51 protein-coding genes (2 of these 51 only partly in view) are annotated in these 56,222 nt (G+C 71.0%); 27 read left to right on the top strand and 24 right to left on the bottom strand.

The window, feature by feature from the left end; genetic code table 11:
- Positions 1-715 carry the 3' portion of an aminopeptidase P family protein gene (locus tag ACQ9ZG_RS16990; RefSeq protein ID WP_109917036.1) on the top strand. It extends 767 nt beyond the left edge of the window, so 715 of the gene's 1,482 nt are visible here — the last part of the coding sequence; its start codon lies off the left edge, out of view; the stop codon is at positions 713-715.
- A gap of 67 nt (positions 716-782) precedes the next feature.
- On the opposite strand, the gene ACQ9ZG_RS16985 is transcribed toward ACQ9ZG_RS16990, so the two are convergent.
- Positions 783-1,292 carry an ATP-binding protein gene (locus ACQ9ZG_RS16985; protein WP_032754452.1) on the bottom strand — a complete coding sequence of 170 codons (510 nt, stop codon included), beginning with the start codon at positions 1,290-1,292 and terminating at the stop codon, positions 783-785.
- A gap of 306 nt (positions 1,293-1,598) precedes the next feature.
- Between ACQ9ZG_RS16985 and ACQ9ZG_RS16980 the strand changes: the two genes are divergently transcribed.
- The 9 genes from ACQ9ZG_RS16980 to ACQ9ZG_RS16940 all read left to right on the top strand — a co-directional run bounded on the left by ACQ9ZG_RS16980 (position 1,599) and on the right by ACQ9ZG_RS16940 (position 11,907).
- Entirely contained in the window at positions 1,599-2,468 is an 870-nt protein-coding gene (locus tag ACQ9ZG_RS16980) for a hypothetical protein (protein WP_499280764.1), read from the top strand.
- Between the two features lie 188 nt (positions 2,469-2,656).
- Positions 2,657-3,415 (top strand): YcnI family copper-binding membrane protein, encoded by a 759-nt coding sequence (locus ACQ9ZG_RS16975; RefSeq protein ID WP_084993729.1) that lies wholly within the window; start codon positions 2,657-2,659, stop codon positions 3,413-3,415.
- Between the two features lie 97 nt (positions 3,416-3,512).
- On the top strand, positions 3,513-4,172 hold the full coding sequence (locus tag ACQ9ZG_RS16970; protein WP_109916551.1) for an SCO family protein: 660 nt from the start codon (positions 3,513-3,515) through the stop codon (positions 4,170-4,172).
- Positions 4,169-4,618 carry a copper chaperone PCu(A)C gene (locus ACQ9ZG_RS16965; protein WP_109916550.1) on the top strand — a complete coding sequence of 150 codons (450 nt, stop codon included), beginning with the start codon at positions 4,169-4,171 and terminating at the stop codon, positions 4,616-4,618. The genes ACQ9ZG_RS16970 and ACQ9ZG_RS16965 overlap by 4 nt, the downstream gene beginning before the upstream one ends.
- A 13-nt stretch (positions 4,619-4,631) precedes the next feature.
- Entirely contained in the window at positions 4,632-6,620 is a 1,989-nt protein-coding gene (locus ACQ9ZG_RS16960; protein WP_258312292.1) for a copper resistance CopC/CopD family protein, read from the top strand.
- Positions 6,621-6,656: 36 nt separating this feature from the next.
- Positions 6,657-7,994, top strand: a complete 1,338-nt coding sequence (gene efeB / locus ACQ9ZG_RS16955; protein WP_499280762.1) for an iron uptake transporter deferrochelatase/peroxidase subunit — start codon at positions 6,657-6,659, stop codon at positions 7,992-7,994.
- A 90-nt stretch (positions 7,995-8,084) separates the two neighbouring features.
- A complete protein-coding gene (gene pheA / locus ACQ9ZG_RS16950; RefSeq protein WP_028415766.1) occupies positions 8,085-9,020 on the top strand; it encodes a prephenate dehydratase in 936 nt (311 codons plus the stop codon).
- 785 nt (positions 9,021-9,805) lie between these two features.
- Entirely contained in the window at positions 9,806-11,083 is a 1,278-nt protein-coding gene (gene serS, locus ACQ9ZG_RS16945) for a serine--tRNA ligase (protein ID WP_018489896.1), read from the top strand.
- Complete coding sequence (locus ACQ9ZG_RS16940; protein ID WP_109915486.1) at positions 11,080-11,907, top strand: HAD family hydrolase; 828 nt, start codon at positions 11,080-11,082, stop codon at positions 11,905-11,907. The genes serS and ACQ9ZG_RS16940 overlap by 4 nt, the downstream gene beginning before the upstream one ends.
- A gap of 145 nt (positions 11,908-12,052) precedes the next feature.
- Here the strand turns inward: ACQ9ZG_RS16940 and ACQ9ZG_RS16935 are convergent, their stop codons facing one another.
- The 5 genes from ACQ9ZG_RS16935 to ACQ9ZG_RS16915 all read right to left on the bottom strand — a co-directional run bounded on the left by ACQ9ZG_RS16935 (position 12,053) and on the right by ACQ9ZG_RS16915 (position 16,807).
- Entirely contained in the window at positions 12,053-12,760 is a 708-nt protein-coding gene (locus ACQ9ZG_RS16935; RefSeq protein WP_109915494.1) for a hypothetical protein, read from the bottom strand.
- 311 nt (positions 12,761-13,071) lie between these two features.
- The gene (locus tag ACQ9ZG_RS16930; protein WP_018489893.1) at positions 13,072-13,791 is read right to left on the bottom strand and encodes an ABC transporter permease; all 720 of its coding nucleotides are present in this window, start codon (positions 13,789-13,791) and stop codon (positions 13,072-13,074) included.
- A gap of 30 nt (positions 13,792-13,821) precedes the next feature.
- Positions 13,822-14,733 (bottom strand): ABC transporter ATP-binding protein, encoded by a 912-nt coding sequence (locus ACQ9ZG_RS16925; protein WP_028415769.1) that lies wholly within the window; start codon positions 14,731-14,733, stop codon positions 13,822-13,824.
- A complete protein-coding gene (locus ACQ9ZG_RS16920; protein ID WP_109915487.1) occupies positions 14,730-15,638 on the bottom strand; it encodes an ABC transporter permease in 909 nt (302 codons plus the stop codon). Before ACQ9ZG_RS16920 ends, ACQ9ZG_RS16925 begins: the two co-directional genes overlap by 4 nt.
- Complete coding sequence (locus ACQ9ZG_RS16915) at positions 15,638-16,807, bottom strand: ABC transporter ATP-binding protein (protein ID WP_258312166.1); 1,170 nt, start codon at positions 16,805-16,807, stop codon at positions 15,638-15,640. The genes ACQ9ZG_RS16920 and ACQ9ZG_RS16915 overlap by 1 nt, the downstream gene beginning before the upstream one ends.
- Positions 16,808-17,025: 218 nt before the next feature.
- Here ACQ9ZG_RS16915 and ACQ9ZG_RS16910 point away from each other — a divergent pair, with 218 nt between their 5' ends.
- From ACQ9ZG_RS16910 to ACQ9ZG_RS16895, 4 genes are all read left to right on the top strand, one after another.
- Entirely contained in the window at positions 17,026-17,877 is an 852-nt protein-coding gene (locus ACQ9ZG_RS16910; RefSeq protein ID WP_018489889.1) for a M24 family metallopeptidase, read from the top strand.
- Positions 17,874-19,646, top strand: a complete 1,773-nt coding sequence (locus ACQ9ZG_RS16905) for an SDR family oxidoreductase (RefSeq protein WP_109915489.1) — start codon at positions 17,874-17,876, stop codon at positions 19,644-19,646. The genes ACQ9ZG_RS16910 and ACQ9ZG_RS16905 overlap by 4 nt, the downstream gene beginning before the upstream one ends.
- Before the next feature lie 119 nt (positions 19,647-19,765).
- Positions 19,766-20,677, top strand: coding sequence for a MerR family transcriptional regulator (locus ACQ9ZG_RS16900; RefSeq protein ID WP_109915495.1), 912 nt, complete (start codon positions 19,766-19,768; stop codon positions 20,675-20,677).
- Between the two features lie 148 nt (positions 20,678-20,825).
- On the top strand, positions 20,826-21,368 hold the full coding sequence (locus ACQ9ZG_RS16895) for an RNA 2'-phosphotransferase (protein WP_109915490.1): 543 nt from the start codon (positions 20,826-20,828) through the stop codon (positions 21,366-21,368).
- Between the two features lie 143 nt (positions 21,369-21,511).
- Here the strand turns inward: ACQ9ZG_RS16895 and ACQ9ZG_RS16890 are convergent, their stop codons facing one another.
- A complete protein-coding gene (locus ACQ9ZG_RS16890; RefSeq protein WP_028415775.1) occupies positions 21,512-22,414 on the bottom strand; it encodes an LLM class flavin-dependent oxidoreductase in 903 nt (300 codons plus the stop codon).
- A 149-nt stretch (positions 22,415-22,563) separates the two neighbouring features.
- Between ACQ9ZG_RS16890 and ACQ9ZG_RS16885 the strand changes: the two genes are divergently transcribed.
- Positions 22,564-23,409 carry a Cof-type HAD-IIB family hydrolase gene (locus ACQ9ZG_RS16885; protein WP_109915491.1) on the top strand — a complete coding sequence of 282 codons (846 nt, stop codon included), beginning with the start codon at positions 22,564-22,566 and terminating at the stop codon, positions 23,407-23,409.
- 178 nt (positions 23,410-23,587) lie between these two features.
- Here ACQ9ZG_RS16885 and ACQ9ZG_RS16880 read toward each other — a convergent pair whose 3' ends face one another.
- The 5 genes from ACQ9ZG_RS16880 to hisC form a co-directional block, all read right to left on the bottom strand.
- Positions 23,588-25,294, bottom strand: coding sequence for a sensor histidine kinase (locus tag ACQ9ZG_RS16880; protein WP_109915492.1), 1,707 nt, complete (start codon positions 25,292-25,294; stop codon positions 23,588-23,590).
- A 207-nt stretch (positions 25,295-25,501) separates the two neighbouring features.
- Positions 25,502-29,068: a thiol reductant ABC exporter subunit CydD gene (gene cydD, locus ACQ9ZG_RS16875; protein WP_499280760.1), complete on the bottom strand. Its 3,567-nt coding sequence runs from the start codon at positions 29,066-29,068 to the stop codon at positions 25,502-25,504.
- A gap of 81 nt (positions 29,069-29,149) precedes the next feature.
- A complete protein-coding gene (cydB, locus tag ACQ9ZG_RS16870) occupies positions 29,150-30,151 on the bottom strand; it encodes a cytochrome d ubiquinol oxidase subunit II (protein ID WP_109916256.1) in 1,002 nt (333 codons plus the stop codon).
- An 18-nt stretch (positions 30,152-30,169) separates the two neighbouring features.
- Positions 30,170-31,681 carry a cytochrome ubiquinol oxidase subunit I gene (locus ACQ9ZG_RS16865; RefSeq protein WP_018489880.1) on the bottom strand — a complete coding sequence of 504 codons (1,512 nt, stop codon included), beginning with the start codon at positions 31,679-31,681 and terminating at the stop codon, positions 30,170-30,172.
- Positions 31,682-32,059: 378 nt separating this feature from the next.
- Positions 32,060-33,139 carry a histidinol-phosphate transaminase gene (gene hisC, locus ACQ9ZG_RS16860; RefSeq protein WP_028415780.1) on the bottom strand — a complete coding sequence of 360 codons (1,080 nt, stop codon included), beginning with the start codon at positions 33,137-33,139 and terminating at the stop codon, positions 32,060-32,062.
- A 447-nt stretch (positions 33,140-33,586) separates the two neighbouring features.
- On the opposite strand from hisC, the gene ACQ9ZG_RS16855 reads away from it, so the two are divergent.
- From ACQ9ZG_RS16855 to ACQ9ZG_RS16845, 3 genes are all read left to right on the top strand, one after another.
- Positions 33,587-34,699 carry a LacI family DNA-binding transcriptional regulator gene (locus tag ACQ9ZG_RS16855; RefSeq protein WP_078507715.1) on the top strand — a complete coding sequence of 371 codons (1,113 nt, stop codon included), beginning with the start codon at positions 33,587-33,589 and terminating at the stop codon, positions 34,697-34,699.
- A gap of 173 nt (positions 34,700-34,872) precedes the next feature.
- Complete coding sequence (locus ACQ9ZG_RS16850; RefSeq protein WP_499280758.1) at positions 34,873-36,087, top strand: metallophosphoesterase; 1,215 nt, start codon at positions 34,873-34,875, stop codon at positions 36,085-36,087.
- 181 nt (positions 36,088-36,268) lie between these two features.
- Complete coding sequence (locus ACQ9ZG_RS16845; RefSeq protein WP_109914875.1) at positions 36,269-37,111, top strand: hypothetical protein; 843 nt, start codon at positions 36,269-36,271, stop codon at positions 37,109-37,111.
- A 99-nt stretch (positions 37,112-37,210) separates the two neighbouring features.
- Here ACQ9ZG_RS16845 and ACQ9ZG_RS16840 read toward each other — a convergent pair whose 3' ends face one another.
- Together ACQ9ZG_RS16840 and thiC are read right to left on the bottom strand one after the other, a co-directional pair.
- Positions 37,211-37,567, bottom strand: coding sequence for a DUF805 domain-containing protein (locus ACQ9ZG_RS16840; protein ID WP_028415783.1), 357 nt, complete (start codon positions 37,565-37,567; stop codon positions 37,211-37,213).
- A 271-nt stretch (positions 37,568-37,838) separates the two neighbouring features.
- Positions 37,839-39,644, bottom strand: coding sequence for a phosphomethylpyrimidine synthase ThiC (thiC, locus tag ACQ9ZG_RS16835; protein WP_109914874.1), 1,806 nt, complete (start codon positions 39,642-39,644; stop codon positions 37,839-37,841).
- A gap of 197 nt (positions 39,645-39,841) precedes the next feature.
- Here thiC and ACQ9ZG_RS16830 point away from each other — a divergent pair, with 197 nt between their 5' ends.
- Positions 39,842-41,188 carry a YibE/F family protein gene (locus ACQ9ZG_RS16830; RefSeq protein WP_018489873.1) on the top strand — a complete coding sequence of 449 codons (1,347 nt, stop codon included), beginning with the start codon at positions 39,842-39,844 and terminating at the stop codon, positions 41,186-41,188.
- 44 nt (positions 41,189-41,232) lie between these two features.
- On the opposite strand, the gene ACQ9ZG_RS16825 is transcribed toward ACQ9ZG_RS16830, so the two are convergent.
- From ACQ9ZG_RS16825 to ACQ9ZG_RS16810, 4 genes are all read right to left on the bottom strand, one after another.
- Positions 41,233-41,670 (bottom strand): SsgA family sporulation/cell division regulator, encoded by a 438-nt coding sequence (locus ACQ9ZG_RS16825; protein ID WP_015609883.1) that lies wholly within the window; start codon positions 41,668-41,670, stop codon positions 41,233-41,235.
- A 101-nt stretch (positions 41,671-41,771) separates the two neighbouring features.
- A complete protein-coding gene (locus ACQ9ZG_RS16820; RefSeq protein ID WP_309076608.1) occupies positions 41,772-42,542 on the bottom strand; it encodes an IclR family transcriptional regulator in 771 nt (256 codons plus the stop codon).
- Between the two features lie 262 nt (positions 42,543-42,804).
- Entirely contained in the window at positions 42,805-43,017 is a 213-nt protein-coding gene (locus ACQ9ZG_RS16815) for a DUF5326 family protein (protein WP_028415786.1), read from the bottom strand.
- Between the two features lie 139 nt (positions 43,018-43,156).
- The gene (locus tag ACQ9ZG_RS16810; protein ID WP_015577932.1) at positions 43,157-43,474 is read right to left on the bottom strand and encodes a cupin domain-containing protein; all 318 of its coding nucleotides are present in this window, start codon (positions 43,472-43,474) and stop codon (positions 43,157-43,159) included.
- Positions 43,475-43,561: 87 nt separating this feature from the next.
- Here ACQ9ZG_RS16810 and ACQ9ZG_RS16805 point away from each other — a divergent pair, with 87 nt between their 5' ends.
- From ACQ9ZG_RS16805 to ACQ9ZG_RS16790, 4 genes are all read left to right on the top strand, one after another.
- On the top strand, positions 43,562-43,939 hold the full coding sequence (locus ACQ9ZG_RS16805; RefSeq protein WP_018489869.1) for a phage holin family protein: 378 nt from the start codon (positions 43,562-43,564) through the stop codon (positions 43,937-43,939).
- A 35-nt stretch (positions 43,940-43,974) separates the two neighbouring features.
- Positions 43,975-45,099, top strand: a complete 1,125-nt coding sequence (locus ACQ9ZG_RS16800; protein ID WP_109914873.1) for a cystathionine gamma-lyase — start codon at positions 43,975-43,977, stop codon at positions 45,097-45,099.
- A 133-nt stretch (positions 45,100-45,232) separates the two neighbouring features.
- Entirely contained in the window at positions 45,233-45,712 is a 480-nt protein-coding gene (locus tag ACQ9ZG_RS16795; RefSeq protein WP_028415788.1) for an NUDIX domain-containing protein, read from the top strand.
- A gap of 195 nt (positions 45,713-45,907) precedes the next feature.
- Positions 45,908-46,774, top strand: coding sequence for a GNAT family N-acetyltransferase (locus tag ACQ9ZG_RS16790; RefSeq protein WP_109914872.1), 867 nt, complete (start codon positions 45,908-45,910; stop codon positions 46,772-46,774).
- Positions 46,775-46,782: 8 nt separating this feature from the next.
- Here ACQ9ZG_RS16790 and ACQ9ZG_RS16785 read toward each other — a convergent pair whose 3' ends face one another.
- On the bottom strand, positions 46,783-47,211 hold the full coding sequence (locus ACQ9ZG_RS16785) for a GlcG/HbpS family heme-binding protein (protein WP_099218637.1): 429 nt from the start codon (positions 47,209-47,211) through the stop codon (positions 46,783-46,785).
- Positions 47,212-47,282: 71 nt separating this feature from the next.
- The gene (locus ACQ9ZG_RS16780; protein ID WP_109914871.1) at positions 47,283-48,494 is read right to left on the bottom strand and encodes an MFS transporter; all 1,212 of its coding nucleotides are present in this window, start codon (positions 48,492-48,494) and stop codon (positions 47,283-47,285) included.
- A gap of 138 nt (positions 48,495-48,632) precedes the next feature.
- On the opposite strand from ACQ9ZG_RS16780, the gene ACQ9ZG_RS16775 reads away from it, so the two are divergent.
- Positions 48,633-49,091 (top strand): MarR family winged helix-turn-helix transcriptional regulator, encoded by a 459-nt coding sequence (locus ACQ9ZG_RS16775; protein ID WP_028415792.1) that lies wholly within the window; start codon positions 48,633-48,635, stop codon positions 49,089-49,091.
- Positions 49,092-49,119: 28 nt separating this feature from the next.
- On the top strand, positions 49,120-49,572 hold the full coding sequence (locus ACQ9ZG_RS16770; RefSeq protein WP_026237853.1) for a GNAT family N-acetyltransferase: 453 nt from the start codon (positions 49,120-49,122) through the stop codon (positions 49,570-49,572).
- A 69-nt stretch (positions 49,573-49,641) separates the two neighbouring features.
- Here the strand turns inward: ACQ9ZG_RS16770 and ACQ9ZG_RS16765 are convergent, their stop codons facing one another.
- A complete protein-coding gene (locus tag ACQ9ZG_RS16765; RefSeq protein ID WP_109914870.1) occupies positions 49,642-51,021 on the bottom strand; it encodes a serine hydrolase domain-containing protein in 1,380 nt (459 codons plus the stop codon).
- Positions 51,022-51,106: 85 nt separating this feature from the next.
- The gene (locus ACQ9ZG_RS16760; protein WP_109914869.1) at positions 51,107-51,691 is read right to left on the bottom strand and encodes a dihydrofolate reductase family protein; all 585 of its coding nucleotides are present in this window, start codon (positions 51,689-51,691) and stop codon (positions 51,107-51,109) included.
- A gap of 129 nt (positions 51,692-51,820) precedes the next feature.
- Between ACQ9ZG_RS16760 and ACQ9ZG_RS16755 the strand changes: the two genes are divergently transcribed.
- Positions 51,821-52,396 (top strand): TetR/AcrR family transcriptional regulator, encoded by a 576-nt coding sequence (locus ACQ9ZG_RS16755; RefSeq protein WP_109914868.1) that lies wholly within the window; start codon positions 51,821-51,823, stop codon positions 52,394-52,396.
- Between the two features lie 30 nt (positions 52,397-52,426).
- Here ACQ9ZG_RS16755 and dnaB read toward each other — a convergent pair whose 3' ends face one another.
- Entirely contained in the window at positions 52,427-53,920 is a 1,494-nt protein-coding gene (gene dnaB / locus ACQ9ZG_RS16750; protein ID WP_026237850.1) for a replicative DNA helicase, read from the bottom strand.
- Positions 53,921-54,379: 459 nt separating this feature from the next.
- Here dnaB and ACQ9ZG_RS16745 point away from each other — a divergent pair, with 459 nt between their 5' ends.
- Complete coding sequence (locus tag ACQ9ZG_RS16745; RefSeq protein WP_109914867.1) at positions 54,380-55,717, top strand: MATE family efflux transporter; 1,338 nt, start codon at positions 54,380-54,382, stop codon at positions 55,715-55,717.
- A 173-nt stretch (positions 55,718-55,890) separates the two neighbouring features.
- Here ACQ9ZG_RS16745 and rplI read toward each other — a convergent pair whose 3' ends face one another.
- A protein-coding gene (rplI, locus tag ACQ9ZG_RS16740; protein ID WP_018489856.1) for a 50S ribosomal protein L9 crosses the window boundary here: on the bottom strand, positions 55,891-56,222 show its 3' portion. The gene runs 115 nt beyond the window's last position; 332 of the gene's 447 nt are visible here — the last part of the coding sequence; its start codon lies beyond the right edge, outside the window; it ends in the stop codon at positions 55,891-55,893.

Raw genomic sequence — 56,222 nt, 5'->3', positions numbered from 1 at the left:
CAGCGAGCGCTTCATCGAGGGCACCTTCTTCCTGCGCGCCCGCATCGAGGGCAACGACATCGGTTACGGCTCGATCTGCGCCGCCGGTCCGCACGCGACCACCCTGCACTGGGTCCGCAACGACGGTGCCGTCCGCCCCGGCGAGCTGCTGCTCCTGGACGCCGGTGTCGAGACCAACGACCTCTACACCGCCGACGTGACGCGCACGCTGCCGATCAACGGCACGTTCTCGCCGCTCCAGCGCAAGATCTACGACGCGGTGTACGAGGCCCAGGAGGCGGGCATCGCCGCCGTGAAGCCCGGTGCCGCCTTCCGCGACTTCCACGACGCCTCGCAGCGCGTGCTAGCCGAGAAGCTCGTCGAGTGGGGGCTGCTCGGCGACCTGACCGTGGAGAAGGTCCTGGAGCTGGGCCTCCAGCGCCGCTGGACCCTGCACGGCACCGGCCACATGCTCGGCATGGACGTCCACGACTGCGCCGTCGCGCGGACCGAGGCGTACGTCGACGGCATCCTGGAGCCGGGCGTCTGCCTGACCGTGGAGCCCGGGCTCTACTTCCAGGCCGACGACCTGACCGTGCCGGAGGAGTACCGGGGCATCGGCGTCCGGATCGAGGACGACATCCTCGTCACGGAGGACGGCAACCGGAACCTGTCCGACAAGCTGCCCCGCCAGGCCGACGAGGTCGAGGCCTGGATGGCGCGGCTGAAGGGCTGACCCACCGCCGTACGTCCGGCCGAACCACCGCCGTACCTACGGCTGACGGCTTCGCAGGGCGCGCCGCTCACACCATGAGCAGCGCGCCCTCCCGCCATTTCAGCACCTTGTCGAAGCTGACCACGGCGCCCCGGCCCGGCCGGTTGCCGAACTGGACGTGGTCCGCCAGCTGCTCGATGAGGTCCAGCCCGCGGCCGCTCTCGGCGACGCAGGGGGCGGGCGCGGGGGTGAGTTCGCGCCGGGCGGGGAAGCCCGGTCCCGAGTCGGCCACCTCGATACGGCACATCTCGCCGTCCAGATAGGCCGTGACCCGGTACTGCCCGGAGTCCGCCGGGGACGTTCCGGGGCGGGGGTCCGTCCGATCGCCGCGGTCGCCCGGTTCTCCGTGCTCCACGAGGCCCGACCGGTCGCCACCGTGCTCGACGGCGTTGGCGCAGGCCTCGCTGAGCGCGACCGACAGGTCGAAGCAGATGTCGGGGTCGACCCCCGCCGTCTCCATGGTGCCGAGCAGGAAACGACGGGCGAGCGGAACGCTCGCAGCCTCGCGCCGCAAATGGAGTGACCACCAGATGCTCATGCTCCAGCCTCCCGGCCGCGGCTCGACGTATCGATACGTATTGCCGCGCTTCGCCCTTCGTAAGCACGGATCGGCTGTGAGAGCCCTCATTCGGCGGATGCGTATATTCCGCGCTCCGGTGTATAGCCGCGCGCGGAAGGAGCGGTCGGGGGCGGGACCCGGGGGCCGGGACACGTTCCGGAAACGGGGCGTCCGCACTCCGTACATCCCCCGCCAACAGCCGCAACAAGCACGCTTGGGGACGGAGGCTGATGTTCCGGACCTGCCGTACCGCGCGGGGGTGCGCAGTGCGATGATGTTCCGGCCATGTCCACGCCTGTCGCACACGCCGGAGCCGGTCTGCGGCTCATGAGGGCCGCGGTGTTCACCGCGGTCTGCGTCGTGCTGTCCGCGGCGGGACACGCCTTCGCCGCCGGTGCGCCGGTCCCCGCGTGGACCCTGCTCGCCGGGTTCCTGGGCGTCCTCGCGGTGGCCTCGGCCCTCGCCGGACGGGAACGCTCCCTGCGCTCGATCGCGTGTGCGCTGGCGGGCGGTCAGCTCCTCCTGCACGTCCTCTTCGCGTACGGCAGCCACGGCAGCGCCCAGGCCGTCGCCGCCGCCGCGCCCCGGTCCAGCGGCGAGAACCCGCTGATCCGCTTCGCCGCCGGGCTGGTGTGCGGGGCGGGCCCGGGACAGCTCGACGCCACCGAGGCGCACCGCATCGTCACCACGGCGGGCATAGACCCCGCCACGGTCACGGCCGCGGCGGCACAGGGCCACGGCCACCTCGCCTCGGCCGCCACCGCGTCCGGCGCGGTCCCCGACGGCGGCCCGGGCATCGCGTCGGCGTACGCGACGGCTCTCACCCTGCTGCCGGCCCTGCCGATGTTCCTGGCCCATCTGCTCGCCGCGCTCGCCGCCGGCTGGCTGCTGCGGCGCGGTGAGGCCGCCCTCTTCCGGCTGGCCCGGCTCTCGGCTTACGGCGCCCAGGAGCTGACGGCCGCCGCCCGGCTGCGCTCCCTGCGCGCCGCGCTCGCGCTCGTACGCGCCCTGCGCACCGGAGCGTGCGAGCAGCTCACGAAGGGGCCGCGCGCCCTGCGTACGGCCGACGACGACCCGGTACCGACGCCCGGGGATCCTCTGCAGCACCTGGTGATCAGGCGCGGGCCTCCGGCCCCGTACGCCCTCGCAGCCTGACGCGACACCGTCGTCCACCGCCCGGAACGGATCAGCACCGCCGGGACGGGCCGCCCACTCCTGTTCCCGGGCGGCTCCCCGTGGGCAGTACCGGATTCCTCCTGGACCGGACGAGGTGTCGTGCCGCCGTCGCGCACCCGCGCGACGGACCACCGTGATTCCCCGTCCTCTGTGGAGTGATCCCTGCCATGAACCTTTCCCGTATCGCCCTCGCCACCGGTGTCGCGGCGTCCACCGTCCTGCTGCTCGCCGGTCCCGCCGCCGCGCACGTCAGCGTCCAGCCGCAGGGCGAGGCCGCCAAGGGCGGTTACGCCACCCTCAACTTCAAGGTCCCCAACGAGCGGGACCAGGCCTCCACGGTCAAGCTCGAGGTGAACTTCCCGGCCGGGCAGCCGCTCTCCTCCGTCACCCCCGAGGCCGTGCCGGGCTGGAAGATCGAGATCACCAAGGGCAAGCTCGACAAGCCCCTGGAGGTGCACGGCCGGAAGATCACCGAGGCCGTCACCAAGGTGACCTGGACCGCGGACGGCTCCAAGATCGAGCCCGGCTACTTCCAGCAGTTCCCGGTCTCCGTGGGGCAGCTCCCCGAGGACGCCGACCAGATGGTCTTCAAGGCCATCCAGACGTACGACAACAAGGAAGTCGTCCGCTGGATCGAGGAGCCCAAGGCCGGCGGCGAGGAGCCCGACTCCCCGGCCCCGGTCCTGGCGCTCTCCGCCGCCACCGACGACCACCACGGCGGTGGCGCGGCCGATGACACCAAGGCCGGTGACGACCACGCGGCCGACGACAAGGCCGCCTCGGCCGAGGGCGACAAGAAGGAGACGCACGCCGCGTCCTCCTCGTCCAGCGACACCACGGCGCGCACCCTGGGCATCATCGGCATCGTCGTCGGCATCGCGGGCGTCGCGTTCGGCGTGCTCGCCGGCCGCCGCCGTACGGCCTGATCCGGCCGGGCCGGGCCCACCGCGTCCGTACTACGGCGCACGCGTGCGGCCCGGCCCGCCGGTCCCACCACCCTCACCACGTTCAGGACATTCCTTCATGCGCAACAGAACAGCAGTGACGGCCGTGGCGTTGGCCGCCGCTGCCGCACTGACCCTCTCGGCCTGCGGCAGCGACGGTGACAAGGCGGGCTCCTCGTCGATCGCCGATGTCGAGGCCTCGCCCAAGGACAAGGCCGCTACCGTCCTCGACCAGGGGTTCACCAAGCCGGACCTGGTCCTCACCGACACCGACGGCAAGAAGTACGACCTCCGCGAGGCCACCAAGGGCAAGCCGACGCTCATCTACTTCGGCTACACCAACTGCCCCGACGTCTGCCCGCTGACCATGAGCAACATCTCCGTCGCCAAGCGGGACCTGCCCAAGGCCGACCAGGAGAAGCTCCAGGTCGTCTTCGTCACCACCGACCCCGAGCGCGACACACCCGCCTCGCTCGGCAAGTGGCTCAAGGCCCAGGACCCCACCTTCATCGGCCTCACCGGCGACTTCCCCACCATCCAGGCCGCGGCGCGCCAGATCGGCATCGGCATCGAGCCGGCGACCAAGGAGAAGGACGGGACCGTCGTCTCGATGCACGGGGCGCAGGTCGTCGCCTTCTCCCCGAAGACGGACGACGGTTACGTGCTGTACGGCGAGAACACCACCGCCGAGGAGTACGCGAAGGACCTCCCCAAGCTCGTCAAGGGGGAGAACCCGTGAACCGCCGCACGACCCTCGCTGCCGTCCTCGCCCTCACCACGGGGCTGACGCTGGCGGGGTGCTCCACGGACAGCGCCGAGCCCCGGCTGAAGGTCGTCGGCGCGTTCATGCCGCAGCCCGTCAGCGACATGGCCGCCGGCTTCCTCGTCGTCCAGAACAGCGGGTCCACCGCCGACCGGCTCACCTCGGTGACGAGCCCGCTCTCCGACGACGTCACGATCCACGAGACGAAGAACCAGCGGATGCGCGAGGTCTCGTCGTTCGAGGTGCCGGCCAACGGCGAGCTCGATCTCGAACGCGGCGGCAACCACATCATGTTCATGAACCTGAAGCAGAAGCCCCAGCAGGGCGAGAGGGTCTCCGTCGAGCTGCACTTCGAGAAGGCCGACCCCATCACGGTCGACCTGCCGGTGAAGGAAACCACCCACAACCCGAAGAAGCAGTGAGGGACCGACCGTGATGACCGCCACCGCCCCTCGTCCACGGCCCTCCCGGAAGGGGCAGCCGTCCCGGACGGGGCGGCCTTCCCGGACGGGACGGCCGTCCCCGATACGCAGGCCGTCCCCGATACGGCGGCCGTTCGCCGCCGCCGCGCTCCTCGCCGCCCTGTTCAGCCTGGTGTCCGGGCTGCTGCTGGCCGGTGCCGGGCCGGCGGCCGCGCACGCCGCCCTCACCGGGAGCGACCCGCAGGACGGGGCGGTGGTGGCCACCGCGCCCAAGGAGGTGACCCTCACCTTCTCCGAGGCGATCGCCGTCGGCGACGGTTCGATCCGGGTCCTGGACCCCAGCAGCAAGCGCGCCGACACCGGCGTCGAGCCGAAGGACCTCTCCGACGGCTCCACCGTCCGGTACGGCGTGGAGCTGCTCCCCGGCCTGCCGGACGGCACCTACACCGTGGCCTGGCAGGCCGTCTCGGCCGACAGCCACCCCATCTCCGGCGCCTTCACGTTCTCCATCGGCGCCCCCTCCGAGACCGCCGTCGCCCTGCCCTCGGAGGAGGTGGGCGGCGGCGCGGTCGGCGCGGTCTACGGCATCGCGCGGTACATCGCGTACGCCGGGTTCGTCCTGCTCGTCGGCGGCGCGGCCTTCGTCCTGGGCTGCTGGCCCCGGGGCGCGACCGCCCGGCCGATGCAGCGGCTCGTGGTGCGCGGCTGGATCACCCTGACCGCGGCGACCCTGGCCATGCTGCTGCTCCGCAACCCGTACACCGGCAGCGGGAAGTTCGCCGATGCCTTCGACCTGACCGGGCTCCAGGCCGTCCTGGACACCAAGCCGGGCGCCGCCCTCGTCTCCCGGCTGCTGCTGCTCGGCGCGGCCGCGCTCTTCATCGCGGTGCTGTTCGGTACGTACGCACGGCGCGAGGACGCCGTCGAGAAGAGGGACCTCACCTTCGGACTGGCCGTCGGCGGCGGGGTCGTCGCGGCGGGCATCGCCGCCACCTGGGCCATGTCCGAGCACGCCTCGACCGGTATCCAGGCGGGGATCGCCATGCCGGTGGACGTCCTGCACCTGCTGGCGGTGGCCGCCTGGCTCGGTGGTCTGGTCGCGCTCCTGGTGGCGCTGTACCGGACGCCGGACATCGGGAGCGAGGCCGTACGGCGGTTCTCCCGGGTCGCGTTCGGCAGTGTGCTGGTCCTGGCGGCGACCGGGATCTACCAGTCGTGGCGGCAGGTCGGCTCCTGGTCGGCGCTGACCGGGACGCGGTACGGGCAGCTCCTGATCGTCAAGGTCGCGCTCATCGTGCTCCTGCTCGCCGTCGCGTGGTTCTCGCGGCGGTGGACGGGACGGCTGACGGATGCGGCCACCGCGTCCGTGGCCTCCGAGCCGTCCGAGCGCGCGGCCGAGACGGTGAAGACCGCCGACGACGTCGCCCCGGAGCGCGCCGCGCAACTGGCCCGGCAGCAGGCCGCCCTGGCCGCCACGGAGAAGAAGCGCGTACGGGACGCCGACGCGGAGCGCTCCGGGCTGCGCCGTTCGGTGCTGGCCGAGGCCGCGATCGCCGTGGTCCTGCTGGCCGTCACCACCGTGCTGACGTCGACCGAGCCGGGCCGTACGGAGGAGGAGGCCAAGGGCGCCTCCACCGCGGCGACCGCCCCGGCTCCCTCGGGGCCCGTCAACCTGAGCATGCCCTTCGACACCGGCGGCCGGAACGGCAAGGGGACCGTCCGGATGGACATCGACCCCGGCCGCTCCGGCGCCAACGAGCTGCATGTGTGGATCGACGGCAGCGACGGCAAGCCGATGGACGTGCCCGAGCTGAAGGTGGCCCTCACTCTGGAGGCACAGGAGATCGGCCCGCTGCCGGTCGCGCCCGACCGGCTCGCCGAGGGGCACTGGTCGGCGAGCAATGTCCAGATCCCGATGGCGGGGAAGTGGAAGGTGGACGTGACGGTACGGACGTCCGACATCGACCAGGTCACCGTCGACAAGACCGTGAAGATCGGCTGAGTACGTGAGCGGCAGGACCAGAACAGGGCTGGGTACGTGAACAGCAGGACCAAGGCAGGAAAGGGAAGCGGCCGGCAGGCACCGGGCTCCGCTTCCGCGGCCGACTCCGCCCCGGGCACGGCCCCCGTCGGCGTCTCGCGGCGCCAGCTGCTGGGCGGCGTGGGCGCGGCGGGCGCCACCGGGCTGGTGCTCGGCGCGGCGGGCGGGGCGGCCGGGTACGCCGCCACCCGCCCCGAGGAGCCGACCGCCCTGACGGCCGTCGGCTCCACCGAGGCGATGTTTCACGGGAAACATCAACCGGGGATCACCACTCCGCTTCAGGCCCGGGGCCATCTCGTCGCCTTCGACCTGGTGGCGGGGGCGGGCCGCAAGGAGGCCGTGGCCCTGATGCGGCGCTGGTCGGCGGTGGCGCGCGAGCTGATGGCGGGCCGCCCGGCGGCCGGCTCGGCGGACGGGCCCGGCCATGACACCGGCATCGCGCTGGACGCGGGCCCCTCCTCCCTCACGGTCACCTTCGGTTTCGGCCGTACGTTCTTCGCGCGTACGGGTCTCACCTCCAGGCTGCCCGCCGCGCTCGACCCGCTCCCCCCGTTCTCCTCCGACCAGCTGGACGCCAGGCGCTCCGACGGCGACCTGTGGGTGCAGATCGGGGCCGATGACGCCCTGGTCGCCTTCCACGCCCTGCGGGCCGTTCAGAAGGAGGGCGCGGGGACGGCACGGGTGCGCTGGCAGATGAACGGCTTCAACCGCACCCCCGGGGCGACGGCCCGGCCGATGACCGCCCGCAACCTGATGGGCCAGATCGACGGGACCGGCAACCCGAAGCAGAGCGACGAGGACTTCGAGCGGCGGGTCTTCGTGCCCGCCTCCCCCGGCACCCCGCACGCGTGGCTGGAGGGCGGTTCGTACGCCGTCGTCCGCCGCATCAGGATGCTGCTGGACGACTGGGAGAAGCTCGCGGTGGACCGGCAGGAGCGGGTCATCGGGCGGCGCAAGGCGGACGGGGCCCCGCTGAGCGGGGGCAGCGAGACCACGCCGCTGGACCTCGACAGGACGGGCCCGGACGGGCGGCTGATGATCCCCGACAACGCCCACGCCCGGATCTCCGCCCCGGAGGCGAACGGCGGGGCCGCGATGCTGCGGCGCCCGTTCTCGTACCACGACGGGATCTCGGAGGACGGCACTCCGGACGCCGGGCTGCTCTTCGTCTGCTGGCAGGCGGACCCGTTCAAGGGGTTCGTGCCGGTGCAGCGGAAGCTCGACCGGGGCGACGCCCTGTCCCCGTTCATCCGGCACGAGGCGAGCGGGCTGTTCGCGGTGCCGGGCGGGGCGGCGGAGGGCGAGTACGTGGGGCAGCGGCTGCTGGAGTCGTGAGGCCGGGTGTCCCGGGGGCCCGGGTCACCCGGTCCCGACCGGATTCTGAGACGGCGAGGCTCCCGCCGTACGGCGCAATAGGGTGAGCGTATGTCAGCCACGCGCTACGCCTATCTCGGTCCCGAAGGCACCTTCACCGAGGTCGCCCTCCGCACGCTCCCGGAAGCCGCCACCCGCGAGCTGGTCCCGATGGTCTCCGTACCGGCGGCCCTGGACGCCGTACGCACCGGAGAGGCGGCGGCCGCCCTCGTACCGATCGAGAACTCCGTGGAGGGCGGCATCACCGCCACGCTCGACGCGCTGACCGGCGGCGAGCCGCTGATGATCTACCGCGAGGTGCTGCTCTCCATCACCTTCGCGCTGCTCGTGCGGCCGGGCACCGCGCTGTCGGACATCAAGACGGTCACCGCGCACCCGGCCGCCCAGCCGCAGGTCCGCAACTGGATGGCCGCCCACCTCCCGCAGGCCGTCTGGGAGTCGGCGGCGTCCAACGCGGACGGTGCCCGGCTGGTCCAGGAGGGGCGGTACGACGCCGCGTTCGCCGGTGAGTTCGCCGCCGCCACCTACGGCCTGGAGCCGCTGGTGACGGAGATCCACGACGCGGAGAACGCCCAGACCCGCTTCGTCCTGGTGGGCCGGCCGGCCCGGCCGTCCGCCCCGACCGGGGCCGACAAGACGTCCGTGGTGATCTGGCTGGGCGACGACCACCCCGGTGCGCTGCTGGAGCTGCTCCAGGAGTTCGCGGTGCGCGGCGTCAACCTGATGCTGATCCAGTCCCGCCCGACCGGCGAGGGGATCGGCAACTACTGCTTCGCCGTGGACGCCGAGGGGCATATCGCGGACCGGCGGGTGGGGGAGGCGCTGATGGGGCTGAAGCGGATCTGTCCGAAGGTGCGGTTCCTCGGTTCGTATCCCCGGGCGGGCGTCTCCGCCGACGAGGTCCGGCCGCTCCGAACGGGCACCTCGGACAACGACTTCACCGAGGCCGCCGACTGGCTGGCGCGCAGCCAGGACGGGCGGATCTGACAGGCCGGTCGATCCGAACGGTCCGGGCGATCCGAACGGGTCCAGGCCATTCGAACGGGTCCGGGCGATCCGGTCGGGTCTGGGCCATGCGATCGGGTCCGGGCGGCTCCCGAAGGCTCCGGCCGACTCCGGCCGACTCCGGTCGGGTCCGATCGGCGCCCCGGTCGGCTCCGGGGCCCTCGGGCGCCGTCGACCGCGCTGCGCTGTGGTCGTACCTACGGATAGTCATCCACCCACAGAGTTATCCACAGGGTGGCTTCTCGACCTGGGGACAAGTCGACACCCCAATGCGACATCATCGACAAATCAATGCAGCAACCCCAGAGGCACCCACAGGCGATCGAGTCGCCACACCCCCTCTCGGATCGCGTGAATTCCCTTGATCAACTCATCAGAGCGACGAATTGCCACCCGAATGAGCGTGCGGGAGGGGTTTCGGCACGGAAGTCGAGGGAAGCGAGAGCCCTTCGTCCACCCTCCGGAACATTCCGTTCCGACATCCACAGAACTTCTTCACAGGCTGTGGATAACCATTCGGAAGCGCCACCCCCTGTGGACAACAGCAGGGAGCAACCCCCCAACTCCCCCTCCACCCAAGGCTCCTGCGTCAATCAAACCCGCACCTTCTGCCCTGTTCAGGGGAGTTAACCCCCGTTATTGACGCAACAGCGGGGGCAGACCTCGCGTTTCACCACCAGAAATACAAATTGCGGCAATTCGGTCAAAGTGACACGCTCGGCAATATCGGTTCGAGTGCGAGATCCGCGCACCGGTAGCCTGGAGGGGTGATTGACCTTCGCCTGCTCCGTGAGGACCCCGACCGTGTTCGCGCCTCCCAGCGCGCCCGTGGAGAGGACGTCGCGCTCGTCGACGCCCTGCTCTCCGCCGACGAGCTGCGCAGGTCGTCCGGCGTCCGCTTCGACGAACTCCGCGCCGAGCAGAAGCAGCTCGGCAAGCTGATCCCCAAGGCCACCCCCGAGGAGCGCGCCGAGCTCCTCAAGAAGGCCGAGCAGCTCAAGACCGACGTCAAGGCGGCCGACGCCGCCCAGGACGAGGCCGACGCGGAGGCCAAGCGGCTGCTGCTCCAGCTCGGCAACATCGTCCACGAGGACGTGCCGGTCGGCGGCGAGGAGGACTTCGTCGTCCTGGAGACGCACGGCACCATCCGTGACTTCGGCGCCGAGGGCTTCGAGCCCAAGGACCACCTGGAGCTGGGCGAGGCGCTCGGCGCCATCGACGTGGAGCGCGGGGCGAAGGTCTCCGGCTCGCGGTTCTACTACCTCACGGGCGTCGGCGCGCTCCTGGAGCTGGCCCTCGTCAACGCGGCGATCGCCCAGGCCACCGAGGCCGGCTTCATCCCGATGCTGACCCCCGCGCTGGTCCGCCCGCGCGCGATGGAGGGCACCGGCTTCCTCGGCCAGGCCGCGGAGAACGTGTACCACCTGGAGAAGGACGACTACTACCTGGTCGGCACCTCCGAGGTCCCCCTCGCCGCGTACCACATGGACGAGATCGTCGACGCGGAGAAGCTGCCCCTGCGGTACGCCGGGTTCTCCCCCTGCTTCCGCCGCGAGGCCGGGACGTACGGCAAGGACACCCGCGGCATCTTCCGCGTCCACCAGTTCGACAAGGTCGAGATGTTCTCGTACATCGACCCGGCCGACGCCGAGGCCGAGCACCGCAGGCTCCTGGAGTGGGAGAAGCAGTGGCTCACCGGCCTCGAACTCCCCTTCCAGGTCATCGACGTCGCCACCGGCGACCTCGGCGCCTCGGCCTCGCGCAAGTTCGACTGCGAGGCGTGGATCCCGACCCAGGGCAAGTACCGCGAGCTGACCTCCGCGTCGAACTGCGACAGCTTCCAGGCCCGCCGCCTCTCCGTCCGGATGCGCGAGGGCAAGAAGGTCCAGCCGCTGGCCACGCTGAACGGCACGCTCTGCGCCGTACCGCGCACGATCGTGGCGCTCCTGGAGAACCACCAGCTGCCTGACGGTTCGGTCCGGGTGCCCGAGATGCTCCGTCCTTACCTGGGCGGGCGCGAGGTCCTGGAGCCGGTCGCCAAGTGACCTTCCCCTTCAAGCTCGTCGCCACCGACCTCGACGGCACCCTGCTGCGCGGGGACGAGACGGTCTCCGAGCGCACGCGCGAGGCGCTGGCCGCCGCCACGTCGGCCGGAGCCGCGCACATCGTCGTCACCGGACGCTCGGTCCCCTGGACCCGGCACATCCTGGACGACCTCGGCTACGAAGGCCTCGCCGTCTGCGGCCAGGGCGCGCAGGTCTACCACGCCGGCGAGCACAAGCTGCTGACCTCGCTCACCCTGGACCGGCAGCTCGCCGGACTCGCCCTGTCCAAGGTCGAGGCGGAGATCGGCCCGCTCGCGCTGGCCGCCAGCCGCGACGGCCTGGAGGGCGAGGTGCTGGTCGGCCCCGGTTACCAGGTGCACGAGGGACGGCTCCCGTACGTCTTCGTGGAGGACGCCTCCGAGATGTGGGCGGCCCCGCTCAACAAGGTCTACCTCCAGCACCCGGAGCTGGACGACGACGCCCTGGCCTCCGCCGCCCGGGCCGCCGTGGGCAACCTGGTCGACGTGGTCATGGCGGGCCCCGGTGTGGTGGAGATCCTCCCGCTCGGGCTGAGCAAGGCGACCGGCCTCTCGCTGGCCGCCCGCCGGCTCGGGGTGAAGGCCGCCGACACCATCGCCTTCGGTGACATGCCCAACGACATCCCGATGTTCGGGTGGGCGCGGCACGGCGTGGCCATGGCCAACGCCCACGACACCCTGAAGGCCGTGGCGCACGAGATCACCGCGTCCAACGAGCACGACGGCATCGCGGTCGTGCTGGAGGAGCTGCTCCGTACCGGCTCCGTCGCGGCCACGCCCCACTGACGCACAGCCTGACGCACCGCCCTTGAGGGCCCTGCCCGCCGCCACCGGATGTCCGGGGCGGCGGGCAGGGCCTTTTCACGGCGCCTCCCGTCAGGTCACGGCGCCTTCCCGTCAGGTCGGGGTGCCTCCCGCCGGGCGGCGGCGGTCAACGCCGCCCGGTGCGGCGCCGCAGGTCCCTCAGCTGGTACGCGAAGGCCTCCATCCGCGCGTCGAACCGGGCGTCCATCCGCGCGACCTCCTGCGACAGATCCGACAGCCGCACACTCATCGCCCCGACCAGCTGCTGGGTCGCCTCGACCTTCCGCTCCAGACCGTCCAGCCGCTCCGACATCCGGCAGAGCACCGGCCCGAGCTCCTGGAGCGCACTGCCGACATCGGCGAGGCAGCTCTCGATCCGGGTGACCCGAGCCTCGAGCGCCTCGTACGCGGCCCGGAGCGTCCCCTCCGCGTCGAGGAGGTAGGTACGGACGCAGCGGGCGATGTCGCTGTCGCGAAGAAGCATGGCGACGTTGAGGACGGTTCGGCGGGTGTAGAGGGTCAGTTGGGTCACTGCCTGTGGATAACTTTCCCCCTGCCCACCTTCCCATAGGGACAACATGTCCCTATGGAATACGTGCAGCTCAGAGCCTCGGAGCAAGGTGAGACCGTTCTCCGTCACCTCTTCCCGATGGCGCTGGGTCAACTTTTTGATGACCTCTGTGGATACTTCGAAGTAACGTGCCACATCCTCTGTGCGAACGTGAATTCCGTCGGGGAGCATGACAAGGCTCTTCACCTTGTCCAGGACATCGACGCGCCCCATCTGCTCGACGCGCAGCGCGCGCGATTCGAGCAGGGCGACTTCCGTGGGCATGGGCATGCCTTCCGTACGAGGGAACGACAAGGGAGCGCCCCTACCCCGGGCCGCAGGGGTGGAGGACGCTCACGGTTGCCACTCACTCGATGACCGGACCGGTGGGCTCCGGCCTCACCCGGGTCCGGCTAACCCCGATTTCACGAACGCTACGACGCCACGGATTCCAGTTGCCTCCACGCACCCTGCCCAACGACCCGATAAACGTACGGTTACGCGCACAGTTGTCCCGCTCATACGACAACCCCGCCCCTGGGACACCAGGGACGGGGGTCGTACGGGATGCCACCGGGATCAGCCCCGGCGCGGGCTCACTCCTCGCCGGCCAGCTTCAGCGCCCGCAGCTTCTGTCCGGCGTACCAGGTGGCGGCCACCGTCACGGCGGCCAGCAGGATCGTGGCGAGCGGCAGGCCCACGTCCGAGGTGACCATGCCCTGACCGGCGACCTTCTCGGCCACGGCGAGGGACCACTGCTGGACGCTGAGCGTCCGCGCCCCCGGCACCAGGCTGCCGAAGAGGGCCTCCCAGACCAGCGCGTACACCAGGCCGATGACCACCGCGTGGCGGCTGACCGTGCCGAGCAGCAGGAACAGCGAGCTGTACGCGATCGAGGCGACCAGCGCCGCGATGGTGTAGGCGACAGCGATCTGCTGCCCGTTGCCGTTGAGGATCAGCCCCGCGAGCAGGGTCGGCAGGGCGGAGAAGACCATGGTCACCGCGATGGCGACGATCAGCTTGGTGAAGATGATCGTGGGCCGCTTCACCGGCTTGGCCAGGAGATAGACGATCGAGCCGTCGTCGATCTCGGGGCCGATCGCCCCGGTCCCGGCGATCACCCCGATGAGCGGGACCATCGTGGCGATGGCGAACCCGCCGAGGACGTTGGTGGCGACCTGGTCGTCGGCCCCGGCGAACATGCGGACCGCCGCCGCGATGACCAGCAGCAGCGCGGGGAGGACGAACAGGATGGCGGCCCGGCGCCGGCCGAGCAGGGCCCGGTAGGTGAGCCGGGCGACTGTGGGGTCGTACATGACGGTGCACAGCTCCTTTCAGGCCACTACTCAGGCCGCTACGAGGTAGGAAAAGACCGATTCGAGGGACTCGTCGGACGGGGAGACGGTCAGCAGCCGGATGCCCTGTTCCCGGGCGACCTTCGGCAGCAGTTCGGTGAAGCGCCCGAAGTCGACGGCCTGGATACGCAGGGCCTTCTCGGTCAGGTCGACCTCGATGCCGGCCGTCGACGGGTCGGCGATGAGCGCGGCGGCCAGCGCCCGGTCGTCGCTGGAGCGGACCAGATAGCGGTGCGGCCGGTCCTTCATCAGCCGGCGGATCTTCCGGAAGTCGCCGGAGGCCGCGTGCCGTCCCGCCACGATCACCTCGATGTGCGAGGCGAGCTGCTCGACCTCCTCCAGGATGTGCGAGGAGAACAGGACCGTACGGCCTTCCGCGCCCATCCGCCGCAGCAGCTCCATCAGCTGCATCCGCTGGCGCGGGTCCATCCCGTTGAAGGGCTCGTCCAGCAGCAGCACCGAGGGCTCGTGGACCAGCGCGGACGCCATCTTCACGCGCTGGCGCATGCCCTTGCTGTACGTGGAGATCTTGCGGTCCTGCGCGTACTCCATCTGGACCGTGGCGAGCGCCCGCTGCGCCTCGGCCCCGCCCAGCCCCTGGAGTTCGGCGTTGGCGACGACGAACTCCTTGCCGGTGAGGAAGTCGTACATCCCCTCCCGCTCGGGAACGATGCCGATCTTCTTGTAGACGCTCTCGTTGCGCCAGATCTGCTGTCCGTCGAGCGTGACCTTCCCCGTCGAGGGGGCGAGGAATCCGCCCATCATGTTGATGAGCGTGGACTTCCCGGCGCCGTTCGGGCCGAGCAGCCCGGTCACCCCGGGGCCCACCGTCATGGAGACGTCGTTGACGGCGACCACATTGCCGAACCAGCGCGAGGTGTGGTCGATCTCGATGGTGGTCACAGCCCGACCCTCCGGTAGCGGCGCATGAGGACGGCGTACGAGCCGGCGACGAGCGCGAGGACAACGAACAGGTAGAGCACGCCCATCCCGGCCCCCGGTCCTTCCCCTCCGGGGAAGGAGGCGGTGGCGCCGAGGAACGCGGTCTGTACGCCGCTGATCAGGGTGATCGGCGAGAAGAGGCCGAGCCACTCCACGGCCCCGGGCGAACCGGTCTCCCAGGCGATGACCTGGACCGTGGAGACGGCCCCGTAGGAGATGGTCAGCAGCGCGATCACCGCGGCCACGCCGAAGCCCCGGCGCGGGGTCAGGGCGGCCATCACCAGGCCGAGCCCGGCGAACAGCACAGACAGCAGCGCCACCGACACCAGTCCCTGGCCGAACCACTTGGTCTGGTCCACGAAGTCGAACTTCGCGAGCAGAGCGCCGACGTAGAGGATGAGCAGCGGCGCCCCGGTGAGGATGAAGAGGGCGGTCGCCGTGGCGGCGAACTTCGCGCTGACGTAGTCGGAGCGCTCGATCGGCCGCGAGAAGTACAGGGGGACGCTCTTGAACCGCAGGTCCCTGGAGACCGCCTGCGGGGCCTGTGCGGCGATGAAGAGGCCGATGACCGCCTGCATGTAGAGCGCGTACGACGTGTACTTGACGACGAGCTTGGTGGAGTCGGGCGCGGCCATGGAGACGGCCACCAGGATCGCCGCGACCAGGGCCATCACGCCGAACAGCAGCATGGGGAGCACCTTGGACTTGGCGGAACGGCCGAGTCCGAAGGAGCCGCGCAGGGTCTGCGAGTAGAGCGAGCGGCGGGCGTAGGCCCGGCCGAGCCGCCTGCCGTCGTAGGAGCGGTAGCCGATGTTGTGGATCCGGGAGGTGTCGCGCCCGGCCGCGGACGTGGTCTCGGTGCTCATCACGACCGCTCCCCTTCCTGCTGGTACGGCCCCGGCGTGGCGGCCTGCTGTACGGGATCGCCCTGGGCCTGCTGTACGGGTCCGGCGGAGGCCTGCGGTACGGGTCCGGGCCCGGCGGTGGCGGCCTGGGCCGGGACGGCCTCGGTGCGGGCCGCGCCCTGTTCCGTACGGAAGACCTCGGCGATCTGGTGGCGGCGCTGCTCCATGCGGACCAGGCCGAGCCCGAGCCCGGCCACGCTGTCGCGGACCAGGTCGTAGGTCTCCTCGCCGGTCGCCTCGACGAGCAGGATGTGGCCCGCGCCCGGCAGCCCTTCCGTGTCGAGCCCGTCGTGGCCGAGCAGGGTGGCCCCGGCCCCGGTGAGGACCTTGCGCAGCGCGTCGGTGCCGTCGGGGTGGGCGTCGCTGTCGGTGACCTCCACCGCGAGGGTGGTGGTGATCTGGGTGAAGTCGCTGGTGGAGCTGGAGCGCAGGAGGGCACCGCCGTCGATGACGACGACGTGGTCGCAGGTGCGCTCCAGCTCACCCAGGAGGTGCGAGGTCACCAGGACGGAGATGCCGAAGTCGGTGTGGATGCGGCGGATCAGGCCGAGCATCTCATCCCGGCCGACCGGGTCCAGACCGTTGGTCGGCTCGTCGAGGAGGACCAGCTGGGGGTCGTGGACCAGGGCCTGGGCCAGCTTCACCCGCTGCTTCATGCCGGTCGAGTAGCCGCCGATGGGGCGGTAGCGCTCCTCGTAGAGGCCGACGTGGCGCAGGGTGTCGGCGGTGCGCTCGCGGGCGGCGGTCGGCGGCAGACCCGACATGCGAGCCATGTGCACGACAAACTCGGTGGCCGAGACGTCGGGCGGGAGGCAGTCGTGCTCCGGCATGTACCCCACCCGTTCCCGGATGGCGGCACCGCTGGTCGCCACGTCGAGCCCGAGCACCGCGGCCCGGCCCTCGGTGGCGGGGGAGAGACCCAGCAGGATCTTGATCAGCGTGGACTTGCCGGCCCCGTTGGAACCCACCAGACCGGTCACACCTGGTCCGATGTCCAACGTGAGCCGGTCGAGCGCGGTCACCCGGGGGAACCGCTTGCTCAGGGCTTCGGTAGCGATAACGGCAGTCACGGATACGACGGTAGTGGCGCGGGCCACAGCGATCGTCAGCCCTGACGGCTGGATCGGCATCAGACTCCAGGCGTACGGCCCCGTAGGGGGACCCCGCGAAGGAGGAGTTCCCGGCCCCGGGAGCACGCCGTGACGGCTCGGGCCACGGGGCGGCTCCCCCTCGAACGGGAGTTGTCCACAGGCCGCGCACACCTCTTGACGTAGCCGCTGGACATTGTCACATTCATCAGTGTCACGTTACGGGCACGTACCGCACACGGCAGGGAACGGACGGTGGCATGGTCTCGGCAGTGCAGGACGAAAACGCCCCGGAGCTGCGGGGGTTCAGGGAAGTGCAGCGCCTGGCCTACGCCTGCGCCGAGGCCGTCGCCGGTCAGCTCAGATCGGGGGTGACCGAGCGCGAGGCGGCCCGGATGCAGCGGGTCTGGCTGCGCGAGCGGGGCGTGCGGGACTGGTTCCACCTCCCCTTCGCCTGGTTCGGGGACCGGACGGCGTTCGCCGGTTTCAAGGTGCCGCTCCAGTTCTTCCCGACCGACCGGAAGCTGGAGCCGGGCATGCCCTTCATCCTGGACATGGCCCCGGTGTACAAGGGCTACACCGCCGACATCGGATATGCGGGCTGCCTCGGCCTCAACCCGCTCCACGACAGGCTCCTCGCCGATCTGGAGGCGCACCGCGAGCTGATCCTGCGCCAGGTCCGCGAGCGCCGATCGCTCCGCGAGATCTACGAGGACGTCGAACGCCTGATGACCGCCCAGGGGTACGCGAACAGGCACCGCGCCTACCCCTTCGGCGTGATCGCCCACAAGGTGGACCGCGTGGCCGAACGGCGCTGGTCCCCGCACGTGTTCGGGTTCGGCACGCAGTCCCTCAAGGGGCTGCTGAGCGACGCGGTGCACGGCCACCGGGACGGCTGGTCGCCGCTCTGGAGCCCGTACCGCTTCTCCGACCATCCGCCGCAGCCGGGGCTGTGGGCGGTCGAACCGCACCTCGGATTCCGGGGTACGGGCGCGAAGTTCGAGGAGATCCTGGTCGTCACCGACTCCAAGGACCCCGAGCAGAGCGCCTTCTGGCTGGACGACGATCTGCCGCATGTGCGGCGCTGGGCCGAGGAGAAGGTGGCGGCGTGAATCTGCCGGGAGCGCGTGAGCGCCGGGTACGTACGGGTGGCGTCGAGCTGTGCGTCGCCGAACTGGGTGACGGGGAGCGGCCGACGGTGGTGCTGGTCCACGGGTATCCGGACAGCAAGGAGGTCTGGTCCGAGGTGGCCGTGCGGCTGGCCGAGCAGTGGCACGTCGTGCTGTACGACGTGCGCGGCCACGGCCGTTCCACGGCCCCGAAGCCGCTGCGCGGGGGGTTCACCCTGGAGAAGCTGACCGACGACTTCCTCGCGGTGATCGACGCCGTGAGTCCGGACCGGCCGGTCCATGTCGTCGGGCACGACTGGGGGTCCGTGCAGTCCTGGGAGTTCGTCACGGTCGGCCGGACCGAGGGCCGGATCGCCTCGTTCACCTCGATGTCCGGCCCCTCCCTGGACCACTTCGGCCACTGGATCAAGCAGCGGATGGCCCGGCCGACCCCGCGCCGGGTGGGCCAACTGCTGGGCCAGGGCGCCAAGTCCTGGTACGTGTACATGCTCCACACCCCCGCGCTGCCGGAGCTGGCCTGGCGCGGGCCGCTCGGCAAGCGGTGGCCCGGCATCCTCCAGCGGCTGGAGAAGGTGCCCGCCGGCGACTACCCGACCGCCTCCCTGCCCGACGACGCGGCCCGCGGAGCCTGGCTCTACCGGGACAACGTCCGCGCCCGGCTGGGCAGGCCGCGCCCCGACGCCTACGCCCACGCGCCGGTCCAGCTCATCACACCGACCGGTGACTCCTTCCTCTCCGAGCGCCTCTACGACGACCTGGAGCAGTGGGTCCCCCGTCTGGTGCGCCGGTCGCTGCCTGCCAAGCACTGGGTCCCGCGCACCCGGCCGGACCAACTGGCCGCCTGGATCGGGGATTTCGCCGCCGCCAACGAGGCGGGCGGCCAGGAGGGGCCCACGGACCGGCAGTCCGCGGCGAAGGGCCCGTACGCGGAGCGGTTCGGCGGTCAGCTGGTGCTGGTGACGGGCGCCGCATCCGGCATCGGGCGGGCCACGGCCTTCGCCTTCGCGGAGGCGGGCGCCCGGGTGGTGGCCGTGGACCGGGATGCGGAGGGGGCCGCCAGGACGGCGGAGCTGGCCCGGCTGATCGGGGCCCCGGCGGCCTGGGGCGAGGCGGTCGACGTCAGCGACGAGGCGGCGATGGAGAAGCTGGCCGACCGGGTCGCCGCCGAGTACGGAATCGTCGACGTCCTGGTCAACAACGCCGGGATCGGGCTCTCCGGCTCTTTCCTGGAGACCACGAGCGAGGAGTGGAAGCGCGTCCTCGACGTCAATCTCTGGGGCGTCATCCACGGCTGCCGGATCTTCGGCAGGCAGATGGCCGACCGGGGCCAGGGCGGCCATATCGTCAACACCGCCTCCGCTGCCGCCTTCCAGCCCTCCCGCGCCCTGCCCGCGTACAGCACGTCGAAGGCGGCCGTGCTGATGCTGAGCGAGTGCCTGCAGGCCGAGCTGGCGGAGCAGTCGATCGGGGTGAGCGCCATCTGCCCCGGCATCGTCAACACCAACATCACCGCCACCACTCGCTTCGCCGGGGCCGACGCGGCGGAGGAGCAGCGGCTGCGGAAGCGGACCACCCGGCTCTACGGGCGCCGCAACTACCCACCGGAGAAGGTCGCCGACGCCGTCCTGGCGGCGGTCGTCCGCAACCGGGCCGTGGTGCCGGTGACTCCGGAGGCCCGCGGCGCGCGGCTGCTCTCCCGGCTCAGCCCCGGAGCGCTGCGACGGCTCGCCCGAGTGAAGCCGCCGCTGTGACCGGACGGGAGGCGGGCGCGGCCACGGGTGCCACGGGTGCCACGGGTGCCACGGGTGCCACGGGTGCCACGGGTGCCACGGGTGCCACGGCGAACGGCAGCGGCGGTCCCGAGTACCGGATCGAGGATCTGGCCCACGCCAGCGGAGCCACGGTGCGCACGATCAGGGCGTACCAGGACCGGGGGCTGCTGCCGACACCCGAGCGGCGCGGCCGGGCCAATGTGTACGGGGAGACCCATCTGGCCCGGCTGCTCCAGATTGCGGACCTGCTGGACCGGGGCTACACCCTGGCCAGCATCAAGGAACTGCTGGAGGCATGGGACGCGGGGCGGGGGCTGGGCGGTGTGCTCGGCCTGGTCGCCGAGGTGCACGGCCCCTGGACCGACGAGGAGGCCGGCCGGATCACCCGCGCGGAGCTGGACGCGAAGTTCGGCGGCGCGCAGGACGACGAGGCGATCGCGGAGGCGGTGGAGCTGGGGGTGCTGGAGCGCGTCCCGGGGACGGCCGACGAGTTCCTCGTCCCCAGCCCCCAAGAGCTGGCCGTGGCGGTCGAGTTGCACGCGGCCGGTGTGCCCCTGCTCGCGATCTCCGGCCATCTCAAGGAACTTCGCGGCCAGGTCGAGCACATCGCCTCCCGCTTCCTGGAGTTCACCACCGAGCATGTCTTCGCCCGCTATCTGGGCCATCGCCCGCCCACCGACGCCGACGCGGCCGAGGCGGCGTCGATGGTGCGCCGTCTCCGCCCGCTCGCACAGCAGACGGTCGACGCCGAACTGGCCCGTGCCATGCGGATGTTCGCCACCCGGCATCTGCACCACCACCTCGGCGCCCAGGAGAGCGCCATCGAGGGGAGCGAAGCCCGCCCGGTCCTGCTCCCGCTCCGCACAACCCGGGCCGTTCAGGATCTGGTTGGCCCCGACCAGGTCACGGCCTTCGTCACGGCGGCGACCGAACGCGAGGTGCAGGCACGCACTTTGGATGGGCTCGCCTCATCTCACCTGATAGCCAACAAAGTTAATGAAAAGGGTTAAAACGCCTGCCAGTTGTCCACAGAGTCGTCAAATACCCTGTGGATAAGTCGAGTTGGTTGTGGATCAAACATCGATGCGAAGAAATCCGAAAAGAACCCTGTGCGAAATCCGGATGCACCGATGATCCGCCTGGGGGCACGCTGGCGGGATGGACGAACGCCGCACCGTCAAGGTGTCCAAGTACCTCTCGGCCCATCTGCGCCACCGCCCGGAGCGCATCGGGATCGCGCTCGACGAGAACGGCTGGGTGGATGTCGAGACCCTGCTGAGTGCGGCGGCCCGGCACGGTTTCCCCCTCACACGTGCCGAGCTGGACCACGTCGTCGCCGCCAACGACAAGCGCCGCTTCACGGTGGACGGCGACCGCATCCGCGCCAACCAGGGTCACACGGTCGCCGTCGACCTGGACCTGCCGCCCGCCGAGCCACCGGCGTACCTCTACCACGGCACCGTCGCCCGGGCGCTGGACGCGATCCGGGCCGAGGGCCTGCGCCCCATGGCCCGCCACCACGTCCACCTCTCCCCCGACCGCGAGACGGCTACCCGGGTCGGCGCCCGCCGCGGCCGTCCCCTGGTCCTCACGGTGGACGCGGACGCCATGCACCGGGCCGGCCATGTCTTCCGGGTCAGCGCCAACGGAGTCTGGCTCGCCGACGCCGTACCCCCGGAGTTCCTGCGCCTGCGCGAATGAGCCGGAGCGTGCGGCCCGGGACGCGCGATCCGGGGCGCGGCCCGTCACGCGTGAGCCGCCGCACGGCCCCTGGGCGGGCTGCCGCCCCTCGGCCGACTCCTGCTCCTCGGCCGAAGGCCGCCCCTCGGGCCGGCTGCTGCCTCTCAGGCCAGTTGCGCGAGCGCCTCGGTCGCGATGCGCTCGTAGACCGCCGGGTCCGTGTCGAAGTCGGAGTCCGGGATCGGGGCGTGGATGGCGATCTCGGTGAAGCCCAGCTCCGCGTGGCGGCCCGCGAAGTCGACGAAGGCGTCCACCGACTCCAGCGGGGTGTTGCGGTCGGGGGTGAAGCCCGTGAGCAGGATCCGGTCCAGCTCGGAGGCGTCCCGGCCGGTCTCCTCGCAGGCGGCCTCCAGCCTCTTGCCCTGCTCCCGCAGGGCCTGCGCCGACTGTTCCGGGGTGCCCTCCTCGTACAGCTTCGGGTCGCCCGTCGTCACCCACGCCTGCCCGTGCCGGGCGGCCAGCCGCAGCCCGCGCGGGCCGGTCGCGGCGACCGCGAAGGGGAGCCGGGGGCGCTGGACGCAGCCGGGGATGTTGCGGGCCTCGACGGCGGAGTAGTGCGTCCCCTCGTGCGTCACCGCGTCCTCGGTGAGCAGCCGGTCCAGCAGCGGTACGAACTCGCCGAAGCGGTCGGCGCGCTCCTTCGGGGTCCACGCCTCCTGGCCCAGCGCGGTGGCGTCGAACCCGCTGCCTCCGGCGCCGATGCCGAGGGTGATCCGGCCGCCGGAGATGTCGTCCAGGGAGATCAGCTCCTTGGCCAGGGTCACCGGATGGCGGAAGTTGGGTGAGGTGACAAGAGTGCCCAGCCGGAGGCGCTGCGTCGCCGTCGCGGCGGCGGTGAGCGTGGGGAGAGCGCCGAACCACGTCCGGTCGCGGAAGCTGCGCCAGGAGAGGTGGTCGTAGGTGTAGGCGGTGTGGAAGCCCAGCTCCTCCGCTCGCCGCCAGCGGTCGCGGCCCCCCTCGTGCCAGCGGTCGACGGGCAGGATCACGGTGCTCAGGCGCAAGGTCATGGGCCCGAGCCTACGGCCGCCACAGCCCGTGCCGCCGCCCCGCGACCCTTTGGCATATGCCTGGGGAATGTTCCGCAGCTCAGCGGCGCGCCCACTCAAATGTGCGCCCCTCCGCACGCACGTGCGCCTCGGTGGGCGAGAATGGCGGGGTGACCTCAGCTACCGATACGCCTCCTCCTGCCATCACCCGGCTGATCGCGACCGACCTCGACGGCACGCTGCTGCGCGACGACAAGACGCTCTCCGCACGTACCGTCGCCGCGCTGGCGGCGGCCGAGGAGGCCGGGATCGAGGTCTTCTTCGTCACCGGCAGGCCGGCCCGGTGGATGGACGTCGTCAGCAACCACGTGCAGGGCCACGGACTGGCGATCTGCGCCAACGGCGCCGTGGTCACCGACCTGCGGGCGGACGGCCGGCTGCTCACCGTGCGGGCGCTGGAGCGCGACGCCGCCCTCCACGTCGTGCACAGCCTGCGCGACTCCGCCCCCGGCACCTCCTTCGCCATCGAGCTGACCACCGGCATCAACTACGAGCCGTCCTACCCGCCCTTCCACCTGGACCCGGGGGCGGCCGTCGCCGTCGCGGAGAAGCTGCTGCACGAGGACGTGCCGGGCGAGGGCGCCCCCGTGCTCAAGCTCCTGGCCCACCACACCGAGATGCCTCCCGACGCCTTCCTCGCCCTGGCGCGCACGGTGGCCGGGGAGCGGGCCTCCATCACCCGGTCCAGCCCCTCCGCCCTGCTGGAGGTCAGCGGGCTCGGGGTCTCCAAGGCCAGTACGCTCGCCGCCTGCTGCGCCGAGCGGGGTATCTCCGCCGCCGAGGTGGTCGCTTTCGGTGACATGCCCAACGACGTCGAGATGCTCGGCTGGGCCGGTACGTCGTACGCGATGGGCAACGCCCACCCCGCCGCCCTGGCCGCCGCCACGGGGCAGACCCTCACCAACGAGGAGGACGGCGTGGCGGTGGTCATCGAGCGGATCCTCGCCGGCCGCTGATACCGACGTCCGTGGACGTGCGAGTCCGTGGACGTGCGAGGGCGCTGACGCCGACAGCCGTGCACCGCGAAGGGCCGAGGCGTCGACCTCGAAGGGCGCAGGCGGCGGCAGCCGCCGACCCCGTCGGCCGTTCCGCGTGGTCGCAGCCCCGCCGCCCCGGCTCCCGGACCCGTACGGCTCACAGCGGCGCCTCCCACACCACCGTCGTCCCGCCCCCGTCCGCCCCGATCCCCGGGCCGAACCAGCTCGCCCCGCCCAGCGACTCCGCCCGGCGGGCCAGGTTCCGCAGCCCGCTGCGGCGCCCGCCCTCCGGAATGCCCACCCCGTCGTCCGCCACCGACAGACGCACCGCGGCCCGGCCGTCCGGCAGGGTCGCCGTGGCGTCCACGACCACGTCGATCACCGAGGCCCCGGAGTGCCGGAAGGCGTTGGACAACGCCTCGCGCAACGCGGCGACCAGGTTCTTCCCGGTCAGCTCCCCGACGAGCGCGTCCACAGCGCCCAGGAAGCGGTGCGAGGGCTTGAAACCGAGCGGGACCGCCGCCATGTTGATCTCCCGCAGGACACGGGTGCGGAGCCCCGAGGGAGCCTCGGCCGGTTCCTGCTGGAGCGCGAAGATGGCCGTACGGATCTCCTGGATGGTCACGTCCAGCTCGTCGACCGCCCGGCCCACCCCCGTCCGCACCTCGGGGACGACCGAGCGGCGCTGGGCGCTCTCCAGCATCATCCCGGTGGCGAAGAGCCGCTGGATGACCAGGTCGTGCAGGTCGCGGGCGATCCGGTCGCGGTCCTCGTAGACCGCGAGCCGCTCCCGGTCCCGCTGCGCCTCGGCCATCATCAGCGCCAGGGCCGCCTGCGAGGCGAACTGGGTGGCGAGCGTCCGCTCCGTCCGGCTGAAGGGGCGCGCGCCCCGCGCCCGAGGGGTCGCCAGGGCGCCGAGCACCCGGCCCCCGCTCTGCAGCGGCAGCAGCATGCTGGGCCCGAAGAGACCGGCCAGCCTGGTGACCATCCGGCTGTCGGTGGCCGAGTCGTCGATGAAGACCGACTCCCCGGCCAGCAGCTTCGCCACCACCGACGAGCGGGCCGGAATGATCACCCCGAGCGAGGACGAGGGGTCGTCGGCGGAGACCGCGACGATCTCCAGCCCGCCGTCCCCGGTGGGCAGCAGCACGATCCCGGCGGCGGAGTCCGCGAGACGGCGGGCCTGTTCGGCGACGACGGAGAGCGCGTCGTCCGCGTCCCCGCCCGAGAGGAGGGCGGTGGTCACCGCCACCGAGCCGTCGATCCAGCGCTCCCGCTGCCGCGCCGCCTCGTACAGCCGGGCGTTGCCGATGGCGATCCCCGCCTCGGTGGCGAGCACCCGCACCATGTGCAGGTCGTAGTCGCTGAACGCGCCGCCGTCCTCCTTCTCGGTCAGGTAGAGGTTGCCGAAGATCTCCCCCTGGACCCGGATCGGCACCCCGAGGAAGGTCCGCATCGGCGGGTGGCCGGGCGGGAACCCGGCGGAGCGCGGATCCTCGGCCAGATCGGCCAGCCGTACGGGTTCCGGGTCGTGGATCAGCGCGCCCAGCAGGCCCCGGTGGCCGTCGGGCCTGCGCCCGATCGCCCGGGCGGCCTGCTCGGAGACCCCATGGGTGATGAAGTCGGAGAGGCCGTCGCCCGACTCGTCGACGACACCGATGGCGGCGTACCGGGCGTGGGCCAGCTCGGCCGCCGTCGCGCAGATGCGGTCCAGGGTGGAGTGCAGCTCCAGCCCCGTACCGATCGAACGCATCGCCTCCAGGAGCTGGGGGACCCGGGCCGTCAGCTCGGTGGAGAGGCCCTGCAGGCTGCGGGTGGCCTGCGTGGCGGCATCGAGTGAGTCCTGCGGGTCCGGCTCTGCCATGACCTGAGCCTAGTTAGTGGCGTTTGGTGAGGAAAGTCGGGTTTACGCTGTGCTCGGTCTTCTCCAGCCTCGTTTCCTTCGGCCCCGATCCCGCCGGGCTCGATTCCCGCGCTCGGTTCTCCCCGCGCCCGATCCCGCCGGGCTCGGTAGCGGCCCGCGCCCGGCGCCACCGCCCTCGGCGCCCGTCCCGTCCGGCGCCCGCCCCGCTCAGGCCCGCACCCCCGCCCCCACCGTCTCCGCCTCCCGCTCCAGCATGCGGCGCAGCGGTCCTTCCTCGGCCGCCAACTGCGCATACGGTCCGCGCTGCACCACTCGGCCCGCATCCAGCACCAGCACCTCGTCGACGGCCTCGACACCGGCCAGCCGGTGGGTGATCAGAACGGTCGTCCGCCCCTCGGTCGCCGCCAGCAGGTCGGCGGTGAGCGCGTCGGCGGTGGCCAGGTCCAGGTGCTCGGCCGGCTCGTCCAGGACGAGGACGGGGAAGTCGGCCAGCAGCGCCCGGGCCAGGGCGAGACGCTGGCGCTGGCCGCCGGAGAGCCGGGCGCCGTGCTCGCCCACCGGGGTGTCGAGCCCCTCGGGAAGCGAGCGGACCCACTCCAGCAGCCGGGCCCGGGAGAGCGCCTCGTCCAGTTCGGCGTCGGTCGCTCCGGTACGGGCGAGGCGCAGGTTCTCCCGGATCGAGCTGTCGAAGACGTGGGCGTCCTGGGCGCACAGGCCGACGGAGCGCCGTACGGTGTCACCTTCCAGCCGGGCCGCCTCCACACCGCCCAGGCGGTACGTGCCCGAGGACGCGTCCAGGAAGCGCAGGAGCACCTGCGCGAGCGTCGTCTTGCCGGAGCCGGAGGGACCGACGACCGCGACACGGCGGCCGGGCACCAGGGTCAGGTCGAGCGACTCCAGCGCATCGTGGTCCGCCCCCGGGTAGCGGGCCGACAGGCCCCGCACCTCCAGGGGGAAGGGGGAGGAGGGCGGATCGGCCGGGGTCGAGGGCTCCCGTACGGGAACGGGGGCGTCGAGCACCTCGTACACGTGCTCCGCGCTCCGCAGAATCCGCTGGCGGTACTGCACCGCGAGCGGCATCCCGGCGACGGCCTCGAAGGCGGCGAGCGGGGTGAGCACCACCACCGCGAGCGCGACGCCGGAGAGGCGCCCGTCGTTCACGGCGGGGACGGCGACGGCCGCGGCGGCCACCACGGTCAGCCCGCAGACCAGGGCGGAGAGCCCGCCGCCGAGGGCCGTCGCGGTGGCCGCGCGGGAGGCGATCCGGGTGAGCAGGCCGTCGGCGGCCCGCAGGTGCGCCTGCCGGGCCGGGAGGGCCCCGGCGACGGTCAGCTCGGCCGTGCCGCCGAGGAGATCGGTGACCCGGGTGGCCAGGGCGGCGCGGGCGGGCGCCAGCTGACGTTCCGTACGGCGGGCGGCACCCCCGCTCACCAGCGGCACCCCGACCCCGGCGACGAACAGCCCGACCGCCAGGATCACCCCGGCCTCGGGCAGCAGCCAGCCGGTGAACCCGGCGGCGGCCACCGAGACGGTGAGCGCGGTCCCGGCGGGCAGCAGCCAGCGCAGCCAGTAGTCCTGGAGCGCGTCCACGTCGGCGACGAGCCGGGAGAGCAGGTCGCCCCGGCGCACCGTGCGCAGCCCGGCGGGGGCGACGCGTTCCAGGCCCCGGTAGACCGCCACCCGCAGTTCGGCCAGCAGCTTGAGGACGGCGTCGTGGGAGACCAGGCGCTCCGCGTACCGGAACACCGCCCGGCCGATACCGAAGGCGCGCGTCGCGGTGACGGCCATCATCAGGTAGAGGACGGGCGGCTGTTCGGAGGCGCGGGAGATCAGCCAGCCGGAGACGGCCATGAGCCCCACCGCCGACCCCACCGCGAGACTGCCCAGCAGCAGCGCCAGGGCCAGCTGCCCGCGCTGCGCACCCGCCGCCTCCCGGACCCGGGCGAGAGTCCGTCCGGGGCGGGCCTCGGTCTCCCGCAGCAGTTCGGTCGCGGCCTCGCGCGGGTCCCCGGACTCCAGCAGATCCGCGGCTTCCAGTACGTCGCCCGGGCGGCGCGCGTCCAGCAGCTCACCGCCCGCGAGGGGCTGCGGCACGGGCAGTCCGGGCGCGGCGGTCGCGGCGGGCCGGGAGGCGTCCACGGCCCGGGGCTCCAGCGTCACCACCCGGTCCGCCACGGCCAGCAGGGCCGGGCGGTGGACGACCAGCAGCACGGTCCGGCCCGCCGCCAGCCGCCGTACGGCCTCGACGATCCCCGCCTCCGTCTCGCCGTCCAGGCTCGCGGTCGGCTCGTCCAGGAGCAGCAGCGGACGGTCCGCCAGGAACGCCCGGGCCAGGGCGAGGCGCTGGCGCTGGCCCGCGGAGAGCCCGGACCCGTCCTCGCCCAGCCGGGTCCGCTCCCCGTCGGGCAGCTCCGCGACGAAGTCGTACGCCCCCGCCTCCCGCAGCGCCGCCACCACGGCCTCGTCGTCGGCGTCGGGCCGGGCGAGGCGGACGTTCTCCGCGATCGTCCCCGCGAAGAGGTGCGGCCGCTGGGGGACCCAGGCGATCCGGCTCCGCCAGCCCTCCGGGTCCAGCTCCGCGAGGTCCCGGCCGCCGACCCGGACGTGCCCCGCGTCGGGTACGGCGAACCCCAGGACCACATGGAGCAGGGTGGACTTGCCGACGCCGCTCGGCCCGACCAGGGCGACGGTCTCCCCCGGCTCGACGGTGAGCGAGACGGCGTCCAAGGACGGTTCGGTACGGCCCTGGTGGCGCACGCTCACGCCCTCAAGCTCCAGGCGCACCGAGTCCGGGACCTCCCCGGTGCCCGCCGCCCGGGGCTCGGTCTCCAGGACCGCGAAGATCTCCTCGGCGGCCGAGAGACCCTCCGCCGCCGCGTGGTACTGCGCCCCGACCTGGCGGATCGGCAGATACGCCTCCGGGGCCAGGATCAGGACCACCAGACCGGTGTAGAGGTCGAGGTCTCCGTGCACCAGCCGCATCCCGATGGTGACGGCGACGAGGGCTACCGACAGGGTGGCCAGCAGTTCCAGGGCGAACGAGGAGAGGAAGGCGATCCGCAGGGTGCGGAGGGTGGCCCGCCGGTACTGGGTGGTGATGGTGCGGATCGACTCGGCCTGGGCCTTGGCCCGGCCGAAGACCTTGAGCGTCGGCAGCCCGGCGACGACGTCCAGGAAGTGGCCGGAGAGCCGGGAGAGCAGTTGCCACTGCCGGTCCATCCGGGACTGGGTGGCCCAGCCGATCAGGATCATGAAGAGGGGGATGAGCGGCAGGGTGACCACGATGATCGCCGCCGAGACCCAGTCCTCGGTGACGATCCGGGCCAGCACCGCCACCGGCACGACGACCGCGAGGCCGAGCTGCGGGAGGTAGCGTGCGAAGTAGTCGTCGAGCGCGTCGACCCCGCGGGTCGCCAGCGCCACCAGGGAGCCGGTGCGCTGGCCGCTGAGCCAGCCGGGGCCCAGGTGCGCGGCCCGCTCCAGGAGCCGGCCGCGCAGTTCGGACTTGACCGCCGCGCTCGCCCGGTGGGCCGCCAGTTCGGTGAGCCAGGCGACCAGGGCGCGCCCGACGGCGACCGCTGCCAGCAGGAGCAGCGGGGTGCGGAGCTGGGTAACCGTGAGCCCGTCCTCGAAACCGCCCACCACGATCTCCGCGATGAGCATCGCCTGGGCGATCACCAGCGCGGCGCCGACCAGACCGAGGCCCACCACAGCCGCCAGGAAAAGGCGGGTGGCTCGGGCATACCGCAGCAGACGCGGGTCGATGGGTTTCACGTGAAACATCCCCCAGCAGGGTCGACGGGGTGGGCCGGGCCGTGTTTCACGTGAAACACGGCCCGGCGAGGCCGGTGCGGGTCAGTGGGCATCCGCGATGTGCTGGGTGCCGATCCGCTTGCGGAACACCCAGTACGTCCAGCTCTGGTACAGCAGCACCATCGGCGTGGCGATACCGGCGCACCAGGTCATGATCTTCAGCGTGTACGGCGTGGAGGAGGCGTTGGTGACCGTGAGGTTCCACGCCTCGTCCAGCGAGGACGGCATGACGTTCGGGAAGAGCGTCAGGAACAACATGCTCACGGCCGCCACGATCGTCAGCCCCGAGAAGGCGAAGGACCAGCCCTCGCGCCCCTTGGCGATGGCGCCGATCGCCGCCACCAGGGCCACCACCGCCACGATCAGTGCCAGCAGGCTCCAGCGGTCACCGCTGGCGGCCTGGGTCCAGAGCAGGAAGCCCAGCGCGAGCACCGCCGTGGCCAGACCCAGCTTGATGGCGAGGGCCCGCGCCCGGACCCGGATGTCCCCGGCCGTCTTGAGCGCAGCGAAGACCGCGCCGTGGAAGGTGAAGAGGAAGAGCGTGACGAGCCCGCCGAGGATGGCGTACGGGTTGAGCAGGTCGAAGAAGTTGCCGACGTACTCCATGTCGGCGTCGATCTTCACGCCGCGCACGATGTTCCCGAAAGCCACGCCCCACAGCATCGCGGGGATCAGCGAGGTCCAGAAGATCGCTGTCTCCCAGTTGGTCTGCCACCGCTCCCCGGTCCGCTTGGCCCGGTACTCGAAGGCGACCCCGCGCACGATCAAGCAGAGCAGGATGATCAGTAGCGGCAGGTAGAAGCCGGAGAACAGCGTGGCGTACCACTCGGGGAAGGCCGCGAAGGTCGCGCCGCCGGCGGTGAGCAGCCAGACCTCGTTGCCGTCCCAGACGGGCCCGATGGTGTTGATGAGGACCCGCCGCTCCTTGCGGTCGCGGGCGAGCAGCTTGGTGAGGACCCCGATGCCGAAGTCGAACCCCTCCAGGAAGAAGTAGCCGATCCAGAGGACGGCGATGAGCACGAACCAGACGTCGTGGAGTTCCATCTCTCAGCTCCTGTGCTCTCAGTACGAGAAGGCCATGGGCCGGTCGGCGTCTTCGTCGTCGTGGCCGTTGATCCGGGTGGGCGGGTTGAGGTCGGATTCGGTGAGTTCCGGCGGCCCGGCCTTGATGTACTTCACGAGCAGCTTGACCTCGATGACCGCGAGGATCGCGTAGATGAGGGTGAAGAGGATCATCGAGGTGAGGATCTCGCCCTGCGAGACACCGGGGGAGACCCCGTCGCGGGTCTGGAGCACCCCGTAGACCACCCAGGGCTGGCGGCCCATCTCGGTGAAGATCCAGCCCCAGGAGTTGGCGATGAGCGGGAAGAGCAGCGTCCAGAGCGCGGTGAGCCAGTAGAGCTTGGTGAGCTTCGGGCTGAGCGCCTTGTTCCGGAAGAGGACCAGGTTCGGCACTTCGTCCTCACCGGTCCGCATCGCCGGTGGCAGCAGGAACTTCTTCCGGGTCAGCCAGAGCCCCAGGAGGCCGAGGCCGAAGGAGGCCATCCCGAACCCGATCATCCAGCGGAAGCTCCAGAACGCGACCGGGATGTTGGGCCGGTAGTCGCCGGGGCCGTACTTCTCCTCCAGCGTCTTGTTGATGTCGTTGATGCCGGGGACATACGAGTTGGGGTCGCTGTTGGCGAGGAAGGAGAGCACCCCGGGGAGCGAGATCTCGACGGAGTTGTGGCCCTGGCTGACGTCCCCGTACGCGAAGATCGAGAAGGGGGCGCGTTCCTGGCCGTCCCAGAGCGCCTCGGCGGCTGCCATCTTCATCGGCTGCTGCCGGAACATCACCTTGGCGAGCATGTCGCCGCTGACCGCGGTGAGCAGTCCGGCGACGACGACCGTGACCAGCCCCAGCCGCAGCGAGGTGCGCATCACCGGGATGTGCTTCTTGCGCGCGAGGTGGAAGGCGGCGATGCCGACCATGAACGCCCCGCCGACCAGGAAGGCCGCCGTGATGGTGTGGAAGAACTGGGTGACCGCGGTGTCCTGGGTGAGCACCCGCCAGAAGTCGGTCAGCTCCGCGCGCCCGCGCTCCTCGTTGATGCGGTAGCCGACCGGGTGCTGCATCCAGGAGTTGGCCGCCAGGATGAAGTAGGCGGAGAGGATCGTGCCGAGCGAGACCATCCACATGCAGGCGAGGTGGATCTTCTTCGGCAGCCGGTCCCAGCCGAAGATCCACAGTCCGATGAAGGTGGACTCGAAGAAGAAGGCGATCAGCGCCTCGAAGGCGAGCGGGGCGCCGAAGATGTCCCCGACGAAGCGCGAGTAGTCCGACCAGTTCATGCCGAACTGGAACTCCTGGACGATGCCCGTCACCACGCCCATGGCGATGTTGATCAGGAACAGCTTGCCCCAGAACTTGGTCGCCCTGAGGTACTTCTCGTTGTTCGTCCGCACCCAGGCGGTCTGCAGGCCGGCGGTGAGCGCGGCGAGCGAGATCGTCAGCGGAACGAAGAGGAAGTGGTAGACGGTGGTGATGCCGAACTGCCATCGCGCCAGGGTCTCCGGCGCCAGAGCGAGGTCCACGTCGTCTTTCTCCTTACGTCGCCGTGGTGACGCCACGTCTCCGTGGTCGCACCGGGCACTCTGCCCTGCCAATCCACCGGATCGCAGACAAACAGGACACGCTTGTGAACGCGTTCACATTCACAAGCAATTATGGCGCACACGCTTTCGGGCCCTTCGCCGGGGGTACCCCTTTTCGACCCCGGTGCCGCGCGGACGCCCCGGGAGCCCATGCGAAAGGCCCCGGACCTCGTCGTTCGAGGTCCGGGGCCACCGGCCGCCGGCGCGCCCCGACGGGCACACCGGTCCTCCACGGGCGCCGCGACGGACGCACCGGCCGTACGCGGGCGCCGCGGTGGGAGCACCGGTCATCCGGGCTCCGCAGCGGGCGCCCTACCGCTACAGCTCCGCGCGGAACGCCTCCGCCGCCTTCAGGAAGAGGTCGTTGCCCTCGCTCTCGCCGATCGTGACCCGTACGCCCTCACCCTTGAACGGGCGCACCACCACGCCGGCCCGCTCACAGGCCCCGGCGAAGTCGAGGGTCCGCTCGCCCAGGCGCAGCCAGACGAAGTTGGCCTGCGACTCCGGCACGGTCCAGCCCTGGCGCACCAGCTCCTCGCTCACCCGGCTCCGCTCGGCGACCAGCGAGCCGACCCGGCCCAGCAGCTCGTCCTCGGCGCGCAGCGAGGCGACCGCCGCGTCCTGGGCGAGCTGGCTGACGCCGAAGGGGACGGCGGTCTTCCGGAGCGCGGCGGCCACCGGCTCATGGGCCACGGCGAACCCGACCCGCAGCCCGGCCAGCCCGTACGCCTTGGAGAAGGTCCGGAGCACCGCGACATTGGGGCGGTCCCGGTAGATCTCGATGCCGTCGGGCACCTCGGCGTCGCGGATGAACTCCTTGTACGCCTCGTCGAGCACCACCAGCACATCGCCCGGCACCCGGTCCAGGAACCGCTCCAGCTCGGCCCGGCGCACCACGGTCCCGGTGGGGTTGTTCGGGTTGCAGACGAAGATCAGCCGGGTCCGGTCGGTGATCGCCTCCGCCATCGCGTCGAGATCGTGCACCTCACCGTCGGTCAGCGGCACCTTCACCGAGGTCGCGCCGCTCACCTGCGTGATGATCGGGTACGCCTCGAAGGAACGCCAGGCGTAGATGACCTCGTCGCCCGGGCCCGAGGTCGCCTGGAGCAGCTGCTGGGCCACCCCGACCGATCCGGTGCCGGTCGCCAGGTGCGAGACGGGCACCCCGAAGCGGTCGGCCAGCTCGTTCATCAGCCCGGTGCACGCCATGTCCGGGTAGCGGTTGAAGCTGCCCGCCGCGGCGAGCGCCGACTCCAGGACCCCCGGCAGCGGCGGGTAGGGGTTCTCGTTGGAGGACAGCTTGTAGGCGACCGGTCCGCCGGCCGCCGCCGGCTTGCCCGGCACATAGGCGGGAACGCCGTCCAGCTCGGCGCGCAGCTTGGGGCTCGTCTCGCTCACCGCAGGTCCTCCTCGACCGTCCGTTCACAGCAATACTGCACACCTTATGAGGATTGGACGCCGCTGCGAATGGCCCGGGCACGGAATCTCCCGCAGTGCCGGGAATGGCCCGCCTCCGAGGCCGCCCCGGAGCCCGCACGGGGCACCCGCGGGGGTTCCTCAGGGCCTCTCCGGGCCCCTTCCAGGGGGGAGCGCGTTCGGTCCCGACGCGCGCCCGTGTCTCACGCCGTGGCGCGCGTCCCCCGAAGTGGTGAGTTGAGACCTCTTCGAGACATCGACCATTCAGCAGGCCGTCAGCCATCCACACCTGAAACACCAATGCCGTACACCCCAACAGCCTTGCATTACACGGGATCTGATGGGCAATAACCTTGCAGAAACGTGCCTGCCGAAGGGTGCATATGCGACCGGACCGACCGCCCCTCGGAGCCCTACTATCGGCTCGCCATGACAGCAGCAGGGAAGCACCAGGTGAGCCGGACGGAGACCCCCCGGCGCAGCGGCCGGCCAGGACGGGCGGGGATCCGTGACGTGGCCGCCGCGGCCGGAGTCTCGATCACGACCGTCTCCGACGCGCTCAACGGCAAGGGCAGGCTCCCGGACGCCACCCGCAGCCATGTCCGCGAGGTCGCAGAGCGCTTGGGCTACCGCCCCTCCGCAGCGGCCCGAACCCTCCGTACCGGCAAGTCGGGGCTGATCGGCCTGACCGTGACCACGTACGGGGATGAACCTTTCACCTTCACCGAGTTCGCGTACTTCGCGGAGATGGCCAGAGCCGCGACCTCGGCGGCGCTCGCCCGGGGCTACGCCCTGGTCATCCTCCCCGCCACGTCCCGCCACGACGTCTGGTCGAACGTCGCGCTCGACGGCACCGTCGTCATCGATCCGTCCGACCAGGACCCGGTCGTCACCGAACTCGTCCGCCAGGGACTCCCCGTCGTCTCGGACGGCCGCCCCGCCGGGGCGCTCCCCGTCACCGCCTGGGTCGACAACGACCACCGGGCCGCCGTGCTCGACCTCCTCGACCACCTCGCCGCCGCCGGGGCCCGCCGCATCGGCCTGCTGACCGGCACCACCACCGACACGTACACCCGCCTCTCCACCACCGCCTACCTCCACTGGTGCGAGCGGGTCGGCCAGGATCCCGTCTACGAGTCCTACCCGGCGCACGACCCGTGCGCGGGCGCGGTCGCCGCCGACCGGCTGCTCGCCCGCCCGGACCGCCCCGACGCGGTCTACGGGCTCTTCGACCCCAACGGCACCGACCTCCTCGCGGCCGCCCGCCGCTACGGCCTGCGGGTCCCCGAGGACCTGCTGCTGGTCTGCTGCAGCGAATCGACCGTGTACGCGGCCACGGAGCCGCCCATCACGACGCTCTCGCTGAAGCCCCGCCACATCGGCACCGCCGTCGTCCAGCTCCTGATCGACGCCATCGAAGGGGTCGAGCACGACGGTCCGGTGGAGCAGGTGATACCGACGGAGCTCATCGTCCGGACCTCCTCGCAACGCCGTCCGCCGCGCACGACGGTCAGCGCGCCGCGCTCCCCCAGCAGGGACTGATCGGCTCTTTTCGGACCATTCGGCCGGTGAACCGTACGTGCGCGCGGATTCACCACCCCTGGTGCGTCACACAGATCGATCCGCATTCCTATGATGGGCGCACGACACCGCGGACCACCTCTGCCAGGCAGGACCGTCAGGTGTAGGGCGGCGCGACGGTGGTGGAGGGGTCGATGACTCAGGGGGCCGGTCAGGAACCCGTGGTGCGGACGGCGACGTTGCGTGACTTCCGGGTTCCGCCGTATGCGCAGACGCCCGTACCGCCGCAGGCACCCGGCGCGGTGCCGCCTCCGACACCACCCGCGCACGCGCCGGAGCCGACCGCGCCCGCGCCGCACACCCCCGTACCCCCGTCCCACCCGCCCACACCCCCCGCGCCGCCGGCCGCCGGGCAGCCCCCGCACCCGCCCGCACCGCACCAGGCGCCACCGCACCCCGGCAACGCGGCCGTCGGTGGCGAGCCCCCGGAGGGGTACACCCCCACCGAGCGCGACCTCCCCGTCATCAACCGCGGGGACACCGTCAAGATCCAGACCGTCCCCGATCCCCGCCCCGACACCGGCGAGGGCCGCGGCCCGCTCTACGTCGTCGGGGACGTCCACGGCTACCTGGACGAGCTGGTGGCCGCGCTCGCCGCCCAGAACCTCATCGACGCCGACGGCAACTGGGCCGCGGGCAACGCCCGGCTCTGGTTCCTGGGCGACTTCACCGACCGCGGCCCCGACGGCATCGGCGTCATCGACCTCGTCATGCGGCTCTCCGCCGAGGCGGCGGCCGCGGGCGGCTACTGCAAGGCCCTGATGGGCAATCACGAGCTGCTCCTCATCGGCGCCAAGCGGTTCTCCGACACCCCCGTCAACTCCGGGGTCGGCACCGCCACCTTCCAGGCCGCCTGGCTGCTCAACGGCGGCCAGAAGAGCGACATGGACCGCCTCCAGGACGTGCACCTCCAGTGGATGTCCCGGCTCGACGCGGTCGTCGAGGAGGACGGGCATCTGCTGATGCACTCCGACACGACGGCCTACCTCGACTACGGCTCCACCATCGAGGACGTCAACGACACGATTACCGCCATCCTCACGCGCAACGACGCCGACGAGTGCTGGGACCTCTTCCGCAAGCTCACCAAGCGGTTCGCCTTCCGCGACGAGGGGGGCGCCGACGCGGTGCGCGAGCTGCTGTCCACGTACGGCGGACAGCGCATCGTCCATGGCCACAGCCCGATCCCGTACCTCCTGGGCGAGGTCGGCACGGAGGACGGCGAGGACGGTTCGGGCCCGGTGGTGAACGGCCCGCACGTCTACGCGGACGGGCTCGCCATCGCCATGGACGGCGGGGTGACCATGGCCGGAAAGCTACTGGTCGTCCAACTCCCCCTGCATGACTGACCACTGACGGGGAAGACGCTCCTTGATCGGACCGCGCCGATCATCGGGCCTATTTACGGAAACACCCTGTCTCCCCGTGCCGTGGGCGCTCTACCATCGGCTCATCAGTGGCAGGCTCTCCTCCGTTTCTGCCCGATCGCCCGGCCGACCCGGGCAGCCGGGCCCGACGGAGCATCGGGGGATGCAGATGACAAGCGCTCCGCACCTGCTGGCCGAGGACGGTCCCGAGTACGCGCGGATCCTGGGTGACGCCCTGCGTCACGCCCAGGAACGCCCGGACCTGGAGGGCGTCGGTGACCGGCTCAACACCGAACAGCTGCGCACGATGGCGCTCAACGCCACGGCGCTGATCACCGCGGCCGCGGCCACCGAGTACGACCACTACGTGAAGGCCCGCGCCGAGCTGCGCGCGGCGAGCACGACCGTGCCGGAGGGCGAGCAGTACGGGGACGCCGCGTCGGCCACCGGACCGGGCGCCGGCATAGGCGCGGTCCTCACGGTCCTGACGCCGCTCCTCACGGTCCTGACGCCGCTCCTCGCGGGCACCGCCGCCGTGATCTTCCTGCTCGTCGGCTATCTGCTGAAGGCGGTCAGCCCGTCCCTCGCCTTCGGCGGCAGCATGGTCGCCGCCGGGTGGTTCTTCGCGGCCGTCGCCGCCGCAGCGATCCTGGTCGCCGCCATCGGGCTGCTCGTCACCGCCCTGCGCAACGGCTCGACCTCGCTCGCCGCCGAGGACGAGGAGCAGGGGCTGCCGGAGGAGGTCGCCCGGGCCCGGGAGGCCTGGCGCCACGCCCTGCTGGAGCGCGGCATCCTGCCGTTCCTCCGGGACGCGCTGGCCGACCCGACCGCGGGCCGCGCCGCACGGACCCCGCACCGCTCGCCCGACCGCATCCCGAAGGTCGGCTACAGCAGGCCGGACTTCTCCGGTCCGGAGGACGGCCCGGCAGCGGGCCCCCGCCCGACCTTCACGAGCCCGGACTTCACCAGCCCGGACTTCGGAGGCCCCGAGCACCGGCCGGAGTAGCCTCCGTACCCCCCTGGAGGGGCCCGCCAACGCCACAGGCCGGGGCGGCAAGTGCCGCGCCCGGCCTGTGCGGTGCTCCGGTCCGGCCGGAGCGGTGGATCAGCCCACCTGCGGGGCCAGCTTCGGGTTGGTGCCGTACTGGTTCGGCTCCTGCTTGCCCTCGGAGGCGAAGAAGACGATCAGGACGATGAAACCGACGAGCGGCACCAGACCGATCAGCAGCCACCAGCCCGAGCGGCTGGTGTCGTGCAGACGGCGCACACCGACCGCGAGCGACGGGATCAGGATCGCCAGGGAGTAGATGTAGTACAGGATGTCCGTGCCGATCAGGCTGCCGATGATCGACAGAACGATGCTGATCACAAAGCTGACCAGCGCGAACATCCAGAACTCCTTGCGGCGCGCGCGCCCGCTGAAGCCTGCGTAGTTCTTGAGTACTGCCAGGTACCAGTCCACTGTGTTCCCTCCCCAGGCCCCCGTGCGAGGGCCGCCAAATTTCGGCCAAGCAAGCCGGAAAGTAAGCCACAGATAAGGAACGGGTCAAGCTCAGTTGACGCAGCTGCGAAACGTACATCCACCTGCCACACGACTGTGTCCATACTGTCGCCTGACAACGGATAAAAACCCAACAGATGGCAACCAAGCGGGCAATTGACCCATACCGCCCCCGACGCCTCTCAGGGCGTAGGGGGCGGAAGGCCGGTCCGCGGAAGCCCCGAGGTGAGGCCTAGTCCGCGATCGGCAGGTAGACCCGGTTGCCGGCGGCCGCGAACTCCTTCGACTTCTCGGCCATGCCCTCCTCGATCTCCTCCTGCGAACCGCCGTGCTGACGGCGGATGTCCTGGGAGATCTTCATCGAGCAGAACTTCGGCCCGCACATCGAGCAGAAGTGCGCCGTCTTCGCCGGCTCGGCGGGCAGCGTCTCGTCATGGAACTCCCGGGCCGTGTCCGGGTCGAGGGCCAGGTTGAACTGGTCCTCCCACCGGAACTCGAACCGCGCGTCCGAGAGCGCGTCGTCCCACTCCTGCGCGCCCGGATGCCCCTTGGCGAGGTCGGCGGCGTGGGCGGCGATCTTGTAAGTGATGACCCCGGTCTTCACGTCGTCCCGGTTGGGCAGCCCCAGGTGCTCCTTGGGCGTGACGTAACAGAGCATCGCCGTCCCCCACCAGGCGATCATCGCGGCGCCGATGCCCGAGGTGATGTGGTCGTAGGCGGGCGCGACATCCGTGGTCAGGGGGCCGAGCGTGTAGAACGGCGCCTCCTCGCAGATCTCCTGCTGAAGGTCGATGTTCTCCTTGATCTTGTGCATCGGGACGTGCCCGGGCCCCTCGATCATCGTCTGCACACCGAACCGCTTGGCGATCGTGTTCAGCTCGCCCAGCGTGCGCAGCTCGGCGAACTGCGCCTCGTCGTTGGCGTCCGCGATCGAGCCGGGGCGCAGGCCGTCACCGAGCGAGTAGGTGACGTCGTACGTCGCGAGGATCTCGCACAGCTCCTCGAAGTGCTCGTAGAGGAACGACTCCTTGTGGTGCGCCAGGCACCAGGCCGCCATGATCGAACCGCCGCGCGAGACGATGCCGGTCTTGCGACGGGCCGTCAGCGGGACGTACGGCAGGCGCACCCCGGCGTGCACCGTCATGTAGTCCACGCCCTGCTCGGCCTGCTCGATGACGGTGTCCTTGTAGATCTCCCAGGTCAGCTCCTCGGCCCGGCCGTCCACCTTCTCCAACGCCTGGTAGAGCGGCACCGTTCCGATGGGCACGGGGGAGTTGCGCAGCACCCACTCACGGGTGGTGTGGATGTTGCGGCCGGTGGACAAGTCCATGACGGTGTCGGCGCCCCATTGCGTCGCCCAGGTCATCTTGTCCACCTCCTCCTCGATGGAGGAGGTGACGGCCGAGTTGCCGATGTTGGCGTTGACCTTCACCAGGAACCGCTTGCCGATGATCATCGGCTCGATCTCCGGGTGGTTGACGTTGGCCGGCAGCACCGCCCGGCCCGCCGCGATCTCCTCGCGTACGACGTCGGCCTCGACGTTCTCCCGGATCGCGACGTACTCCATCTCCGGGGTGATCTCCCCGCGCCGGGCGTACGCGAGCTGCGTGACGGGGCGTCCGTCACGGCTGCGGCGCGGCTGGCGCGGGCGGCCGGGGAAGACCGCGTCGAGGTTGCGCAGTCCGCCGCGCGGCGAGGTGTGCTTGACCCCGTCGTCCTCGGGGCGGACCGGGCGGCCCGCGTACTGCTCGGTGTCGCCGCGGGCGATGATCCAGTTCTCCCGCAGGGGCGCGAGGCCGCGGCGGACGTCGGTGTCGATGGCGGGATCGGTGTACGGCCCCGACGTGTCGTACAGCGTCACGTCCGTGCCGTTGGTGAGGTGCACCTGTCGGACCGGCACCCGGAGGTCCGGGCGCGAGCCCTGGACGTACCCCTTGTGCCAGCCGATGGACTTCCCGGCCCCGTCGTCCGGAATCGCGCCGTCCGGCGTTCCGTCGTTCTGTTTCGAGGCAGGCGTGCGTGCGTCCGCTGTGGTCATGAGACCTACTCCCTACGCCGGCATTACCCGGTAACAGGTTCGGCGGTCGGCGCAGCCATGTCCCGTACGGATGTACGGCGATCAGCGCCCTCTCAGCCCGGTGCTCCGAGCTCCCGCGTGTGCAAAGGTGCCTCCACGCTAGCGTCCTTTCCGGCGAGCTGACCAGAGGGCCCTCCCGTTCTTGCGATGATCGCCCCGTGACCTCCCCCCAAAGCGACCCCGCACCCCAGCCGCCGCACCAGAGCCACACCCACGGCCACACGCACAGCCACGGTCCCGCCGCCCCCGTCTCCAAGCACCTGCGCAAGGTCATCGCCGCCGTCCTGATCCCGTTCGCCACGGCGGTCGTCGTCGGCCTGATCGCGTTCTGGCCCGGCGGCGTCCCCGACCACGAGCGCACCGGCGTCGGGTTCGACCGGCAGACCCAGGACGGCAAGGTCGTCCAGGTCGTCAAGGTCGACTGCGCCGACGTCAACGCCTCGCAGGTCCCGCCGACCGGTGACACCTCCACGCCCTCGGGCCGGGAGGCGGTCAACGGGCAGGAGGGGGAGTGCGCGAAGGCGACCGTCGAGGTGACCACCGGCGCCGACAAGGGCCGGCAGTTCGTCGAGGTGGTCCAGCCGGACGCGCCGCGCCAACTGCGCGAGGGCCAGGGGGTGGTGGTGGCGTACGCCCCCGACGCGCCCCGCGACCTCCAGTACAGCGTCACCGACGTCAACCGGAGGATCCCCATGACGCTGCTGGCCGCGATCTTCGCGCTGGCGGTGGTGGCGGTGGGCCGGATGCGCGGGGTGATGGCGCTGGTGGCGCTGGCCGTCTCGTTCGCCGTACTGACCCTGTTCATCCTGCCGGCCATCCTGCAGGGCTCGAATCCGCTGGTGGTGGCGGTGATCGGGGCCAGCGCCATCATGCTGGCGGCGCTCTACATGTGCCACGGGGTGACGGCCCGCACCTCCGTCGCGGTCGTCGGCACGCTCATCTCACTGCTGCTGATCGGGCTGCTCGGCTCCCTGTTCATCGGCTGGGCGAACCTGAGCGGCAACACCGACGACAACACCGGCCTCATCCACGGGCTCTACCCCGACATCGACATGAGCGGTCTGCTGCTGGCCGGTGTCATCATCGGATCGCTCGGCGTGCTCGACGATGTGACGGTCACCCAGACCTCCGCCGTCTGGGAACTGCACCAGGCGGACCCGCGGATGGGTTGGCGCGGGCTGTACCGGGCAGGTATCCGCATCGGACGGGACCACATCGCCTCGGTCGTGAACACCCTGGTGCTGGCGTACGCGGGCGCGGCGCTGCCGCTGCTGCTGCTCTTCTCCATCGCCCAGAGCAGCGTGGGGACGGTGGCCAACAGCGAGCTGGTGGCCGAGGAGATCGTGCGGACGCTGGTCGGATCGATCGGCCTGGTGGCCTCGGTGCCGGTGACGACGGTGCTCGCCGCGCTGGTGGTCTCCGCGGACCGCCCGGGCGCCCCCACCTCCTCGTCCACGGCCGCCACCCCCGCCAGGACCGGCAGGGGTCGCCGCCGTAAGGCGTGAGGAGAAGAGGTGCGGCGGGGTTCTTGTACGTGCGTGGCCGGCGCTCAGCCCGCGTTCTGCTCCTCCGCGAGGATGCGGCCGAGCGCCTCCTCCAGGTTCCCGTCGAAGTCACCCAGCGTGTGCTCCTGACCGAGTGGCACCAGCTTGTCGGTTCTGTCGAGAAACGCCACCAGCGGTGCCGTGCCGGCCCGGAACAGCGCCCGGTCCGCGCCCACCTGAAGGCGGATGTGCACATCGCCGAGACCCTCGGGCTCCGTGGGCCCGATGTGCACATCACCGTCGCCACTGGGGCTGTTGAGGCCGTCCAGCAGCAGCTCACGACCGAACGCCCAGGTCACCGGGGCATCGCCGGGCAGATGGAACGTCATCCGGATGGCATAGGGATCAGCCACCTCGTAACGGAGCTCCACCGGAATACGGAACGAGAGCTCCTCGGAGACGAGGAAGCTCATCATGACCTCTGCTTGAACCGACTCGCGCATCGCTCAACCCCGCAGTAGATGAAACTGGCCAGGAATGATCCCCCATGGCCCTATTGACGCCATCGTGGTGCACGCGATAGCAGATCACAAGGAGTGATTTTTCAGATACTGATAGAGAACACGAACGAACGCAAGAGGCTCGCCACTTCGCCACGTAGCTGTTCGACTGCGGGCAGCAACCGCTCCTCCCTGTCCAGGGGTACGGAAATGGCCATGGCCGCAATGGTTGCACCGGCTGTGACGGGAATGGCGGCACAGACGGTCCCCAGTGCGTACTCCTGGCGTTCGATAACCGGTTCACCCCGGCGCAACGTCCGCAGCCGCTCCAGAAGGGCCGCGCGATCTCGCACTGAGTAACGGGTAAGGGGCCGAACGGGGTGCCGGTCGAGGTGGTCCTCGCGGTCCTTCTCGTCGAGCTGGCCGAGAAGACACTGACCGATCGCGTGCGCGTGCCCGGTCTCGCGGAAGGAGGCCCACTCGTCGACCGCCGGAGCGTCGGGGGCGTCCGCGACCGCGATGAGTTCGATCTCGCCCTCGCGGTAGACGGCGCAGTACACCGGAACCCCGATGGCGTCCCGCCAGTGGGCGAGGGAGTCGGTGACGCTGGTGGGGCGGCTTCTCACGCCCCGGGCCGCGGTGAGGTTCTCGGCGGCGGCACCGAAGAGGAAGACGCCGTTCTCCCGGCGTAGATAGCCCTCGTACGTGAGGGTGCGCAGAAGGTGGTACGCGGTCGGCAGCGGTAGGCCCGCCTCACGTGCGAGTTGCTTGGCGGGCGCCCCGTCCCGATGGGTGCCCACAGCCTCCAGCAGCCTCAACGCCCGCTGGACCGAGCCGATCAGCGTCGGGACAGCGGTGCTCGATGCCGTGGTCAACGGTCACCCCCAGGCATGGTGACGGGCCGTCAGCCCTCCCGTGGAGGCCGCCCCCACGGGCCTGCCGCACCAGCTGTCGTACCAACCACTGGTCACTCGGTCGGTTCGGTGACAGAAGGTCACATTCCAGGTGGCGGCAGCGGTATGTCACTGTATCGGCCGACCCCGATCGGAGGGGGTTTTCCTCCGGGACTTAGCTCAGCTGGGCTAATCCGCAGGCCTGTGCGCACCCCCGATCCCGCACGGGCCCGCGGCGAAGCCGCTACCAGTCGCCGCGTGAGGACGACGAGGACATGAACTTGCGTACGACGAAGATCAGACCGCCGACGAGCACGACGAAGACCAGCACCTTGAAGAGCAGACCGATCACGAAGCCGATGACGCTGGCGATCAGACCGCCGAACACGAAGATGGCGATGACGGGCACCGCGATCCACTTCACCCACCAGGGCATTCCCGCGAATATCTCCCGCATGGCCATCGCCACCTACCTCGTCTCTCTTGGTTGCTGCCTCGATGCTAAGCGCGCGGGAGACCCCGGCGGAGGCCTCGCAGCCCTTGAAGACCCCTGATCGAACCCTTAGGGAACCCGGGGGCCGAGGCAGCGGGAACCCTCAGCCCTCCGGAGGCGAGAAGACGACCATCACCCGCAGGTCCTCGGTGATGTGGTGGAACTTGTGGGCGACCCCGGCCGGCACATAGACGACGCTCCCCCGGCCGACCTGGGTCGTCTCCGTCCCGACCGTGATCGAGGCACGGCCGCTGACGACGAAGTACACCTCGTCCTGCTGGTGGGGCTGCTGCGGGTCGAGCGCGCCCGCGTCCAGGGCGTACAGCCCGACGGACATGTTCCGCTCCCGCACGAACTGCAGGTAGGCGCCGTCGTTGGCGGCCCGTTCCGCCTCCAGCTCATCCAGTCTGAATGCCTTCATGGCCCGTCCGCCCCTTGTGACCCGTGCTCCGGGTTCCGCCTGCGCTGTCGGTGTCCACCACCGATCATGTCTGCCACGATCAGACACATGAAGAATTTCGTAGTCAAGACGATCGCCAACGCGGGTGCGCTGGCCGTGGCCATCTGGCTGCTGGGGAACATCACGCTGGAGGGCGGCTCCACCGGCCGCAAGGTCCTCACCCTGATCCTGGTCGCCCTGCTCTTCGGCCTGGTGAACTTCCTGGTCAAGCCGGTGGTCCAGCTGTTGACCTTCCCCTTGTTCATTCTGACGCTCGGACTGATCACCCTCGTGGTCAACGCGCTGATGCTGCTGCTGACCTCCTGGCTGGCGGGGGTCTTCGACCTCAGCTTCCACGTCGAGGGCTTCTGGACCGCGGTCCTGGGCGCCCTGATCATCTCGGTCGTCTCCTGGGCCCTCAACATGGTCCTGCCGGACGAGGACTGAGCCCGGATACCACCCGAATCGACTTACGGAGCAGCATGAGCACCCTGGGCGACGGAACGCGCGCGGTACGCGCCGGACTTCCCGCACCGGAACAGTACGAACCGTCCCTGCCCGGACCGGTCTTCGCCGCGCACTTCCACCTCTCCGGTGAGCCGGTGGGGCCCTACACCTACGGCCGGGACACCAACCCGACCTGGACCCGTCTGGAGCGGGCCATCGGTGAGCTGGAGGCGCCCGGCGAGAAGGTGAGCACCACCGTCTTCGCCTCCGGTATGGCGGCGATCAGCGCGGTCCTCCTCTCGCAGGTCCGCGCCGGGGACGCCGTGGTGCTCCCCGACGACGGCTACCAGGCGCTGCCGCTCGTACGGGAGCAGCTGACGGCTTTCGGCGTCGAGGTCCGGACCGCGCCGACCGGCGGCGACGCCCAGGCGGCGCTGCTGGAGGGGGCGAGGCTGCTGTGGATCGAGAGCCCTTCCAACCCGGGCCTGGACGTCTGCGACATCCGCCGGCTGGTGGCGGCGGCGCACGAGGCGGGGGCGCTGGTCGCCGTCGACAACACCCTGGCCACCCCGATCGGCCAGCGCCCGCTGGAGCTGGGCGCCGACTTCTCGGTCGCCAGCGACACCAAGGGCATGACGGGGCACGGAGACATCCTGCTGGGCCATGTCACCTGCCGTGACGACCGGCTGGCCGCCGACGTACGACGCTGGCGCAAGGTGGTCGGCGCGATCCCGGGCCCGATGGAGGCCTGGCTCGCCCACCGTTCGCTCGCCACGCTCCAGCTGCGCGTCGAGCGCCAGTGCGCCACGGCGCTGGCCCTCGCCGAGGCGCTGGCCAAGCGGTCCGAGGTGACCGGGCTGCGGTATCCGGGGCTGCCCACCGACCCGTCGCACGCGACGGCCGTGCGGCAGATGCGGCGTTTCGGTTCGGTGGTCTCGTTCGAGCTGGCCGACCGGGAGACGGCCGAGCGCTTCCTCGACGCGCTGCGGCTGGTCGACGACGCGACGAGTTTCGGCGGTGTACGGTCCACCGCCGAGCGCCGGGGCCGCTGGGGCGGCGATGCCGTGCCGGAGGGGTTCGTACGCTTCTCGGTCGGCGCGGAGGACCCGGAAGACCTCCTGGCGGACGTCGAGCGGGCGCTGGACGAGGCGGTCCGCTAGCTCGGTGCCGGTCGGTGCGGCAGAGGATCCGGGGGGCCGGCGGTGCGGTGTCCGGCCGGTCCGGCGGGCTGGACGGCACGCTCCTTGGGCCCGGGGGAGTTTCAGACGGGCCCGTGTGGGCCACTCTCTGACCATGACCGAACGTCCTGTGGTCAAGCGCACCGCACGCGCCGTCCTGCTCGACGGCGACGACCTCGTCCTCATCAAGCGCACGAAGCCAGGGGTCGATCCCTACTGGCTCACGCCCGGCGGTGGGGTGGAGCCGGAGGACGCCACCGTCGTCGATGCCCTGCACCGCGAGGTCGACGAGGAGCTGGGCGCCAAGATCGTCGATGTCGTGCCCTGCTTCGTGGACACCGTCGAGCACATCACCGACGGCGGTGTGACGGGGGTGAAGGTCCAGCACTTCTTCGTCTGCCGGCTCGCGTCGATGGACGTGACGCGGCGCCATGGCCCGGAGGTCGACGAGCCCTGTGGGGAGTACGAGATCGTCCGGGTGCCGTTCAGCCGGGTCGGGATCGCCGCCGTCCACCTCGTACCGCTCTCCCTGCGCCACTATCTGGACGGCAACATCGAGGGCGTACGGGCGATGCACGCACCCGACCTGGGCTGACGGCCCCGGCCTCCCGATGGGGTGCCCTGCGTGGTGGGGTTTCCACGCGATCGGGCTGCCGCACGGCGACGGCTCCATGTTTCACGTGAAACCGGGAGCGGGGTTTCACGTGAAACCGAGCGGCGGGCGCTCCGGTTCCGGCCAGTTCCGGGAAACCGCTGGACGGACGATCATCACGTCGGCCAGCCTGGCCCCATGCACAGCCCATCACCCCTGTCCCTCGTCGACCTGCCCGTACGGCGTCTCACCCGGAGAGACCTGGTCTCCTGCGCTGACCTCTCCGAGAGCCGGAGCTGGCCACGTGACGAGCACCGGTGGGGGCTGCTCCTCTCCGCGGGTACGGGGTACGGGATCGAGGATCCCGAGGGCAAGGGCTTGATCGCGGCCTGCGTGATGACGTCGTACGGGCCCCGCCTGGCGGCCGTCGGCATGCTGCTCGTGGCCGAGCGCCACGCCCGGCAGGGGATCGCCCGGCGACTCATGCGCCATGTGATGGCGGAGGCCGGGTCCACCCCGCTCGCGCTGTACTCCACATCCGAAGGGCAGCGGCTCTACGAGCAACTGGGCTTCACCCAGGTGGGCCGGACCCAGCGGGTCCTCGGCCGGTTCCGCCCGGAGGACCGGCCTGCGGCCGTCGCCACGCGTGCGGCCGCCGCCGACGACCTGCAGGCGATGGTCCGGCTCGACCTGCCGGTCTTCGGCATCGACCGTACGCACATCATCGCCCGGCTCCCCGCCTTCGCCGACCGGATCCAGGTCGCGGAGGAGAACGGCGAGCTGATCGGGTACGCGGCCCTCTGGCCGAGCGGCGACGCCCATGCCGTCGGCCCGCTCGTGGCGCGGGACACCGGCACCGCGAAGGCCCTGGTCACCGCGGTGGCCGCGACCACGGACCGGCCGTTGCGGGCCGATGTGGACGCGCGCCACGAGGAGTTGCTCGGCTGGCTGCTGGAGCGCGGCCTCGAACGGGGCTCCGGGACCGCGATGATGACGTACGGCATCGCGGACCTCCCGGGGGACGCCGGTCGCAGGTTCGCCCCGCTCACGGTCGCGACCGGCTGATACACGGCTCAGACGAGGGAGTCCGCTGCGGCGGTCGCGAACCCGTGGTCCTGCTCCGGCGCTCCGCCGCCGACCCCGATGGCGCCGATCAGCCGGCCGTCCCGGTGCAGGGGGACGCCTCCGGCGATGAAGAGCAGCGGGCGGTCCAGCGCGGTCGGAAGGGTGTGGAAGAGGCCGCCGGGCTGCACCGCGTCGACCAGGTCCGCCGTGGGGGCGTCGAGCTGGAGTGCGGTGAACGCCTTGCGGGTGCTGGTCTCCCCGGCGATGAGGACCGCCCGGTCGTCACGGCGGAAGGCCAGCAGGTGCCCGCCCGCGTCCAGGATGCTCACGGCGACGGCGACACCGGCCGCCTCGGCGGCGCCGCGGGCCGCGTCGACGAGCGTCTCGGCGTCCTGGGTGGTCAGCGGGGCAACGGCGGTGGTGATGGTCGTGCTCATGGAACTGCTCCTGTGGTGTCGCTTGATGGGGTGGGGGGATGGGGTCGGGGCGCTGCGGGCCGGAACGGCGCTCAGTGGCGGGCTGTGACGGCGACCGGCTCGGGGCTGCTCCCGGCGACGATCCGGCCCGCTCCGGCGGATGTACGGCGTTCCAGCAGGCCGGAGACCACGGCCAGGACCAGGGCGGAGGCGGCGAGGGCGGCGCCGACCCAGTTGGGGGCGGTGTAGCCGAGGCCGGCGGCGATCACGAGGCCGCCGAGCCAGGCGGCCAGGGCGTTGCCGAGGTTGAAGGCCCCGATGTTGACCGCGGAGGCCAGGGTGGGGGCCCCGGCCGCCTGATCGAGGACCCGCTTCTGCAGCGGGGGGACGGTCGCGAAGCCCAGGGCGCCGATGAGGGCGATGGTGACGGCCGCTGCGGCCTTGTTGTGGGCGGTCACGGTGAACAGTCCGAGGACGAGGGCGAGCGCGCCGAGCGAGACGTACAGCATCGGCATCAGACGGCGGTCGGCGAACCTGCCGCCGATCAGGTTGCCGCCGACCATGCCGAGGCCGAACAGGACCAGCAGCCAGGTGACGGAGGAGGGCGCGTATCCGGCGGTGCCGGTCATCATCGGGGTGATGTAGGTGATCGCGGCGAAGACTCCGCCGAAGCCCAGGACGGTCATGGCCATCGCGAGCAGGACCTGCACATTGCGGAACGCGGCCAGTTCGTGGCGGATGCGTACGCCTTCGGGCCGGGGCTGCTCGGGAACGAGCCGGGCGACTCCGAGGAGCCCGATCACCCCGAGGAGGGCGACGACGAGGAACGTGGTCCGCCAGCCGGCGGACTGGCCGATGTACGTGCCGAGCGGGACGCCGACGACATTGGCGACGGTGAGCCCGGTGAACATCATCGCGATCGCCCCGGCCTTCTTCTGCGGGGCCACCAGATCGGCCGCGACCACCGAGCCGATGCCGAAGAAGGCGCCGTGGGCGAGGGAGGCGACCACCCGGCCGGCGAGCGTGACGCCGAAGACGGGCGCCAGGGCGGAGACCAGGTTGCCCACGATGAACAGCCCCATCAGGAGCATCAGCATCCGCTTACGGGTCACCCGGGTGCCCAGGAGCGTCATCAGCGGGGCGCCGAGGACGACCCCGAGCGCATAGCCGGTCACCAGGAAGCCTGCGGTCGGGATCGAGACCTGGAAGTCCGCGGCAACCTCGGGGAGCAACCCCATGATCACGAATTCCGTCGTTCCGATCCCGAACGCCCCGATGGCCAGGGCGAGGAGCGCGAGCGGCATGGGTTTCACCTTCCCTAAAGGTTGCTTCGGCGCTTTACGAGCGTCCACAATAATTGCATGCGCGGGTTAATTGCAAACGCGGGCTATTGCGGACGTCCCCTATCCTGGAGCCACGCAGCCCCGCCCGGAGGAGGCACCATGACCGCGACCGACCCGGCCCTGACGGCCCTCTCCCAGAGGTGGTGCGCCCTCTCGCTGCTCCACGGGAAGATCGAGGCCCGCGTCGAGCGCGCCCTGCAGTCGGGGCACGGGCTCAGCGTCCGTGAGTTCTCCCTGCTCGATGTGTTGAGCCGGCAGCACAACGGCCCCGGTGGACATCTCCAGATGAAGCAGGTGGCCGACGCCGTGGTGCTCAGCCAGAGCGCGACCACCCGGCTGGTGACACGGCTGGAGGACCGGGGACTGCTGACGCGGTATCTGTGCGACACCGACCGCCGGGGCATCTACACCGATGTCACCGAGGCCGGCCTCACCCTGCTCGCCGAGGCCCGGCCCACCAACGACGGCGCCCTGCGGGCGGCGCTCGACGAGGCGTCGGAGAACCCCGAACTCGCCCCCCTGGTCCGAGCGGTCGAGGAGCTGAAGGTCACCGCGTGACCATGGCGTGGCGCGTACGCTGCCGATCATGAGCGATCTTGAGATACGCCCCGTTGCCGAGACCGACCTCGACGCCGTGGTCGGCATGCTGGCCGACGACCCGCTCGGCGCCCAGCGCGAGTCACCGGACGACCTCACCCCGTACCGCGCGGCGCTCCGGCGACTGGCCGACGACCCCCATCAGCACGTCGTCGTCGCCGTCCGCGAGGGCCGGGTGGTCGGCACCCTCCAGCTGACCGTGATCCCCGGTCTCTCCCGCCGCGGGGCCACCCGCTCGATCATCGAAGCCGTCCGCATCCACGCCGATGAGCGGGGCAGTGGGCTCGGTACCCAGCTGATCCAGTGGGCCGTCGACGAATCCCGCCGCCAGGACTGCCAGTTGGTGCAGCTGACCTCGGACGCCACGCGCCAGGACGCGCACCGGTTCTACGAGCGGCTCGGATTCACGGCCAGCCACGTGGGCTTCAAGCTCGCGCTCTGAGCGACAACGGCTGGTGGGGTGGGTGTTTCACGTGAAACACCCACCCCACCAGCCGTCACCGTCCAGGTCTCAGCCGCCGATCCCCCGCCAGCCGGCCGGGTCCAGCCCGCCGGGCACGTCCGCGTCCGCGTCATAGGGCTCACGGGTGAAGGCGAACGAGCCGAGGTCGAGATGGTCGACCGAGCCGTCCTCCCGGCGTACGACGCGGAGGGTCTCGCCCGCGTAGTAGTCGTGCAGCCCCGTCCAGGTGCCGTCCGGGCGGGCCGTGAAGAACGCTCCACGCCCCTGGGAGCCCAGGGGCCTCAGCTCAAGGCCCCGGTCCTCGGTCAGCTTCAGTGTGAACGTGTGGGTCCCCCAGTGCCAGATCCCGGTCAGGGCCACCAGCTCCGCGTCCGCCTCCGGCAGCGGGCGCCAGGGCTCCGGGATCCGCGGCTCCGCGTCCGCGACGATGGTCAGGAGTTCAGCAGCCACCGTGGCAGCGGGCAGCCCCGAGGTGGCGTTGGCCAGGGCGACCGCGGCGACGTCGTCGTCCACGCTGAACCAGAGGCCCGCGACGAAGCCGGGCAGCGAGCCCGCGTGCCCGAAGAGGACGCGGCTGTCGGTCTTCACGATCTGGAGGCCGAGACCGTAGCCGTTGCCCCCGGGCTCGGCGACGGGCGAGGCGGGCGTCCTCATCTCCCGTACGGACGCGGTCGACAGCACCCGGTCGTCGCCGTCGACCAGGAAGGCGGCGAACCGCAGCAGATCGGCCGCGGTCGACCAGAGCTGACCGGCGGGTGCCATCAGCCCGAGGTCCTCGGCGGGCTCACTCACCACCACGTCGGCCCAGGGGTGGACGGCCCAGCCCTCCGCGTACGGAGCGACCGGCCCGTAGGTCGTACGGTCCATGCCCAGCGGCTCCAGGATCTCGCGGCGCAGCGCCTCCTCCCAGGAGACCCCCCGAACCGCCTCGACCAGCGAACCCAGCAGGGTGTAGCCCGGGTTGGAGTAGTGGAAGCGGTGACCCGCCGGGTAGAGCTGCGGCTGCTCGCCGAGCACATCGGCGAGCTTGGGCCGCAGGGTCCCCGGAGTCCGCTCCCACCAGGGGGCGGGCGCCTCGGCGCTCAGCCCCGCGCTGTGGCCGAGCAGCTGGAAGATGGTCGCGCCGCCCGCACCGGAGCCGGGAAGGTGCTTCTCCAGTCGATCGCCCAGGTCGATGAGCCCCTCGTCGCGCAGCCGCAGGACCAGCACCGCGGTGAACGTCTTGGTGATCGAGCCGATCCGGTACTGGGTATCCGCATCGGCGGCCTGCCCCTCCAGGCCCGTACGCCCCCCGCTCCAGACGATCCGGCCGCCCCGCCGCACGGCGGCCGCGAGAGAGGGCGCCCGGCCTTCCCGCTGGGCGGTGGCGAGGCGGTGGAGGAGGGAACGCCGGGTGGTGGGAAGCAGTTCTTCACTGGGAGAAGTCATGGTCAACCCATACCGGACGGACTGCCCTCTGACGAGGGGATTACCGGGCGCGACACCTGCTGTCCACGATCGGCCCGCCCCGGCCTCAGCGCTTGCGGCTGTAGGTCCGCACGAGAACCCCGTTCCCGAAGGTGCGGACCCCCTCCAGCGTGAACGCGTCGGCAGCGAACCCGGACCCGAACATCGGCATCCCGGAGCCGTACACCAGCGGGTACGTCTTGATCACCAGCTCGTCGATCTCGTCGATCAGCTCCCCCGCCAGTTGTGACCCGCCGCAGAGCCAGATGCCCAGCCCGCCCTCTTCCGCCTTCAGTTCCCTGACGCGGCCGACCAGGTCCTCCGAGATCAGCTCGACGTTGGGGTCCGGCGACTCGGTGAGGCTCCGGGAGGCGACGAGCTCCCGCATATGGCCGTACGGGCTCGTCACATCGGTGTCCAGGGCCAGCTGGTAGCTGCCCCGCCCCTGGATCACCGTGTCGAACCGCCGGTTCTCCAGATCACCGATCCCGAGGGCAGTACGCCCCTCGGCCGAGATGGTCTCCGGATACTCCTCCTTGAGAAAAGCGAGGAGCTCCTCGTCGACGAAGGACATCATCGTCGTGGCATCGCCCTTCGGGTCGCCGATGAAGCCGTCGATCGAACAGGCGATGAAGTACGTGAGCTTGCGCATGTGTTCCCCGTTCCGCAGGTCGGCGCGGGCCGACGGCCCAGGAGACGCCTAACCACTCCGAATATAGTGCTTCATCTGTAGTGGTTGCGCATCCGCTTTTCGACGTACGACAGCAGGGAGAAGAGACCCATGGCGAAGAACCCAGAGCGCAGAGCGGCGCTCACGGACGCGGCGATCGAGGTCCTGGCCCAGGAGGGCGCCCGCGGCCTCACCTTCCGCGCCGTGGACATCCGGGCCGGCGTTCCGGTGGGCACCGCGTCGAACTACTTCAGCAGCCGTGACGACCTGTTCATGCAGACGGGCGCCCGCATCCACAGCCGGATGACCCCGGACCCGGCCCAGGTCGAACAGGCGATGCTCCCCGCCCCCTCCCGCGCCCTGGTCGCCGAGCTGATGCACTGGCTGGTCCGCCGCATGACCGACGACCGGACGGGCTACCTCGCCCTGCTGGAACTCCGCCTGGAGGCGACCCGCCGCCCGGAACTCCGGGCCCAGCTGACCGCGACGGTCCGCTCGGCCTTCGAGGAGAGCGCGGCCTTCCACCGCGACTGGGACCTCCCCGGCGACCACACCGCGTTCCTCGTCCTCTACCTGGCGATGACCGGCGTACTCCTGGAGCACTTCACCCTGCCGGAGATGCTCGGAGACACGGCCCTGGAGAGGCTGGTGGACGCGGTCGTGGAACGGATCATCCCGGGCGGCTGACCCTGTGGGTGCAGTCGCGAAGGACCGCCCTCAGGTCTGCGCCATGTCCACGAAGCGCGAGTAGTGGCCCTGGAAGGCCACGGTGATGGTGGCCGTCGGGCCGTTACGGTGCTTGCCGACGATGATGTCGGCCTCGCCCGCTCGCGGGGACTCCTTCTCGTACGCGTCCTCGCGGTGCAGCAGGATGACCATGTCGGCGTCCTGCTCGATCGAGCCGGACTCACGCAGGTCGGAGACCATGGGCTTCTTGTCCGTACGCTGCTCGGGACCACGGTTCAGCTGCGAGAGCGCGATCACCGGGACCTCCAGCTCCTTGGCCAGCAGCTTCAGGTTTCGGGACATGTCCGAGACCTCCTGCTGACGGCTCTCGGACCGCTTCGAGCCACCGGCCTGCATCAGCTGCAGGTAGTCGATGATCACGAGCTTGATGTCGTTGCGCTGCTTCAGGCGACGGCACTTCGCGCGGATCTCCATCATCGACAGGTTGGGGGAGTCGTCGATGTAGAGGGGGGCGGCCGAGACCTCGGGCATCCGGCGCGCGAGCCGCGTCCAGTCCTCGTCCGTCATCGTGCCGGAGCGCATGTGGTGGAGGGCCACCCGCGCCTCGGCCGACAGCAGACGCATCGCGATCTCGTTGCGCCCCATTTCGAGGGAGAAGATGACGCTGGGCAGGTTGTTCTTGATCGAGGCCGCACGGGCGAAGTCCAGCGCCAGCGTGGACTTACCCATGGCGGGGCGGGCCGCGATGACGATCATCTGGCCGGGGTGCAGGCCGTTCGTGAGGGCGTCGAGGTCCGTGAAGCCCGTCGGGACACCGGTCATCTCGCCGCTGCGCGAGCCGATGGCCTCGATCTCGTCGAGCGCGCCCTCCATGATGTCGCCGAGAGGAAGGTAGTCCTCGCTGGTGCGCTGCTCGGTGACCGCGTAGATCTCGGCCTGGGCGGAGTTGACGATCTCGTCGACGTCCCCGTCGGCCGCGTATCCCATCTGCGTGATTTTCGTGCCAGCCTCGACGAGCCGCCGGAGGACCGCGCGCTCGTGCACGATCTCCGCGTAGAACGACGCGTTGGCGGCGGTCGGGACCGACTGCACCAGGGTGTGCAGATACGGCGCTCCGCCGACCTTGGTGATCTCCCCGCGCTTGACCAGTTCGGCAGCGACCGTGATCGGGTCCGCCGGCTCGCCCTTGGCGTAGAGGTCGAGGATCGCGGTGTAGACGGTCTCGTGGGCCGGGCGGTAGAAGTCGTGGCCCTTGATGATCTCCACGACGTCGGCGATGGCGTCCTTGGACAGCAGCATGCCGCCGAGGACCGACTGCTCCGCGTCCAGGTCCTGGGGGGGCACCCGCTCGAAGCCGGCGGGGCCGCCGCCGTCCCAGCCACTGTCCCAGCCGCCGTCCGAGCCCCGGTCGTGCCGGTCCTCGCGGCTACCCTTGCGCTCTCCGCGACGCTGGCGGGATACAGGCAGACGGTCGCCGGGACCGGTCTCGGTCCAGGGGTCGTCCAAAGGCTCGGGGATGCTCACCCGGCCCACCTCCTCCCGTCCGCTTCGCGGACCTAGCCGTGCCACTCTTTCTTACGGCACGGCACCGACAAACAAGCCGCCCGACTCCGCTTCCGGCGCGTCCGGTTCTCCTGATTCCGGTGCCGGAACGGAGTGCGGGCGCCGGACCACGGTAGGCCTGTCTCCACCGTCAGCCAATCTGGTTATCCACAGGGCATGTGGACGACGGACCAGATGCTGTGGAGAACTCCTCGGAACCTGTGCACGGAACAGGGGACAGCACTGTGGACAAACTCATAGCCACACCGCCATCACCGGCCTGACCTGCATATTCTCGGTCCACCGACTGTGGGGGAGAAAAACTTTCGTCCCAATTTCAAGATCCCTGCGAACGGCGCACGGACGAACACCCCGAAGGAGGAAACGTAAGGGACACTAGGCCATTGCATCTCTTACCTGTGGAAGATTAGATTGACCCCCATGACCCCGGCCCCCACCACTCCCCGAACAGGCCGCCGACGGCACGACCGCGAGATCGTCGCCCTCGCCGTACCCGCGTTCGGCGCGCTGGTCGCCGAGCCCCTGTTCGTCATGGTCGACAGCGCGATCGTCGGGCATCTCGGCACCCCGCAACTGGCCGGCCTCGGCATTGCAGCGGCCCTGCTGATGACCGCGGTGAGCATCTTCGTCTTCCTCGCCTACGCCACCACCGCCGCCGTCGCCCGACGCGTCGGCGCGGGCGATCTGCCCGCCGCGATCCGCCAGGGCATGGACGGCATCTGGCTCGCCCTCCTGCTCGGTGCCGTCGTGGTCGCGCTCGCCATCCCCTCCGCCCCCTGGCTCGTGGACATCTTCGGCGCCTCCGACACCGCCGCCCCGTACGCCATCACCTATCTGCGGATCTCCATCATCGGCATCCCGGCCATGCTCGTCGTCCTCGCCGCCACCGGCGTACTGCGCGGACTTCAGGACACCCGGACCCCGCTGTACGTCGCGATCGGCGGTTTCACGGCGAACGGCATCCTCAACGTGGTCCTCGTCTACGGGGCCGGGCTCGGCATCGCCGGATCCGCCTGGGGCACGGTGATGGCCCAGGTCGGCATGGCCGTCGCCTATCTGATCGTCGTCGTCCGCGGAGCCCGCAGGCATGGCGCCTCCCTGCGCCCCGACGCCGCCGGCATCAGGGCCAGCGCCCGCGCGGGTGCTCCGCTCCTGGTCCGAACCCTCTCGCTCCGGGCCGTCCTGATGATCGCCACCGCCGTGGCGGCCCGACTCGGCGACGCCGACATCGCCGCGCACCAGATCATCCTCTCCCTCTGGAGCCTGACCGCCTTCGCGCTCGACGCCATCGCCATCGCGGGACAGGCCATCATCGGCCGCTATCTGGGGGCGAACGACGAGAAGGGGGCCCGCGAGGCCTGCCGTCGCATGGTCGAGTGGGGCATCGGATGCGGTATCGCGCTCGGGGTACTGATCATGCTCGCCCGGCCCCTCTTCATCCCGCTCTTCACCAGCGACCCGGCGGTGAAGGAGACCCTGCTCCCCGCGCTTCTGGTCGTGGCGGTGTCACAGCCGATCGCCGGAGTGGTCTTCGTCCTCGACGGCGTGCTGATGGGCGCGGGGGACGGACACTATCTGGCGTGGGCCATGCTGGTGACGCTGGCAGTCTTCGCCCCCGTCGCGCTGCTGGTGCCGTCCCTCGGCGGCGGCCTCACCGCGCTCTGGTGGGCGATGACACTGATGATGGCCGTCCGGCTGATCACCCTCTGGGTGCGTACCCGTTCCGGGCGGTGGATCGTCACCGGGGCGACTCGCTGACCGACGGATCCGTCCGGCGACCGCGGCTGTTTCACGTGAAACGCACCGCCCTGTCGTTCGTCCCAGCCGCGCCTGTTTCACGTGAAACGTCAGCACTCCACGTGCCCGGCACACAGGGAAGGGCCGCACCCCCACGGGGTGCGGCCCTTCGCCTGCTCTGCCGAGTCCTGCCCTTAGGCGGCAACGACCTCGACGCCGAGCTTCGCCGCAACCTCAGGGTGCAGGCGGACAGACACCTGGTGCCCGCCGAGCGTCTTGATCGGCGCACCGAGCTCGACGCGGCGCTTGTCGACGTCGGGACCACCGGCGGCCTTGATCGCCGAAGCGATGTCGGCCGGGGTGACCGAGCCGAAGAGCCGACCGGCGTCGCCGGAGCGAACGGCCAGACGGACCTTGACGGCCTCGAGCTTGGCCTTGATCTCGTTGGCCTGCTCGATGGTCGCGATCTCGTGGATCTTGCGGGCGCGGCGGATCTGCGCCACGTCCTTCTCGCCGCCCTTGGTCC

This window comes from Streptomyces araujoniae, assembly GCF_050871195.1.
GTDB classification, from domain to species: domain Bacteria; phylum Actinomycetota; class Actinomycetes; order Streptomycetales; family Streptomycetaceae; genus Streptomyces; species Streptomyces bacillaris.
This window is presented reverse-complemented; position numbering and strand designations above follow the sequence as displayed.

What these genes read in the sequence shown, in the direction of transcription:
- ACQ9ZG_RS16975 (WP_084993729.1), top strand. Translation starts at nt 2,657, where the DNA reads ATGAACCTTTCCCGTATCGCCCTCGCCACCGGTGTCGCGGCGTCCACC.
- ACQ9ZG_RS16910 (WP_018489889.1), top strand. Translation starts at nt 17,026, where the DNA reads ATGGTCTCGGCAGTGCAGGACGAAAACGCCCCGGAGCTGCGGGGGTTC.
- ACQ9ZG_RS16805 (WP_018489869.1), top strand. Translation starts at nt 43,562, where the DNA reads ATGAAGAATTTCGTAGTCAAGACGATCGCCAACGCGGGTGCGCTGGCC.
- cydB (WP_109916256.1), bottom strand. Translation starts at nt 30,151, where the DNA reads ATGGAACTCCACGACGTCTGGTTCGTGCTCATCGCCGTCCTCTGGATC.
- ACQ9ZG_RS16800 (WP_109914873.1), top strand. Translation starts at nt 43,975, where the DNA reads ATGAGCACCCTGGGCGACGGAACGCGCGCGGTACGCGCCGGACTTCCC.
- ACQ9ZG_RS16765 (WP_109914870.1), bottom strand. Translation starts at nt 51,021, where the DNA reads ATGACTTCTCCCAGTGAAGAACTGCTTCCCACCACCCGGCGTTCCCTC.
- ACQ9ZG_RS16785 (WP_099218637.1), bottom strand. Translation starts at nt 47,211, where the DNA reads ATGAGCACGACCATCACCACCGCCGTTGCCCCGCTGACCACCCAGGAC.
- ACQ9ZG_RS16960 (WP_258312292.1), top strand. Translation starts at nt 4,632, where the DNA reads ATGACCGCCACCGCCCCTCGTCCACGGCCCTCCCGGAAGGGGCAGCCG.
- ACQ9ZG_RS16930 (WP_018489893.1), bottom strand. Translation starts at nt 13,791, where the DNA reads ATGTACGACCCCACAGTCGCCCGGCTCACCTACCGGGCCCTGCTCGGC.
- ACQ9ZG_RS16895 (WP_109915490.1), top strand. Translation starts at nt 20,826, where the DNA reads ATGGACGAACGCCGCACCGTCAAGGTGTCCAAGTACCTCTCGGCCCAT.
- ACQ9ZG_RS16780 (WP_109914871.1), bottom strand. Translation starts at nt 48,494, where the DNA reads ATGCCGCTCGCGCTCCTCGCCCTGGCCATCGGGGCGTTCGGGATCGGA.
- ACQ9ZG_RS16790 (WP_109914872.1), top strand. Translation starts at nt 45,908, where the DNA reads ATGCACAGCCCATCACCCCTGTCCCTCGTCGACCTGCCCGTACGGCGT.
- ACQ9ZG_RS16825 (WP_015609883.1), bottom strand. Translation starts at nt 41,670, where the DNA reads ATGCGCGAGTCGGTTCAAGCAGAGGTCATGATGAGCTTCCTCGTCTCC.
- ACQ9ZG_RS16915 (WP_258312166.1), bottom strand. Translation starts at nt 16,807, where the DNA reads ATGCCGATCCAGCCGTCAGGGCTGACGATCGCTGTGGCCCGCGCCACT.
- ACQ9ZG_RS16745 (WP_109914867.1), top strand. Translation starts at nt 54,380, where the DNA reads ATGACCCCGGCCCCCACCACTCCCCGAACAGGCCGCCGACGGCACGAC.
- ACQ9ZG_RS16980 (WP_499280764.1), top strand. Translation starts at nt 1,599, where the DNA reads ATGTCCACGCCTGTCGCACACGCCGGAGCCGGTCTGCGGCTCATGAGG.
- ACQ9ZG_RS16795 (WP_028415788.1), top strand. Translation starts at nt 45,233, where the DNA reads ATGACCGAACGTCCTGTGGTCAAGCGCACCGCACGCGCCGTCCTGCTC.
- ACQ9ZG_RS16970 (WP_109916551.1), top strand. Translation starts at nt 3,513, where the DNA reads ATGCGCAACAGAACAGCAGTGACGGCCGTGGCGTTGGCCGCCGCTGCC.
- ACQ9ZG_RS16920 (WP_109915487.1), bottom strand. Translation starts at nt 15,638, where the DNA reads ATGAGCACCGAGACCACGTCCGCGGCCGGGCGCGACACCTCCCGGATC.
- ACQ9ZG_RS16985 (WP_032754452.1), bottom strand. Translation starts at nt 1,292, where the DNA reads ATGAGCATCTGGTGGTCACTCCATTTGCGGCGCGAGGCTGCGAGCGTT.
- ACQ9ZG_RS16810 (WP_015577932.1), bottom strand. Translation starts at nt 43,474, where the DNA reads ATGAAGGCATTCAGACTGGATGAGCTGGAGGCGGAACGGGCCGCCAAC.
- ACQ9ZG_RS16770 (WP_026237853.1), top strand. Translation starts at nt 49,120, where the DNA reads ATGAGCGATCTTGAGATACGCCCCGTTGCCGAGACCGACCTCGACGCC.
- ACQ9ZG_RS16850 (WP_499280758.1), top strand. Translation starts at nt 34,873, where the DNA reads ATGACTCAGGGGGCCGGTCAGGAACCCGTGGTGCGGACGGCGACGTTG.
- ACQ9ZG_RS16760 (WP_109914869.1), bottom strand. Translation starts at nt 51,691, where the DNA reads ATGCGCAAGCTCACGTACTTCATCGCCTGTTCGATCGACGGCTTCATC.
- ACQ9ZG_RS16935 (WP_109915494.1), bottom strand. Translation starts at nt 12,760, where the DNA reads ATGCCCACGGAAGTCGCCCTGCTCGAATCGCGCGCGCTGCGCGTCGAG.
- thiC (WP_109914874.1), bottom strand. Translation starts at nt 39,644, where the DNA reads ATGACCACAGCGGACGCACGCACGCCTGCCTCGAAACAGAACGACGGA.
- ACQ9ZG_RS16855 (WP_078507715.1), top strand. Translation starts at nt 33,587, where the DNA reads ATGACAGCAGCAGGGAAGCACCAGGTGAGCCGGACGGAGACCCCCCGG.
- ACQ9ZG_RS16845 (WP_109914875.1), top strand. Translation starts at nt 36,269, where the DNA reads ATGCAGATGACAAGCGCTCCGCACCTGCTGGCCGAGGACGGTCCCGAG.
- ACQ9ZG_RS16880 (WP_109915492.1), bottom strand. Translation starts at nt 25,294, where the DNA reads ATGGCAGAGCCGGACCCGCAGGACTCACTCGATGCCGCCACGCAGGCC.
- ACQ9ZG_RS16755 (WP_109914868.1), top strand. Translation starts at nt 51,821, where the DNA reads ATGGCGAAGAACCCAGAGCGCAGAGCGGCGCTCACGGACGCGGCGATC.
- pheA (WP_028415766.1), top strand. Translation starts at nt 8,085, where the DNA reads ATGTCAGCCACGCGCTACGCCTATCTCGGTCCCGAAGGCACCTTCACC.
- ACQ9ZG_RS16815 (WP_028415786.1), bottom strand. Translation starts at nt 43,017, where the DNA reads ATGCGGGAGATATTCGCGGGAATGCCCTGGTGGGTGAAGTGGATCGCG.
- ACQ9ZG_RS16890 (WP_028415775.1), bottom strand. Translation starts at nt 22,414, where the DNA reads ATGACCTTGCGCCTGAGCACCGTGATCCTGCCCGTCGACCGCTGGCAC.
- ACQ9ZG_RS16775 (WP_028415792.1), top strand. Translation starts at nt 48,633, where the DNA reads ATGACCGCGACCGACCCGGCCCTGACGGCCCTCTCCCAGAGGTGGTGC.